The sequence below is a fragment of the Streptomyces sp. ID05-26A genome (assembly GCF_033794685.1).
In the GTDB taxonomy this organism is placed as follows: Bacteria; Actinomycetota; Actinomycetes; order Mycobacteriales; family Pseudonocardiaceae; genus Lentzea.
In genome coordinates this window covers 1437494-1495164 of the sequence record NZ_JARAYZ010000002.1, presented here as the reverse complement: position 1 = coordinate 1495164, position 57671 = coordinate 1437494, and the positions used below count along the sequence as shown (strand labels likewise).

Sequence of the window (57671 nt, the reverse complement as noted above, 5' to 3'; positions counted from 1 at the left end):
TCAGCCCGGAGTTCCAGTCCTGACAACGACTCCGGCGCCGGCGGCCGTTCACGCGACCGCGGGCGCCGGGACCGGTTCCACCTTCTGCTTCTCCGCCCGAACGGACGCGATGCCGCCGACGATCAGCAGTCCGCCCAGCAGTTGCAACGGCGAGAGCCCCTCGCCCAGCAGCAGCCAGGCGAACAGCGAGGCCGACACGACCTCCAGCAGCGCGATGAACGACGCCAGCCGCGACCCGAGGATGCCCGAGGCCGTGATGCCGCTCGCGTACGCCAGTGCCGTGCCGACGACCGCGACCACGAGCAGGGGAACCCACCACGCCGTGGGCGCGCCGAACAGCGGCACGTCGCCGAAGGTGGCGGTGAACGGCAGCAGGCCGGTGGCGCCGATCAACGCCAGCACGGGAGCGGCGAGCAGCAGGCCCGCGCCGGCCAGCGCGACCGGGGGCAGGCCGTTGTTGGGACGGGCGGCGATCACGAAGTACACCGAGCAGCCGATGGCGGCGCCGAACGCTGCCGCCAGGCCGACGGGGTCGACGGCCTGGATGGCGCCGGGGCCGATCACCAGGACGAGTCCGCCGACCGCCAGCACCGAGCCGACGAGGACGACGGGTGCGGGCGTCCGCCTGCTGACGGCCCAGGTGAAACCGACCAGGATGAGCGGTGCCAGGAACTCGATGAGCAGTGCCGTCGCCACCGGGATCCGCGCGATGGCGGCGAAGTAGAGGACCTGCGTGATCGCCACGCCGACCAGGCCCATGCCCACCACCGGCCAGCGGGCCTGCCGCATCAACGTCCAGCGGCCGCGCATGAGGACGACGACGAACGGGAGCAGCACCAGGCCCGCGGTGAGGGCGCGGGCCGTGACGGCGGCGGCGGGGGACCAGCCGGCTTCGAGCAGCGGTTTGACGAACGCGCCGGAGGTGCCGAACGAGATGAACGAGATCGCCGCGGCGATCAGGCCCGTGGACTTCGACGGGATCCCCATGGTCGCGTGCCTCCCGGTTCCGGACTACGTCATGGCCTAACCTGGCCGATGCCCCTGACGCTAGGCCGGTCTCGGTAAGGAGTCAATTTGCGTTTTGCCCCTGACGTGGAGGAGTCGCTGGCGTTCGTCGTGGCGCTGTGCAACACGGACCCGTCGGCGTCCCGTGGCGGCGACGACGAGCTGGCCACGGCCGGACAGCTCGGGACCCTGCTCGGCCGGTTCCACTACACGGGGCGCATCGACGGCGACGACGCGGAGCTGCAGGACGTCCACCGCACGCGGGCGCTGCTGCGGCGCGTGTGGTCGCTCGACCGCGACGACGCCGTCGAAGAGGTCAACAAGATGCTGCGCGACGCGAAGGCCCTGCCACACCTCGTCCGGCACGACGGCCTCGACTGGCACATGCACGCCACCGAGCCCACCTCGCCGCTGGCCGAACGGATGCGGGTCGAGGCGGCGCTCGCCCTCATCGACGTGATCCGGATGAACGAGATGGACCGCCTGCGGGTCTGCGCGGCCGACGACTGCGAGGGGCTCCTGCTCGACCTGTCCCGCAACGGGTTGAAGCGGTTCTGCACGGTGCGGTGCGGCAACCGGATGAACATGATCGCGTTCCGCGAGCGCCGTGCGGACGGCAAGTGACGGGTCCGCAATCCCTTCCAGCAGTTGAGAAGACTTAATTTCGCCGCGCGCAAACTTGTCCGCGCCGCCGGGTCGTCAGCATCGTGGAGAGCGGAAACGCTTTCTGCGAAAGGAAGTTCGCGATGACCGCACAGCTCTCCGTCACCGTCCGCAAGCTGGGTGCGGGCATCGGCGCGCGGATCGACGGCGTCCGGCTCGGCGGTGACCTGCCCGACGAGGTCGTGGCCGAGGTCCGGGCGGCACTGCTGGTGCACAAGGTGGTGTTCTTCTCCGGCCAGGACCACCTCGACGACGCCGGACAGCTCGCGTTCGCCCGGCTGCTCGGCGAACCGACCCTCGCGCACCCCACGGTGAAGGGGGAGGAGCACGCGAACGTCCTGGCGATCGACTCCGAGCACGGCAAGGCGAACAGCTGGCACACCGACGTCACGTTCGTCGACCGGGTGCCGGCGATCAGCATCCTGCGCGCGATCGAGCTTCCTCCCTACGGCGGGAGCACGGTGTGGGCGAACACGGTCCGCGCGTACGACGAACTGCCCGAGGCGTTGAAGGCGCTCGTGGAGCGGCTGTGGGCGGTGCACACCAACGTCTACGACTACGCGGGCCACGTCGACTCGACCCGGATCGGGGGAGTGGACGTGAAGGAGGAGACCTACCGCGAGGAGTTCGTGTCGCAGCGGTACGAGACCGAACACCCGCTCGTGCGCGTGCACCCCGAGACCGGCGAACGGGCGTTGCTGCTGGGGCACTTCGTGAAGCGGATCGCGGGAGTGAGCCCGGCGGAGTCGAAGGCGATCTTCGAACTGGTGCAGAACCGGGTGACACGGCTGGAGAACACCGTGCGGTGGCAGTGGTCCGGCGGCGACGTGGCGGTGTGGGACAACCGGGCGACGCAGCACTACGGCGTCGCGGACTACGACGACGCGCGGCGCCGGCTGCACCGGATCACGATCGCCGGTGACGTGCCGGTGAGCATCGAGGGCGTGGCCAGCACGACGATCGTCGGCGACGCGGCTCACTTCTCCGCGCTCTGATGCCTGCTGGGCATCGGGGAGTGGTTGGCTGTCCGGTGTGGAACTGAGACGACTGCGGTACGTGGTGGCGGTGGCCGAGCACGGCAACTTCCGCCGCGCGGCCCAGGCGCTCGGCATGACCCAGCCCTCCCTGTCACGGCAGGTGGCGGCGGTCGAGCAGGAGCTGGGCACCCGCCTGTTCGAACGGACCGCGCGCGGGGTCGTGGTGACGGCGGCGGGCGCGGTCTACGCCGGGCACGCCCGGCGGGTCCTGGACCAGGTCGAGGCCGGGGCGACCGAGGCACGGCGGGCGGCCCGCGGGCAGGCGGGCTCGTTGCGGCTCGGCTTCGTCGGGGAGGCGCTGATCGAACTGCTGCCGTCGTTGCTGGCGCGGTTCCGGTCGGCGCACCCCGGCGTGGTCCTGGAGTGCCGTGAACTGTCGACCGCCCAGAGCGGCGCGGCTCTGCTCGCGGGCGACATCGACCTGGCGATCAGCCGCGGCGCACCGGCGGGAGAGGGTGCCGAACGGCTGACGGCGGTGCCGGTCGCCGCCGACCACCTCATCGCGGTGTGCCACCGCGGCCACCCCTTCGCGGGCCAGTCCGCGATCTCGCCCGGCCAGTTGCGAGGCCAGCCGCTGATCGCCGCGCCCGCCGCCGACGAACCCGCCGCGACGCGCGTGCTGGCGTCGCTGATCGAGGCCGGGAGCGGGGTCACGCGCGCTCGCGACGTGCACACCGTGATCGGGCTGGCCGCCTGCGGGATGGGTGTCGGGCTCGTGCCGTCGAGCGTGCGCCGGCTCGTCCGGGCGGAGACCGTCATGGTGGAGGTCGACCCGCCGCTGCGACTGCCCGACCTCACGATGTCCTTCCGCGCCGACGACGTCTCACCACCGCTGGGCGCCTTCCTGGACGTCACGAGGGCGCACTGCCCCGGCACCGGAAAGCTCCTGACCCGGCTGATGCCTCACAAGCATCAGAAGCGGGGTTGACGGGCATCAGGGGCACGACCGAGGCCCGCACCGGGTGACATGGGGACATGTCGATCACTACGCAAGCCGTGCGGTACGGCGTCACCCTGGCGGGCACGGCGGGGGACAACCTGGTCGAGGCCGTCGTGGAGGAGGCAGCCGAGGCCGCCGGGCACGGCGTCACCTCGGTGTGGACGGGACAGCGGCTGGACTACGACGCGATCGGCCTGGCCGGGCTCGTCGGCTCACGGGTCCCCGGCATCGACGTCGGCGTGTCCGCGGTACCGATCTTCGCCCGCCACCCGCTGCTGGTCGCGAGCCAGGCCCAGACCACGCAGGCCGCGGTCGGAGGCCGGTTCCACCTCGCGGTCGCGCTGGGCGCGCCACCGATCGTCGAGCAGGCGTTCGGCCTGCCCTGGGAACGGCCGGTGGCCCGCCTGCGCGAGTTCCTCACCGTGCTGGGACCTCTGCTCCGGGGCGAACCCGTCGAGCACGAGGGCGAACTGCTCACCGCCCGCTCACTGCTGCCGACCCACGTGCCCGGCGCGTCGAGGACCCCGGTCCTCGTCGCCGCGATGGCCCCGAAAGCGCTGCGCGTCGCCGGGGAACTGGCGGACGGCACCGTTCCGTACCTGGCAGGGCCGCGCGTGCTGGCCGAGCACATCGTCCCCGCCATCACCGCCGCGGCGGCGGGCCGACCGGCTCCGCGTGTCGTCGCCCTCGTGCCCGCGGCGGTCACCACGAGCCCGGACGCGCGCCGCACCATGGCCGACGGTCTCGCCTTCTACACCCGTTTCGAGTCCTACCGGCGAGTGCTCGCGCTCAACGGCACGGAGGACCCGTCGGACCTGGCGCTGATCGGGGACGAGGACACCGTGGCCGCCGGACTGCGCGCCTATGCCGAGGCCGGCGCCACCGAGATCGTCCTGACCGCGCACCACGACCTCGACGCCGCCACCCGGAGCAGGACGCGGCGGCTGGCCGGACTGCTGGCCCGTGCGGGCGGTTCGCGCTAACCGCGCCGCGTCAGACGCTGGGCGAGCCGCGTTCCCCACCCGCCGAACGGAGGCTGGGCCAGGCGCAGCGTGTCGAGCGCGAGCGGCTTGCGCAGCACGGGCTTGAGGTGCGAGAAGGCACTCCACGAGTACGGGCCGTGGTAGGCGCCGATTCCGCTGGCGCCGACACCGCCGAACGGCAGCCCGCTCGCCGCCACGTGGATCAGGCCCGCGTCGTGGACCACGGCGCCGGACGACGTCCGCTGCTCGAACAGGCGGCGGGTGCGGGGGCTGGACGTGAAGACGTACAGCGCCAGGGGCTTGTCCCAGGCGTTGACGACGTCCACGGCCTGCTCGGCCGAGTCGACCGCGACGACGGGCAGGACCGGTCCGAAGATCTCCTCCCGCAGCACCGGGTGGGCGGCGTCGGGACCGACCGACAGCCGGCCGCCGCTCATCGTGACGACCGTGGGCGCGAGGTAGCGCTCCGCCCGGTCGTGTTCACCGCCGACCACCACGTTCGTGCCGTCCAGCAGGGACACGAGCCGGTCGAACTGCCGCTCGTTCACGATGCGGCCGTAGTCCTCGCTCGCCCGCGGATCGGAGCCCCACAGGTCTGCGATCGCCTTCCCGAGCGCCCGCACGAGGGCGGGGATCCGGTCCGGGGTGGTCATCACGTAGTCCGGGGCCACGCACGTCTGGCCCGCGTTCGTGAACTTCGCCCACACCAGGCGCCGCGCCGCCTGCTCGAGGTGGGCGTCGTCGTCGAACCAGGCGGGGGACTTGCCGCCGAGCTCCAGCGTCACCGGCGTCAGGTGCTCGGCCGCGGCCCGCATCACGACCCGGCCGACCGCGCCGCTGCCCGTGAACACGATGTGGTTGAACCGCTGGGCCAGCAGGTCGGTCGTCTCCGGGACACCGCCCTCGACCACGCGCACGGCGCCGTCGGGGAAGTAGGCGGGCACGAGCCTCGCGATCAGCGCCGACGTCGCGGGCGCGAGCTCGCTCGGCTTGAGCACGGCCGTGTTGCCCGCGGCCAGCACGCCCACCAGCGGGTCGAGGAGCAACTGCAGCGGGTAGTTCCACGGCGCGATCACCAGCACCACGCCGAGCGGTTCGGGCACCAGGCGGGCGCGCGCCGGCCACAACGCCATCGGCACCGGGCCGCGCCGGGACCGCGACCACCTCCGCAGGTGGCGCAGCGTGTGGCTGAGCTCCGCCAGCACCACGCCGATCTCGGTCAGCTGCGCCTCGCCCGCGCCCTTGTGCAGGTCGCTCCACAGCGCCGCCTCGAACGCCGCCTCGTTCTCGGTGAGCATCGCGCGCAACGCCCGCAGGCGGGCGGCACGGGCGGCCACGGGACGGGTGGCGCCGGAGTCGAACACCTGGCGCGCACCGGACACGGCCGCGGGGATGTCAGCTGTCGTCGTGGGCATGCCTCCCACCCTACCCCAATACGAAACAGATCCTTTTCGTTTCTTGCCGCGGGTATGCTGGGGCCGATGACGAAAGCCGACGCGGCACAGGGGCGCCCCAAAGACCCACGGGTGGACGCGGCCCTGATCAACGCGGCGATCGAGGTCCTCACCGAGTCGGGCTGGGCCTCCTTCACGACCACGGCCGTCGCCAAGCGCGCGGGCGCCTCAACGGCGTCGCTCTACCGCCGCTGGCCCTCCAAACAGGCACTCGCCGGCGCGGTCGCCCGGCACATCACCCAGGCCGAGCTGACCGGGATCGACACCGGCACCCTCGAGGGCGACCTCCGGGAACTCCTGGCGCGCAAGCGGAAGATCCTCGAAGCCGCCACGGGTCCCGCGTTGCTCTCGTTGATGGCCCAGGCCGCGCACGACCCGGAACTGCGGCAGATCCTGCGCGACGACGTCTACCTCGCGGTGCGCGGCGAGCTCGGCACCGTCATCGACCGCGCGGAACCGCCCAGGGCCGTCGGCGGCGCGCAGATCGACGTGCTGACGCTCGTGCTGATCGGCACCGCGCTGGCCCGGTCGGTGTTCGCGGACACCGACGGCCCGGACACCGCCGAGGCCGAGCTCCACCTGCTGCTCGCCGCGATCAACCTCGGCTGAGCGTCAGCAGGTCGCTCGCAGCAGCATCCCGGTGGTGCCCGGCAGGCTGACCGACGTGACCGGCTTGCCGTCGTGGTCCTGGTAGGTGCGGTGCAGCGACACCTCGACCGCGGGGCTGCCGGTCGGGTTCGCGTTCACCAGCGCCACACCGCAGGTGAAGTCCCGGCGGAACACCTTGTCCGCGACCGCCCGGTAGGCACCGGCGGGGTGGCCGAGGTACCAGTCGTACTCGGGGTGCCACTGCGTCGGGTCCGCGTACCCGTCGGTCTTCGCGATCTCGGCGATCGCGGCGTGCCCGCTGGTGGTCATGAACAGACTGGCCAGCGCGTACCGGAACGCCTTCTCGTCGCCCGCGTCGAAGTGCGGCTGGACCCAGGTCATCTTGCCGCTCGCCTCGTTGACGGCGACCTCCGCGACCTGCCGGCGCCAGCCCTCCGGGTAGTCCTCGAGCAGCCGGGAGCTGGAGAACGCCAGCCACCACTCGTCGAACCCGCCGTCGAGGTAGGCGCCGTACGCGTCCCACCCGCCGGCGTGCAGCCGTGCGTTCGTCAGGTTGCCGACCGAGAGCAGGCCCGCGGCCTTGAACCCGCTCCTGACCTCCGCCAGCATGCCTTTGTAGGCCTGCTGGAAAGTCGCGTTGTCGGGATACTTCGGCGGGCACTCGCCGGAATGGTAGGCATCGCACGTGTAGAGCGCGTTGTCGAGGAAAACGCCGTCGAACCCGGTGGATCGGGAACTCGTCACCACCTTGTTCACCCACGCTTTGCGGTATTCGGGATTCCCGATGTCCATCTGCACGTGGCCTTCGTAACCGGAGTAGCGCAGTTCCTTGCCGTCGGAACCTTTGAGGAACCACTCCGGGTGGTTCTCGCGGACGTCGCAGTACCCCAGTCCGGTGGGCAGATGTTCGTCGTCCCTGCCCTGTTTGCACGCATAGGAACGAGTGGACGAGAGGTCCTTGTAGACGTAGACCTTGACCTGCGGGTTCGCGGCCTTGAGCTTCTTGAGCAGGTCGCCCTCCCACGCGTTGAGCACGACATGGGCGCGGCGCTTGGCCTCGGTGGCGATCACGGCGTCGGAGACCGGGGTGCTGTTGAGGTGGAGCCAGAAGGACTGGACGCGTCCCACCGGAGCGGCCTCGCCCGCCTGGGCCACCGGTGCGGCGAGACCGGTGAGCAGGACCGCCAGCAGAATTCGACCTGCTTTGCCTGTTTTCTCAAGCATCGCTCCTCCTGACTCGGAACACCTGTTCTTCAGGTACCCGTTCCGAACGGGGGCAGAGCGTTGACGTCGTAAACCACCTGTTGTGGTGCGGGGGAGTGACGAAATGACACGGTGAGTACCACCGCTCGCCCTGGCCGGGTGAGCGCGCCGAGCTCAGACCGAGGCTTTGCCGCGCAACACCTCGACGTCCGCGCGCAGCCTGCGCACCTCGGCGAGGATCTCCATCGTGGCCGCCATCTCCTCGCGGTCGTGTTCGGCGTGCTCCTCGGTCATCTGGCTCTGCATCGCGGTCACCGCGACCGCGATGAACAGGTTGAGCACCGTGAACGACGTGACGACGAGATACCCCACGAAGAAGATCCAGGCGAACGGCTTCTCCGCCATGACCTGCCGCGCGACCTCCGACCAGGCCTCGCCGGTCATCACCTGGAACAGGGTGAACAGCGAGTCACCGAGGTCCCCGAAGTACTCCGGCGCGACGATGCCGAACAGCTTCGTCGCGATGACGGCCGACACGTACAGCACCAACGCGAGCAAGGCGGTGATGGAGGCCATGCCGGGCAGCGCGGTCAGCAACGCCGACACGACCCGCCGCATGCTCGGCACCACGGACACGAGCCGCAACACCCGCAGGACCCGCAACGCCCGCAGCACGGAGAACGAACCCGACGCGGCCGGCAGCAGCGTGATCGCGACGACCACCGTGTCGAACCAGTTCCACGGATCGCGGAAGAAGTCCTTGCCGTACGCGCCGAAGCGCAGCAGCAGTTCGACGACGAACACCGCCAGCGCGAGCCGGTCGAGCAGGTGCAGGGCGTCGCCGGAGGACGCCATCAGCTCCGGCGACGTCTCGGCACCCAGCGTGACGGCGTTGAGCAGGATCACCGCAGTGATCACCTTGTTGAACCAAGTGTTCGCCAGGGTGAGCGTGATGCCGTTCATACCGTGTTTTGCCTGTTCACATGGCCTGGCGGCTGGCTAGACGAGGGGCGTACTTGCGTTGCTTGGGGGCGAATTGGGAGCAAGGGGTCATGAACACATTCGCGGTTTCCAAGGTGTTCACCGGGCTTCGTCCTGACCTTCGATGGTCCAGGACCATCCGCCGTCCTCTTCCCAGCGGTGCCGCAACTGCTCCAGCACCGCGCGAGAATCTGCCACTACCAGCGCAGACAGGCCAAGTACTGCGAAGTTTGGCTGGAGTATCAAGGCTGTCCTAGCGGGTCAGGTGGCTCCGAGTGACGTCGGGGTGCGCAGGCGGAGGGCATCGCGGAGCGGGGAATCTCCGTACACGCGTCGGTAGTCTCTGGAGAACTGACTGGGGCTGGTGTACCCGACCGTGTGGGCGGCAGTGGTCGCGTCGAGGAGATCGACGACCATGAGACGTCGTGCCTCGCCTAGCCGGAGGGCTTTCTGGTACTGCACCGGGGTCATGCCTGTCGCGGCGCGGAAGTGCTCGTGCAGCGAGGACGTGCTCATCATCAATTTCGCGGCCAGTGACGGGACGTACAGCGGCTGCGCGTAGTTGGCCTTGAGCCAGGAGACCGCGTGCGCGATGCGGGCGCCGGTGCCGGTGTTGCGCGTGTCGGGCCAGCGCAGGCGGTGGCCCCGGTCCGAGGTGGTCAACCGGTAGATGAGTTCGTGGATCGCCAGTGGTGCCAGCACCGGTACGTCCTGAGGGGTGTCAAGAAGTTGCACGGTGCGCACGACGGCGTGGAGCAACGTGCCGTCGAGGTGGCCGGTCGGATCCTCGTCCGGCTCGGGGAGCGGCGGTCGGCCGAGTCCACCCGCGGCGAGGACGGTGGTGACCGTGATCGGGTCGAGGCGCAGCATCAAACCCAGGAAGGGCACTTCGGGGGTGGCTTCCAACACGCGCGAAACCACCGGGACCCGCACAGGGGTGAGCAGGTACCGGTCGTCGCCGTAGCGCAGGTTCTTGGGGCCAAGCACCGTCTGCTTGCGTCCTTGGACGACCAGGGACAGCGAAGGTTCGTACACGGTGTCCGTCAGCGCGGTGGGCGCCGTCCGCCGGTAGAGAAGGAGACCAGGCACCGCCGTGGACGGTCGGTCGTCGCGGACGTGCCGATTCACCAGTTCGACGAGGTGGCGACGCAGAGCGGCTTCGTCCTCCAGGACGGCACGCTCTGGAGGATCAGGCAAGTTTTCCGGATCATCGTACGACCGGCGGACGTTGACCGAGACCATAGTGGAAAGGGTAGCCGGATCCGCCGTTGTCGCGTCGAACTCCCTTCACCACAGGGGAAGGACGCCTGCGGTCGATCCTGTTCGGACACCCGATGAAACGAGGCGAACATGGACGATCAACGGGAATCGCGAGCATTTGACAGGCGAACGCTGCTGTCCGCGGCCGCCCTGTTCGGGGCGGCTGCGGCGTTGCCGACGAGCGTTGCCCGTGCCGCAGCGTCCGTTTCCGGTGCACCCGAAGTCACCTTCGCTTCGGGAAGGGTTCGCGGCCTGCCGACCGAGGGCGGAGGTAAGGCGTTCCTCGGCATTCCCTACGGCATGCCGCCCGTGCGAGAACTGCGCTTCGCCGCGCCCCGAAAGGTCACACCCTGGAAAGGGGTGCGGGACGCTACCGCGTTCGGGCCGTCGGCCCCGCAGCCGGGTGTGCCCACGGTGGGGGACAACTGGCTCACCGTGAACGTTTGGGCGCCCGAGAACGTGAGCACGCCGCTGCCGGTGATGGTGTGGATCTACGGGGGCGGCTACACCAGGGGAGGCACTGACGAGCCGACCTATGAGGGGACGCTGTTGGCCCGCGAAGGCCGGGTCGTCGTGGTGACGGTGAACTACCGCTCCGGAGTAGAGGGGTTCACCTGGATTGACGGTGCCCCACCCAATCGGGGACTGCTCGACCTGGTTGCCGCGCTGCGCTGGGTCAACAACAACATCCACGCGTTCGGAGGTGACTCCGGCCGCGTGACGGTGTTCGGTGAATCGTCCGGAGCAGGATGCGTGGCGGCTCTGCTGGCCATGCCCTCCGCAGTCGGCTTGTTCAAGCGTGCCGTCGTGCAGAGCATGCCGCGTCCCCAGGTCACCCCGGAGTTGGCCGCGGAGGTCGGGGCCGAGATCGCCGCAACGGCGGGCCGTGGTGCCACCGTGGCGGACCTGTCTCAGGTTGCACCCGACGAGCTCACGGCGTTCGGAGCCCAGGTCAATGCACGCATGACGTCGTTCGTGGACAGGTGGGGTGTGATCGCCGCGATTTCTGGTACGTACGGACCTGTCGTCGACGGAGTCGTCCTGCCGCAGACCCCTTACGCAGCAATGAAGAACGGAGTCTCGCGGCACGTTGACCTGATCATCGGGCACACTCGTGACGAGAACCTTCTGTTCAGCGCTCTGCAAGGGCTCGTCGGCAACGTGACCCGCGCGCAGCGGGAGGCGGCCGTGACCATGTTCGCGCCGCGGGGGGACGCGGCCGCCTACACGGCGGCGTTTCCCGGCAGCACTGACTCGCAGTTGTACGAACTGGTCAAGTCCGATTGGCTGTTCCGCATGCCTGCCGCGAAGCTCGCCGAAGCGCACGCGACGGCGGGCGGGGCCACGTACTTCTATGAGTTCACCCACGACGTCGTGGGCGTGAACGGTGTTCGCGGCGCCCTGCACGGCATGGACGTTCCCCTGGTGTTCGGCAACTTCCGTCCAGGTGTCTACAGCCTGGTCTACGCCGGCCCGCCCACCGCATCGGACTTGGCGCTCGGTAACGAGGTCCGTGCCGCTTGGGCTCGCTTCGCGCACACAGGCGATCCTGGGTGGCCCGAGTACCGGCCCGGTGGGCAGGTGAAGATCTGGGGCGGCCGTAACCCCGTCGGTCGTTATCCGGAGGAGACGTCGCGTCGCGTAGCGCGTGGGGACGGCTTCGGCCCGTATGGGCCGCTGTGAGTGAAGGGCGTTGGCCGCCAGTACCGCGTGCGGCGTCGAAGCCGTCGGCGCGGTTCCTGCGACCTCTTCGAAAGCCGCACCTTGAACGGCACCCGCCTGTAAGTACTCACGGTCATCGAACACACCAGCCGCCGCCAGACACCGGCCTGGTGTCAGCCCCGCAATCGCCGCCAGGCGGTCACGCCGGAGCCAAAGCCGAGTTCCTGGGGCAGGAACTTCCACGGGATGCCGTTGCAGGGCACGAACAGGATGCCGCACAACACCTTGCGGTCATCTAGCCACCTACGTTCCGCATGGTCGGCACGACACAGGACCACCGGGAGCAGCGGCTCGATCCCGCGCTCACAGCTTGCCGGGCACGATCCAGGGAAGCTGCTCGCCCTTTCTCACACCAAGGTCGACACACCGTGGCCCAGCTCCATGCGGGGCTGGGCCACCGCCAGAACCTGTTGGGAGCACGAGAACTCTGTGCTTGCCGCTGAGCTGTGCTCGGCTGGTTCCGTCCGGCCGCTCATCCGTGCTCGCGCACGGGGTGGGAGGCCAGCGCCAGTTCGTCCACGATGAGGCTCTCCGGCAGCCGCTGCACCGCGTGCAGGGGCACGAGCTCGGACTGCAGCACCATGGCGGCGGCACCGATCGCGGGCGCTGTGGCCGCTGTGCGGGAAAGTCGCACCTCGACCGTGTGCACGCCACGTGCGAAGAAGCCTCGGTCGAGTTCTTGCCGCACGATCGGCAGGTACACCGATCCCGCGATCGCGAAGCCCGGTCCGGTGAGCACGAGGAACTCCACGTCCATGACGTTCGCCAGGGTGCGGGTGGCCACCGCGACGTACTGCGCGGAGCGCTCGAGGATCGCGGTCGCGTGTGGTTCGCCCCGGCGGGCCGCGCGGCTCACCGCGGCGAAGTCCGCTGTCAGGGAGTTGCGGGACCGGCCGGCGCCGACCAGATGCGCCAGTGCCTGGTTCGCACGCGCGGCCGCGACGACGGCGGCGGGCCCTGCGAGTGCCTCGACGCACCCGCGAGCTCCGCACCAGCACTCGGGACCCGCGATGTCGACGCACACGTGCCCGATCTCGCCGGCGTTGCCACTGCTGCCGCGGTAGGTGATGCCGCCGATCACGATGCCCGCGCCGATGCCACTTCCCATGTAGAGCGCGGCGGAGGTCGAGGCACCTCCCATGCCTCCTGACCAGTGCTCGCCGAGCGCCGCGGCGGTGGCGTCGTTGTCCAGCACCACCGGCAGGCCGGTCGCGGCCGCGAGCTCCCGGTCGACGGGGTAGTCCTCCCACTTGCGCATCGGTGGCGGGGTGAGGGTCATGCCGGTGTTCGCGCGGAGCGGGCCGGGGGACACCAGTCCGATGCCCAGTACGCGGCCCGGTTCGACGCCGACCCTGGTGACGAGCGCCGCGACCTCGCCGGCCATGCGCTTGACGATCACGGAGGGTTCCTGGACACCGGCGCCGGGCCTGGTGATGCGGGCGACCACGGCGCCACTGAGATTCGTCAGCACGTAGGTGATGCGTTCGTGGTCGAGGTGCACCCCGACCGCGTAGCGCGAGTTGTGGTTCAGCTGGAGCAGCACTCTGCGTTTGCCGCCGGTGGACTCGGCGTGCCCGGTCTCCAGTACGAGATCCTCGTCGAGGAGCTTGCGGACGGCGACGGAGATCGTCGCGCCGGTCAGTCCCGTCGTCTTGGTCAAGCCGACGCGGCTGATCGTGCCCGCCGCCCGGATGACGTCGAGCACCGCGGACTTGCTGCTCGCATGTGGGGTGCTGCGGGCCGGGCTGTTCACAGGCACCTCCACGTGCTTACTTCGACTGTCGATCAAAGGCTAGCAAGCCAGTTTCTGGTTGGTCACCCGTGTTAACACAGGTGATCCAGCAAGTATTGACTTTGTTTCTTCACTTACTTAAGAATCCACTCGTTGGTGTGACCCAGGCCACCTCCGAGGCCCCGCAGGTAGTGAGAGGAACAACGATGTCCCTGAAGTCAGAGCGGGTACGCGTCGCCGTAGCCGGCTTGGCGGTGCTCGGCCTGGTGGCGACCGGATGCGGTTCGTCTCCCGGCGCCGGCTCGGTGGACGCCGGGACGTTGATCGCCTTCACCGGCCAGGCCGGGGACTACCAGGCCAACTTCAACCCGTACTCGCCGACCTCCAGCGAGGGCGCCGGCACGATCTTCGAACCGCTGTTCTACTTCAACGCCATCAAACGTGGCGCCGAGCCGAAGCCTCGGCTGGCCAAGGAGTTCTCCTGGAACGCCGACGGCACCGAGCTGTCGGTCACGTTGCGCGACGACGTCAAGTGGTCCGACGGGCAGAAGTTCACCGCGAAGGACGTCGTGTTCACGCTCGACATGGTTCGCAAGAACGCCACCATGAACTCGACCGGCTACAAGGGCACGGCGACGGCCACCGACGACACGCACGTCGTCATCAAGTTCGACGAGGCTGCGTTCATGGAGGGCCCGCAGATCCTGGGCAGGCTCTGGATGGTCCCTGAGCATTTGTGGAAGGACATCGCCACACCGGCGACGGACCTGATGAAGAACCCGGTCGGCACGGGTCCGTTCCAGCTCGACGAGTTCAAGGCGCAGGCGATCACGCTGAAGTCGAACCCCGGCTACTACGGCGGCGAGCCCGCCGTGAAGAAGATCCGCTACCTGGCGCTGTCCGGCAACCAGGCCGGCGCCGACGCGCTCAAGGCCGGCAAGATCGACTGGCAGACCGGCCCGGTCCCGGACATCAAGAACGTCGAGAAGACCTACCCCGGCTACCAGGCCATCACCATTCCGCAGAACCAGACCGCGCTGTTCACCTGCTCCAACGCCGAGCTCGGCTGCACCGGTCCGCAGACCGACCCCGCCGTCCGCAGGGCGATCTACTACGGGATCAACCGCGGACAGCTCAACGCGCTGGCGTTCCAGGACACCTCGAGCGAGATCTCGCCGGGATTCGCGTTGCTGGAGCGGGACAAGTCCTACATCTCCGGGAAGCTGCGGGAGAAGTCGGCGCCGATGAGTCCTGACGTGGCGAAGGCGACCCAGTTGCTCGAGGGCGCGGGCTACGCGAAGGGCGCCGACGGGATCTACGCCAAGGACGGCAAGCCGCTGGCGCTGACCGTGAAGGTCGTGACCGGCTGGACCGACTACATCACCGCCGTCAACACCGTCGGGCAGCAACTGCAGCAGATCGGCATCAAGGTGACACCGCAGCAGCTCTCCTGGAACGAGTGGTCCGACCAGCGCAACCAGGGCAACTTCGAGCTGCTGATCGACTCGGTCAGTCAGGGGCCTTCGGCGGACCCGTACTACACCTTCAGCTACTTCTTCAGCGGCGCCACCACCGCGCGGGTCGGTGAGACCGCCACCCCGAACTACGGGCGGATGAAGGACGCCCAGGTCGACGCCGCGCTGGCCGCGCTCAAGCGCATCAACCCCGAGGACGCCGCTGCCCGGCAGCCGTACTTCGACGTGATCCAGACGCGGGTCGAGGAGGTCATGCCGTACATCCCGGTGCTCACCGGTGGCACGACCAGCGAGTACAACGCGAAGAAGTTCACCGGCTGGCCGACCAAGGACGACCTCTACGCGTTCCCGGCGGTCTGGTCGAAGCCGGACAACTCGGAGATCTACATGAAGCTCAAGCCAGCGGGCAAGTGACGAACCGATGGCGTACTACGCCCGGAAGCTGCTGTTCTACGTGGTCGCCCTCTGGGCGGCGGTGACGCTGAACTTCGTCATCCCGAGGCTCATGCCGGGCAACCCGGTGGACATCCTGATGGCGAGGCTGCAGCAGCGTGGCGGCTCGGTCGACCCGGCCGTGCGGCGCTCGTACGAGTTGCTGCTCGGCACGGGCCGGAGCGGGTCGGTGGTGAGCGAGTACTTCTCCTATCTGGGCAGCCTCGTCCGTGGTGACCTCGGCATCTCGGTGAGCGTCTTCCCGTCGCCGGTGTCGGAGGTCATCGCGGCGTCGCTGGTGTGGACGGTCGTGCTGGTCGGCATCGCGACCCTGCTGTCGTTCCTGCTCGGTGTCGCACTCGGCGCCCTGGTCGGCTGGCGGCGCGGCACCTGGCTCGACAACCTGGTGCCGTCGACCACCGTGCTCGCGGCGGTGCCGTACTTCTGGCTCGCCCTGCTCCTGGTGGCGCTGCTGTCGTCGGCGCTGGGCTGGTTCCCGTTGCTCGGCGGGTACGACGTGGTGCTGTCGCCCGGCTGGAACGCCGAGTTCCTCTCCTCGGCGCTTTACCACGGGACCCTGCCCGCGCTGACCATCGTCATCTCGTCGGTCGGCGGATGGCTGCTGGGCATGCGCAACATGATGGTGTCGTCCATGTCCGAGGACTACGTGCTGACGGCGCGGGCGAAGGGGCTGCGGGGCAGCCGGGTGATGGTCCGCTACGCGGCGCGCAACGCCGTTCTGCCCTCGGTGGCCGGGTTCGCGATCTCACTGGGTTTCGTGGTGGCCGGCTCGATCGTCACCGAGCAGGTCTTCTCCTATCCGGGCATCGGCGGACGGTTGCTGCAGGCGGTGCAGAACAACGACTACGCGTTGATGCAGGGCATCTTCCTGGTGATCACCATCGCCGTGCTGGGCGCCAATCTCGTGGTCGACCTGATGTACGCCCTGATCGACCCCCGAACCCGCGTGAGCGCCTGAGAGGAGCCGGGCCGTGACCAACATCAGCACAGCCACCACCCCACCCACCGCCGCGGCGTCGAGGGCGGGCTGGCGTTCGATGCTGCCGCGCTGGATGCCGAAGCTCGGTGTCGGGCTCGGCCTGGTCGTCGCGATCACTCTGTTCGGAGTGCTCGGGCCGTTGCTCGCGGGCGACCCGGACGCGGTGCGCGACATCGGCCTGACCCCGCCGGGCGGCGAGCACCTGATGGGCACCACCCAGACCGGTCAGGACGTGCTCGCCCAACTCACCCACGCCACCAGGGGCTCGTTGCAGATCGGCCTGCTCGTCGGCGTGATGGCCACGATCCTGTCCGCCTTCTTCGGCATCATCGGCGCCTACGCGGGCGGCTTCACCGACGAGGTCTTCTCGTTGTTCTCCAACGTGATGCTGGTGATCCCGGGCCTGCCGCTGGTGATCGTCATCGCCGGATTCGTGCCCGCCGACCAGCGCGGGGCGTGGACGATCGCGATCGTCCTGGCGATCACGAGCTGGGCCGCGTCCGCCCGTGTGCTGCGGGCGCAGACGTTGTCGCTGCGCAACCGGGACTACGTCGCCGCGACGCGGGTCGCGGGGGAGAGGGCCTGGCGGGTGATCGCCGTCGAGATCCTGCCCAACCTGCTGCCGGTGCTCGCCTCCCAGTTCGTGTTCGCGGTCATCGCGGCGATCCTCGGCGAAGCCGGGCTGTCGTTCCTCGGGCTCGGTGCCTCGAACTCCTCGACGCTCGGCACGATGCTCTTCTTCGCGCAGAACGGATTCGCGCTGCAGCTCGACGCGTGGTGGTGGTTCGTCCCGCCAGGCCTGATCATCGCGTTGTTCGGGTGCGGCCTGTCGCTGGTGAACTTCAGCATCGACGAGATCATCAACCCCAGGCTGCGGGACGTGCCGTTGCGGGCGAACGAGGCTCCGGTGTCGTCGAAGGCGCGACCGGCGGCTCGTGCGAACGAGGACGTGGTGCTCACCGTCGAACACCTTTCCGTGGTGTATCAGGGACCTTCTCCGGTACGTGCGGTCACCGACGTGTCCTTCACCCTGCGCCGCGGCGAGATCCTGGGCCTGGCGGGTGAGTCGGGGTGTGGCAAGACCACGCTGGCCTACGCCGTGAACCGGCTGCACCGGCCCCCCGCCGAGGTGACGTCCGGGACCGTGACCTTCCACGACCGCGACGGCACGGACGTCGACGTGCTGGCACTGGAACCCGAAGAGCTGCGCGCGTTCCGCTGGTCGAAGCTCTCCATGGTCTTCCAGGGCGCGATGAACGCGCTCAACCCCGTGATCACGATCGGCGCCCAGCTGGACGACGTGCTCCTCACACATCGGCCCGGCATGTCCCGCGGCGACCGGCGGCAGCGATGCGCCGAGGTGCTGGAACTGGTCGGTGTCGACCCGCGGCGGCTCAGTTCGTTCGCGCACGAGTTGTCCGGCGGCATGCGGCAACGGGTCATGATCGCGATGGCCCTGCTGCTCGACCCGCAGGTCATGATCATGGACGAGCCGACGACGGCGCTGGACGTCGTGGTGCAGCGCGGCATCCTGCAGGAGATCCTGCGGTTCCGTGACGAGCTGGGCTTCGCGGTCGTCTTCATCACCCACGACCTGCCGTTGCTGCTGGAGATCAGCGACCGCATCGCGGTCATGCGCGACGGACGGATCGTCGAGCTCGGCACAGCGGACGAGATCCACCGCGCCGCGGAGCACCCGTACACCCGCGAGTTGCTCGCCGCCTTCCCCAGCCTCACCGGGGAACGCGGCGGGTTCATCCGCGACGCTGAACCCGTGCCGCACGAAGGAGGAGTGCGATGACCACGCTGCAGGCACGCGATCTGGTCAAGGACTTCACCGTCCGCAATGGACTGCGCCGCACGGCACTGCGCGCGGTCGACGGCGTCTCCTTCACCCTGGAACCAGGCCGGACCGTGGCGCTCGTCGGCGAGTCCGGCTCGGGCAAGTCGACGATCGCACGGATGATCGCCCGGCTGGAGAAGCCCACGTCCGGCGGCATCACCGTCACCGGTCCCACGGGTGAGCCGGTGCCGGACCGCGACTACCGCCACCGGGTGCAGATGGTGTTCCAGGACCCGTTCGCCTCGCTCAACCCGTTCCACACGGTCGAGCACCACCTGGCCCGCCCGTTGCACCTGCACGGCAAGGCGAGCGGACGTGTGGAGACGACCCGGCTGGTCGAGGAACTGCTGGAACGGGTGACCCTGCTGCCGGCCCGCGACTACGTTCAGCGGCGGCCCCACGAGCTGTCCGGTGGCCAGCGCCAGCGGGTCGCCATCGCCCGTGCGCTCGCTCCGGGGGCGGAGATCCTCGTCGCCGACGAGCCGGTGTCCATGCTGGACGTCTCGATCCGGCTCGGTGTGCTCAAGCTGCTCGCGCGGTTGCAGCGCGAGGAGAACCTCGCCGTCCTCTACATCACCCACGACCTCGCGACGGCCCGGCACTTCTCCGACGAGATCCTGGTGCTGTACCGCGGCCGGGTGGTCGAACGCGGGCCCGCCGACGCGGTGATCCTCGATCCCCGCCACCCCTACACCAAGCTGCTCGCCGCAGCCTCGCCGAATCCCGACGCCCGCGGGCGCACGGTCGACATCGAGCGCGACGTCGTCGTGGCAGCGGGTGCCGGTGCGGCGTACGACCACCACACCGGAGAGTGGGAGGGCGCCGCGTGATCTGGTCCGCAGGTGGTGTGCGACTGGCGTTCGCGATCGGCCCGGACGCACCCGTCGGGTTGCTGTCTCTGCGCCCCGTGGGAAACGATGGCGGTGCGCTGGTGCCGGGTTCGCCACTGGTCGAGATCCTCGCGATCGGGCACGGCCGGTTTCCCGGTAGTCACCGCTACGCCGACACCACGATCGGCGCCAGGCTGCGCCATCGCGACCACACCTCCACGGCGCACGAGCTGAGGATCGTGCAGGCGGATCCCGTGAGCGGCCTCGTGGTCACCAGCGTGTTCGAGGCGACGCCGGACGTGCCGGCTGTCCGCACGTGGACCACTGTCGAGGTCGAGGGGGACGAACCGGTCTGCCTGCACGCTGTCACCTCGGTTGTCATCTCGGCGTTCCACGCGGACGCGAACCGTTCGGTGGACCAGGTGGACCTGGTGCACGGCGACTCCGACTGGGTGGCCGAGTCGCGGTGGTGGCGCACACCGCTGCGCGCCGCCGGCCTCGTCGCGATGGATCCGGCCGCACACCATCACGCCTCTCGCAGCCGTTTCGCGCTGACCTCGCGCAGTTCGTGGTCCACCGGAGAGCACCTGCCGACCGGCGTGCTTGTCGCCCGTGACGACACGTGGGCGTTGTCCTGGCAGATCGAGCACAACGGCGCGTGGCACTGGGAAGTGGGGGAAACCCTGACTGGTGCCTACCTCGCGTTGCTCGGACCGACCGACGCCGAGCATCAATGGCACACAGAGGTGTCCGCCGGACAGGGCTTCACCACCGTTCCGGTCTCGCTCGCCGTAGCCGAAGGCGGAACCGACGACGCTCTGGCCGCTCTGACCCGGCAACGCCGGGCGACGTTGCTGCACCGGCGCGCCACGCATCTGCCAGTGGTGTTCAACGACTACATGAACACGCTCATGGGCGATCCCACGACCGACAAACTTCTGCCGTTGATCGACGCGGCGGCGGACGTGGGAGCGGACTACTTCTGCGTCGACGCGGGCTGGTACGACTCCGACGGCGGCTGGTGGGACAGCGTGGGGGAGTGGCAACCGTCCACGACCCGGTTCCCAGAGGGCTTCAGCGAGGTCACCGACCACATCCGGGCCCGGGGGATGGTGCCGGGCATCTGGCTCGAACCGGAGGTCGTCGGTGTCCGGTCGGCGCTGGCGGAACGGCTGCCGGCGGAGGCGTTCTTCCAACGCCGCGGTGCCCGTGTCATCGAGCACGGCCGGTTCCACCTCGACCTGCGCCACCCCGCCGCCGTGGCTCACCTCGACGAGGTGGTCGACCGGTTGGTCGGAGACTTCGGCATCGGCTACTTCAAGCTGGACTACAACATCATGCCGGGAGCGGGCACGGACGTCGGCGGATGCTCGCCGGGCGAAGGGCTGCTCGGCCACAACCGCGCACACCTGCGCTGGCTCGACGCGCTGCTGGAACGCCATCCGCGGCTGCTGGTGGAGAACTGCGCCTCCGGTGCGATGCGCATGGACTACGCGTTGCTCTCCCGCCTGCACCTGCAGTCCACCTCTGACCAGCAGAACCCGTTGCTCTACCCGCCGATCGCCGCCGCTGCGCCCGCCTCCGTGCTGCCGGAGCAGATGGGGGTCTGGGCGTACGCGCAACCGGACATGGCTCCAGGCGAAGCGGCGTTCACGCTCGCCACCGGCCTGCTCGGCCGGCTCTACCTCTCCGGCAGGCTCGATCTGATGGATCGTGAGCAACGCGCGGTGGTGCGCGACGCCGTGACCGTCCACAAAAGACTCAGCGGGGAGATCGGTGACTCCGTCCCGTTCTGGCCTCTCGGCCTGACCGCGAACGCCGGACCATGGGTGACGATGGGCCTGCGCTGTCCCGGCACGACCTATCTGACGCTGTGGCGCATGCCAGGTGCGTCATCGACCTTCAGGGCACCGATGACCCACCTGCGGGGCTCGGACGTCTCCGCGGAACTGCTCTTCCCTGCCGCCGCAGCGGCCGAATGGTCGCCGCACTGGCACCGAGACACGGGTGTGCTCCACATCGCGTGTTCCGCCGACCCCCCGACTTCCGCCGTCATCCAGCTCACTCGCAAGTGATCGAAGGAGATCTCATGCGGCACCTCCACAGGATGGGCGCGGTCTTGTCCGCGCTCGTCCTGACACCACCTCTGCTGGCGTTGGTGAACCCCGCAGTCGCGCTCGCGGCGCCCGCGCCCTACGTCAGCGCGGCGTCCGGCCGATGCCTGGACGTCACGGGCGCCTCCACCACTCCCGGCGCACTGGTGCAGATCTACGACTGCAACGGCCAGACGAACCAGGCCTGGGACCTGACCGCCGCAGCGGAACTGCGCGTGTACGGCGGCACCCGATGCCTGGACGTGCCGAGCGGCCAGACCGCACCCGGCACGCGCCCCCGCATCGGAGACTGCACCGGTGGCGCCAACCAGAAGTTCCGGCTCAACTCAGACGGCAGCGTCACGGCCACCCAGACCGGTCTCTGCCTGGACGTCAACGGTGCCGCCACGGCGAACGGGTCAGCGGTGCAACTGTGGAACTGCAACGGTCAGACGAACCAGCGCTGGTCGGCGGGAGGCGGCTCACCGCAGCCCGAGTGCACGGCCACCCCGGTCGGGCCGAACTCGACTGTCCAGGCGCGCAAGTTGCTGTGCTACCTGTACGGCCAGTACGGCAACCACATCCTGTCCGGGCAGCAGGAGTCGACCTGGATCGGCGGCCCGGAGTACGAGATGAACTACATCCGCAACAACACGGGCAAGCTTCCCGCCATCCGCGGGCTCGACTACGGCGACTCCAAGGACCTCGCACCCAGAGCGATCGCGTGGTGGCAGGCGGGCGGCATCCCGATGATCGGCTACCACATGGGCGCGCCGACCAAGCCGGACACCTACGAGGGCACCCAGATGACGGTGTCGATCAACGCCGTCCTCACGCCCGGCACCGCCGAGTACACCTCGTTCATCCAACGCCTGGACGGCGCGGCGGGCATGCTGCAGCAGCTGAAGAACTCGGGCGCCGCGGTGATCTGGCGCCCGTTCCACGAGGCGGGCGGCACCTGGTTCTGGTGGAGCAAGGAGGGCGGCGGCCAGTACAACCGGTTGTGGCGCTTCATGTTCGACTACTTCACCAGGGTCAAGGGTCTCAACAACCTGGTGTGGTTGCACGGGTACAACGGTTCTCCGCAGTCGTCGTTCTATCCAGGAAAGTCCTATGTGGATGTCGGCGGTGCGGACACCTATGCCGGTGACGGCAACTACGACCCGCTCAAGCCGATGTACGACTCCGTGCGCAACATCGTCGGCGGCACGGTCCCGATCGCGCTGCACGAGAACGGCCCGATCCCGGACCCGGACCGCATGCAGTCCACCGGTGCGCGCTGGGTGCTGTTCGGCACCTGGCACGGCAACCACCTGACACAGAGCAACTCGGTGAGCCACCTGCAGAAGGTGTACGGCCACAGCTATGTGATCACCCGCGATGAGCTGCCCAATTTGAGGTAGCCCGCATCCGGCTGTCGCGGGCCACACGGCGCGGGGCCCGCGACAGCCGGACTCAGGAAGGTCTACGCACGCGGCATCGGGGAGCGAGGAAACGTTGGATCACCAGGCGTTGCACGACGGATGGCAGCTGAGCGTGGAGGCGGGCTCCGTGCCCGACGGTGTGAGGGACGTCCGCGTGCCGGCCACCGTGCCCGGCAGCACGCACCTCGACCTGCTGGCCGCGGGACTCATCCGGGATCCCTTCCTCGACCGCGAGGAGGAGTCGCTCACCTGGATGCACCGCGCGGACTGGCGCTACGAGCTGGCCTTCGTGGCCAGGGCACCTACCGGCGACGAGCGGGCCGATCTCGTGTTCGAGGGTCTCGACACGGTGGCCGCCGTCGAGCTGAACGGAGTGCCGGTCGGCACCGCGGCGAACATGCACCGCACGCACCGGTTCGACGTGCGTGACCTGCTCCACGACGGTGCCAACGAGCTGACCGTCATCTTCTCCTCCGCGTTGACCCACGCCGAGCAGGTCGAGCGGGAACTGGGCCGCCGGGAGCACGTCAATCGGCATCCGTTCAACATGATCCGCAAGATGGCCTGTTCGTTCGGCTGGGACTGGGGACCCGACCTGCAGACCGCGGGTATCTGGCGGCCGGTGCGCCTGGAGTACTGGCGCACCGCGCACTTCGCCTCGGTTCGCCCGCTGGTCACCATCGACCCCGACGGCACCGGCAGGGTCGAGGTGCATGCCGATGTCGAGCGCGGTGAGTCGGGGCCGCGACGGCTGTGGTTGGTCGCCGAAGTGAACGGACGCGAGGCGCGGGTTCCGTTCAACGGTGACCAGGCCGTGGTGACCGCGTTCGTCCCCGATGCGAGGCTGTGGTGGCCGGCCGGCTACGGAGAACAGCCCCGGTACGACCTCCGCGTGTCGCTGGAGGCGGACGGCAGGACGATCGACGCGACCGAGCACCGCATCGGATTCCGCACGATCACGGTGGACACCGAACCGGACGAGATCGGCACTCCTTTCACCTTCGTGGTCAACGGCAGGCGGATCTTCGCCAAGGGCGCGAACTGGATCCCGGACGACCACTTCCTCACCCGCGTCACCCGTGACCGCCTGGTGCACAGAGTCGACCAGGCCGTCGAGGCGAACTTCAGCATGCTGCGGGTGTGGGGCGGCGGCATCTACGAGACCGAGGACTTCTACGACGTTTGCGACGAACGCGGAATCCTGGTGTGGCAGGACTTCCCATTCGCGTGCGCCGCCTACCCCGAGGAGGAACCGTTGTGGAGCGAGGTGGAGGCCGAGGCACGGGAGCACGTCGCCCGGCTCACCGGCCACCCGTCGCTCGCGCTGTGGAACGGCAACAACGAGAACCTTTGGGGCTTCGCCGACTGGGGATGGCAGGAGCAACTCGGCGGAAAGACCTGGGGCCTGAGGTATTACGCGGAACTGCTGCCCTCGATCGTCGCCGAGCTGGACCCGACCAGGCACTACTCGCCAGGAAGCCCGTCCAGCACCGGCGATCGGCATCCGAACGACGCCGATCACGGCACCCGCCACGAATGGGAGGTGTGGAACCGCGTCGACTATCAGCGCTACCGCGACCACGTGCCGCGGTTCTGCTCGGAGTTCGGCTTTCAGGGGCCACCCACATGGGCGACGCTGTCGAGCTGGGTGCACGACGAGCCGTTGACCCCGAACTCCGCGGGATTCCTCACGCACCAGAAGGCTGAGGACGGCAATGGAAAGCTCGAACGCGGGCTGGCCGCCCACCTGCCGGTGCCGGCGGACTTCGCCGACTGGCACTGGGCGACCCAGCTCAACCAGTCACGTGCCGTGGCGTTCGGCATCGAGCACTTCCGGTCGTGGTGGCCGCGCACGGCGGGCGCGCTGGTCTGGCAGCTCAACGACTGCTGGCCCGTGACGTCGTGGGCGGCAGTCGACAGCGACGGGCGGCGCAAACCGCTCTGGTACGCGCTACGGCACGCCTTCGCGCCGCGCCTGCTGACCGTGCAACCGAGAGAGGGTCGCTCCGTCCTGTTCCTCGTGAACGACCACGATGAGCAGTGGAGCGGCGACGTGCGGGTCCAGCGGCAGTCGTTCGCGGGAGCGGTCAAGGTGGAGATCGTGCTTCCGTTCTCGGTGACCGCCCGGTCCGTCGCCGGCGTAGAGCTGCCGGATGCCGTGCTCATTCCGTCCGGCCCGGTCGGGGAGGTGCTCGTCGCGACCACGGACGAAGCCCGCCTCGTGCATCTGTTCCGCGAGGACCTCGACCTGGCGTACGACCCGGCACCGCTCACCGCGCACGTGGAGACCGTCGACGGCGGATACCGCGTCGACGTGCGCGCCACCTCGTTCGCACGAGATGTCGCGGTACTGGCCGACCGGGTCGCTCCGGACGCTGTCGTCGAGGAGATGCTGGTACCGATGCTCGCCGGCGAGTCCCGCTCGTTCTTCGTGCGAACCGGAACACGGCTCCCCGACCCCGCCGTGCTCGCCGGACCGCTGGTCCTGCGCAGCGCCAACGGGCTCTGCGCGCCGATGGTGAGGTCCTGAGTGGCCACCGCGGAATCCTCCGGTGCGGTAGGGCTGGTACTGGCCCGCCCTGCCCGGCTGCTCGGCGCCGAGCCGTTCTTCATGGAGTTCATCGCCGGTATCGAGGAACGTCTCACCGAACAGGACATGTCCGTCCTGCTGCACATGGTCCCGACGCACGACGCGGAACTCGCCGCCTATCGGCGCTGGGCGGCCGGCCGGCTGGTCGACGCGGTGGTTCTGGTCAACCGGGCGGTCGACGACCCGCGGCCGGCGCTGCTGCGCGAGCTCGACATGCCCGTTGTCGTCGTCGGCGAACCCGCCGCCGCGCTCTGCGGGCCCGCGGTGCGTACCGATGACGCCGGTCCGGTCATGGAAGCGTTGCGGCACCTGTTCGAACTCGGCCACTCCCGCATCGCCAGGATCACCGGTCCGGCAGGGTTGCTGCACACCGCCGCAAGGACGGCGGTGATGCTCGACGGCTGCCGCGCCGCCGGTGCTGTCCCGATGATCCTGGAAGGCGACTACTCCGAGGAGTCCGGCGCGAAGCTGACCGCCGCGCTGCTCGACCGGCCCGAGCCGCCGACCGCGATCCTCTACGACAACGACGTGATGGCGGTCGCCGGACTGGGCGTGGCGAAGGAGCTGGGCGTCTCGGTGCCAGGCAGGCTCAGCCTGATCGCCTGGGACGACTCGACGCTGTGCCGGCTGGCATCACCCGCGCTGACGACGATGAGCGTGGACGTCCACCAGTTCGGCATCGTGGTCGCGCAGTCGGTGCTCGAACTCATCGGGGGACACCTGGTCGCCGAGCGGTGGTCGCCCGCTGCCACGCTCGTCGTCCGGGAAAGTTCCTCCGCCGTGCCGGATCAGAAGATCTGAAGACAAAACCGACAGAGCGTCGCTCGCGAATGGAAGGTGCCATGTCCCGGAACAGGATCACTCAGTGGTTGGCCTGCGCGCTCGCCGCGTTGCTGGCGTGTCTCGTCCCGATCCCGGTCTCGGCGGCGGAACCGGTGCGGATCATGGCGTTGGGTGACTCGATCACCGGGTCGCCCGGCTGCTGGCGGGCGTTGCTGTGGCAACACCTGCGGGACACCGGTCGCACCGTCGACTTCGTGGGAACGCTGCCCGCGCCGGGCTGCGGGTTCGCCTACGACGGTGAGAACGAGGGGCACGGCGGGTTCCTCGCCACGCGGATCGCCCAGCAGAACCAGCTGCCGGGCTGGTTGTCGGCAACCCGGCCCGACGTGGTGCTGATGCACCTCGGCACCAACGACGTGTGGAGCAACATCCCGGCCGGCACGATTCTGGGCGCCTACAGCACGTTGCTGAACCAGATGCGGGCGAGCAACCCCGGCATGAGGGTGCTGGTCGCGCAGATCCTCCCGATGAACCCGAGCAACTGTGCCGCGTGCGGACAGCGGGTAGCCGAACTCAACAACGCCATCCCGGGCTGGGCGAGGGCCAACTCCACGGGGCGGTCGCCGATCACGGTGGTGGACCAGTGGACCGGGTTCAGCACCTCGGCGGACACCACGGACGGCGTGCACCCGAACAACACCACCGGAATCCGCAAGATCGAGAGCCGCTGGTTCCCCGCGCTGACCGCGGCGCTGGATGGTCCGCCCGACACGACGCCGACGCTGGTCGGCACGCAGTCGGGGCGTTGTCTCGAACCGGCAGGGGCGAGCACCGCCAACGGCACCAGGGCCCAGCTGTGGGACTGCGGCGGCGGCACACACCAGCGCTGGACCACCACGAACGCCCGCGAACTGCGCGTGCTCGGAGCGAAGTGCCTCGACGCCGAGGGACGAGGTACGGCCGCCGGCACCGTCGTGCAGATCTGGGACTGCAACGGGCAGAACAACCAGCAGTGGACGCTGAACTCCGACGGATCCATCACGGGCGTGCAGTCCGGCCTGTGTCTCGACGCCGTCGGGCAGGGCACCGCGAACGGCACGAGGACCCAGCTCTGGCCCTGCAACGGCCAGCCCAACCAGAAGTGGACCCGTCGTTGAGGTCGACGACGCCAGAGTCGTCAACCTGATTCATCCACAGGCAATCCACTGGAGTCCATTATGGACATCGGAGGCCGCGGGTCGCTCTGGCTCGTGCTCGTCACGTGGCAGCCTCTGGTGCCGATGGCCGGCCGTGTGGTGATGGCGGCAGTCGCGGTCGAACGCCGCCACGACGAGCCCCGGCACGGGCAGCTCTCCCACCCAGGGGCTACAGTGAGCAACGCCGTACTCGACCGAGCCGGAGCCGACCTTGGTGAACCTCTTCGACATCGAGGAGATGTTCCCCGGAGACGGCGTGGGCTCTGGCAGGTTGCCGCGAAAGCAGTCCGGCAACGCTCCCCAGGAGCTGACGGCGATCCTGATGGCCGACTACACGTTCCCCGCCAGGGTCTGGCTGCCGTCGGCCGCGATCGTGACGCTGCTGGGCGAGTTCGGCGTGGCAGAGGGCGCGGCCCGTACGACCATCAGCAGGCTGGCACGACGCGGAGCGCTCGAGGGTCGCCGGCAAGGACGGCACAGCTCGTACCGGCTCACGGAAGAGACTGCCACCGACCTGTGGAACGGCGGCGGTTCGATCGCCGCGTTCACCACACACTCCGACTCGTGGGACGGGTACTGGACGCTCATCACCTTCTCCGTCCCGGAAGAACACAGCACGCGACGACGCGCGTTGCGCACCGCGCTGCGGTGGCGGGGATATGCGCCGCTGTACGACGCGGTGTGGGTGTCGCCGCATCCGCTGCCGCCGAAAGGACATGCCGAGCTGGCCGCCCTGGCTCACGGAAAGATCAGCGTCTTCCGCGCCCAGCACCTGGAGGTGGAGGGCTCGGCGGGCCGCAACCCGGTGCAGGCGTGGGACGTTCGCGGCATCACCGGCCAGTACCAGGCTTTCATCCGGCGGTGGAGGGGTTTGATTCCTCGCATAGCGGCGGGCGGGGTGACCGGCGCCGCGGCGGTGCGGGCCCGCGCCGAGGTGATGAACTCCTACCGCCGTTTCCCCGTGCTGGACCCGTTGCTGCCCATCGACCTGTTGCCGTCCGGGTGGCCGCGGGCACGTGCCAGGGAAGTGTGCGTGGCGGTCTACGACGGGCTGGCCCAGCCGGGGCAGGAACACGTACGCGCCGTGGTGGCCCAGTACGACGAAGAGTCGCGGCCCGACATCCTCGCGCACACGATCGCGGCGATGAGCTCCGGTATCAACCACAGCTGACGACGTTCGACAAGCCGTTCGACCACAGAATGCCCAATGTCGGACGAGAGCTCCTCATTCGTTGACATATTTAAGTCCGACCGGAACACTTGTGTTATACGTCAGCGACGTTGTCTCCCCATCGGTCACGAACCTGATGGCCCGCAAGCTTTCCTCCTCCAGACTCCCTGTCAGACGGACGGAGATCCTCGTGAGCGCGCGACACAGACCTGTCCGTCACAACGGATCCTGATTCCCGCGGTACTTCCGGCACTCGCCGTTCCCTTGGATCGGGCTACCCCCGCGGCTTGACACGATCACCGACGCGCTCGGCCACACCGTCGCCACGTTCGGCGTGGCGACCAGGGCATTCACCGGCCACAGGCCGGACGACGCGAACTCCCGTCGTCCGGTGTGCCGGTTCCGCCGCCTTGGAGATCGACCCCTGATGAACGGAATTGGTGATGCACAAATCAAAGGCGATGCGTGCACTGATGGTCGTCGCGACCTCGGCGGCCCTGATCGTGGGGGCCACCGCGTCCCCGTCGACAGCTGACGCGCCTCGCGTCCCTCAAGTCGACAGGCTGGACCGCGGGCTGCTCAGCGTCCACACAGGACAAGGCAACTTCCTCAACTGGAGGCTGTTGGTCGATGACGCGCCGGACATCGCCTTCAACGTCTACCGAGACGGCGTGAAGGTGACCGCGAAACCCGTCTCCCTCACGAACTTCCTGGACCGCGGTGCGCCTGCGAACGCCGGCTACATCGTTCGACAGGTGGTGAACGGGGTCGAGCAGCCGAGCACCGCGTCGGCGGACCGTTCGCTGCCGATGTCCGCCCAGACCGATGGCGAGCTCGGTGTCACCGCGAGCACGAGAGACGTGCCGCTCCAGATCCCGCCGGGTGGGTCGACGCCTTCGGGCAGCTACAGCTACGAGGCGAACGACGCCAGTGCTGGAGACCTGGACGGCGACGGTCAGTACGAAATCGTGCTGAAGTGGAATCCCACCAACGCCAAGGACAACGCACACGCCGGCCACACCGGCAACACGATCATCGACGCGTACAAACTGGACGGCAGGCGGCTGTGGCGAATCGACCTCGGCCGCAACATCCGCTCGGGCGCGCATTACACGCAGTTCCAGGTGTTCGACTACGACGGCGACGGGCGTGCCGAGGTGGTGATGAAGACCGCTGACGGCACGCGTTCAGGAACCGGTCAGGTAATCGGGAACGCCAATGCCGACTTCCGCAACTCCAGCGGTTACGTGTTGTCCGGCCCGGAGTTCCTCACTGTGTTCCGCGGCACCGACGGCGCGATCCTGGACACCGAGAACTACGTGCCGCCGCGCGGCAACGTTTCCGACTGGGGTGACAACTACGGCAACCGCTCGGACCGGTTCCTGGCCGGCACAGCATATTTGGACGGTGCGCGGCCAAGCATCGTCATGGCCCGCGGCTACTACACGCGTGCGGTGATCGCCGCCTGGGACTTCCGCGGCGGTCAGCTGACCCGGCGCTGGACCTACGACTCCGGCCGCGGCGGCGCGTACGGGCAGGGCAACCACAACCTGTCCATCGCCGACGTCGACGCCGATGGCCGTGACGAGATCATCTACGGCTCGGCGACGATCAACGATGACGGCACTCTGATGTATAGCACCAGCCTGGGTCACGGCGACGCGCTGCACGTCAGTGACCTGGCACCGAGCAGGCCCGGCTTGGAGGTGTTCACGGTGCACGAGTCGGGCAGCGTCCCGATGGACGTGCACGACGCCCGCACCGGGCAGTTCCTCTACCGGGCGCCGTCGTGCGGCTGCGACAACGGCCGCGGGGTCGCAGCAGACGTGTGGGCGGGCAACCCCGGCGCGGAGATCTGGTCCTCCGCTGTCGGAGGGTTGCGCAGCGCCGCCAACGGCGACCAGGTCGCGGGCCGCAAGCCCAGCTCGACGAACTTCGTGATCTGGTGGGACGGCGACGCCCAGCGCGAACTGCTGGACGGCACCCGCATCGACAAGTACGGCACGGGCGGTGACACCCGCCTGCTCACCGGCTCCGGTGTGGCGTCCAACAACGGCACGAAGTCGACGCCTGTGCTCCAGGCGGACATTCTCGGCGACTGGCGTGAGGAGGTCATCTGGCGGACCACCGACAACAGGGCGCTGCGGATCTACTCGACCACCGATCCGACGAACATCCGGCGTGCGTCCCTGATGCAGGACCGCCAGTACCGCGTGGCGGTGGCCTGGCAGAACACCGCCTACAACCAGCCGCCCCACGCGAGTTTCCTCAACCCGTGATCGTCATCAGACGCGATCTCAGGCATCTCAAGGTATCCCTGCACACACGGAGTCTTCCATGACCATGCAACGACGTACTTTCCTGCGTGTCGGCACGGCCGGAGCGGCGGGTCTCGGTCTTGGTCTGCTCGGCGCGGGCCAGGCACTGGCCACTGTCACCCCGTTGGGCGCGCCGACCACACCATTCGCCGTGGGCGTGCGCCAGTACAACTGGATGCGCGGCAACCGCCGGATCACCACCTCCGTCTACTACCCGGCCAAGGGCACTCCTGGTAGCGGGCCTGTCACCAACGCGCCGGTGGCCGACGGCGTGTTCCCCGTCTGCGAGTACACCCACGGCAGTGGCAGCAGCCCGCAGGGTTCCCTGTCGCACATCCGGCCGATGGCGGCGGCGGGCTTCATCGTGCCGGGACCGCACTTCGGCAGCAACGTCGGCGACACCTACAACGGCAACCTGGGCAGGGATGTCTCCGAGGTCATCACGCGCACTCTCGCGCTGAACACCGCCAACGACCCGTTGAGGGGCCACATCAACACCACGGCAGGTGTGGGCGTGTACGGATACTCGATGGGCGGCATGACCACGCACAGCCTGCTCACCGTCGCACCTGACCCGCGGATCACCGCCGCGGTTGCCATGGCCTGTGTGGACATGGGCAACCCGGCCCCCTCGGTGAGGGCCAAGGTCCTGTTCATCCACGGAGACCGGGACCCCCTCTGTCCCTACTCCTCCGCTCGCCAGGCATTCCAGGAACTCCAGCGGCCCAAGGCGTTCCTCACCTTCCGCGGTGGGGATCACAGCAACTACTGGGGCGACTCCCGCGCCCGCAACACCTTCGTGGACTGGATGCGTTGGGGCCTGTACGCCGACACCGCCGCACGTGACCGCCTCCCCAGGGACGCCTCCTCCAGCACCACCACGTGGGAGGCACAGCTCTAAGCGCATGGCCTGTGTGTTCGGGTCGCGTGTGTCCAGGAGCCTTATGCACGTTCACGTTTCTGTCGTCGTTCGTGCACTTCTCCGCTCGATCAATGGAGATCGAGTGACCGCGTAGGCATCCCTCCCCACCTCGCGGGGAGGGATGCCTGCCTGCTACAGGCGCGGCAGAACGTCCACAATGGCTGGTGCCGTGCCGGGGCTGTGCACTGCAAGCCGGTCATCCTGGCCGAAAGCGCCTTCCACCTGACCTCTCTTTGTCAACGTTGTCCAGGAAGAGGTAGTGCTTCATGAACCAAATCCAGGCATACCAAGCGAATGCGCCCGTCCGGCCAGCCACCGGTAAATCTCGCATGGCGCGAAGAGTGGCTGTCGCGTTCACGGCTGCCCTCGGTATCCTCGCGTCCACAGTGGCCCTGGGATCGGTGTCCGCCGCAGACAATCCCTACCAGCGCGGTCCGAATCCAACGCGCGAGAGTGTGGCCGCCAACCGAGGCACGTTCGCCGCCACGGAGACGAGTGTGGGCGGCGGCAACGGCTTCGGTGGCGCGAAGATCTATCACCCGACGGACACGAGCCAGGGCAAGTTCGGTGCGATCGCGGTCGTGCCCGGTTACACCGCGACCTGGGCGGCCGAAGGCGCGTGGATGGGGCACTGGCTGGCCTCGTTCGGGTTCGTCGTGATCGGCATCGACACCCTCAGCCGCAACGACTTCGACACAGCACGCGGCACGCAGCTGCTGGCCGCGCTCGACTACCTGACCCAGCGCAGCTCCGTGCGTGACCGGGTCGACCCGAACCGCCTGGCCGTGATGGGCCACTCGATGGGTGGCGGCGGCGCCATCTCGGCCGCCCTGCGCCGGCCGACGTTGAAGGCCGCCATCGGGAACGCGCCGTACAGCCCGTCGCAGAACCTGAGCAACATGCGGGTCCCCACCGCGCTACTGGCCGGACAGTACGACGGGACGGTCACCCCGTCGCTGGTCACGGGCTACTACAACCAGATTCCTGCCACGACCGAGAAGATGTACTTGGAGCTCACCGGCGCCGGGCATGCCTTCCCGACGTCGAACAACTCGGTGGCGACGCGCAAGTGGATCCCGTGGATGAAGATCTTCCTCGACAACGACACGCGCTACCACCAGTTCCTGTGCCCGTTGATGGACAACACCGGCATCAACTCGTACCGCAGCAGCTGTCCGCTCATGCCCGGTGACCCGACTCCTCCCACCGGCACCTACAGCCTGGCGGGCTCGGCCTCCGGCAAGTGCGTGGACGTGTCGGGTGCGTCCCAGACCGACGGCACCGGGCTGATCCTCTGGACCTGCTACGGCACGGCCAACCAGCGGTGGACCCAGACGGCCTCAGGTGAGTTGCGCGTCTACGACAACGCGAAGTGCATGGACGCCAACGCTTCCGGGCAGGGCGCGCGGGTGACGATCAACTCGTGCAACGGTGGCGCCAGTCAGAAGTGGACGGTCAATGCCAGCGGCACGGTCACGAACACGGCATCCGGGCGGTGCCTCGAAGCCGGTGGCACCGCGGACAACGCGCCGGTCGTCGTGAACACCTGCAACGGCGGCTCCGGCCAGACCTGGACCAAGCGATCATGAAGTAGCGCAGCAGCGGAAGGGGTTGCCATGACCGGATTGGTGCCGGCGCGCGGGTAAGTCCCGCGCCCGCCGCCGGTCTGGCTCCCGCCGCGCACACGACCCACGACAGCGCGAAGCACGCCGTTCCGCCTGAACCACCGTCAGTTGCTCAAAGATCTCTGCTCGGAGGCATCGAGACGATTCAACGATTGGAATGGGGCCAGTGAGATCTCCACGTCGCACGAGCACGTCCGCAGCAACCGCACTACTCGTCGCCCTGGTCACGATGACGGCGATGCCGTCGGGGGCGGCTTCTCCGCCCGGCCACAGATCGTCGCTCGCAACGGAGGCGCCTGCGGCTACGACGCGGTACGAGGCGGAGTCCGCACCTGCCGCGTGCGATGGCCTCGTGGCCTCGAACCACTCCGGATACTCCGGTAGCGGTTTCTGCGACACGACCAACGCCGTTGGTTCCGCTGCGCAGTTCACGATCAACTCCGCGGCGTCCGGCACTGCGACGGTGAGCATCCGGTACGCCAACGGCGGCTCCGACAGCCGGCCGGCGGACATCGCCGTCAACGGGACGATCGTGCAGTCCGGTTTCCTCTTCGAGGCCACCGGCGCGTGGACGACCTGGGCGACCAAGACGGTCACGGTCCAGCTGGCGGCGGGCGTCAGCACAGTGCGGCTCGCCGCCACCACCTCCGGCGGGCTGGCCAACATCGACTTCCTCGAGGCGATCACACCAGGCGGTGGCGGGGACGGCTTGATCATCGCCCGGGGCACCACCCAGGGGCTGAACGCCCCGCTCGCGGTCGACAACCCCAAGCCTGAGTTCGCGTGGAGCGTGACGTCCGGCCGACCGGGCGCCGCCGTCACGGCGGCCGAGGTCGAGGTGCGTGACGCGGAAACCACCGCCGAGCCGATCTGGACCCACCGCGCCGAGACCAGTGGTGTCGCCGCCGTGACCTATGGCGGGCCGCCGCTGGCCGCGAAGCACCGTTACACCTGGCGCGTGCGGGCGAGGGACACCGCCGGTGAGTGGAGCAGCTGGAGCACGGACTTCCGATTCGGTACCGGGATGCTGCGCGACCAGGACTGGAACGGGGCGGCGTGGATCTCTGAAAGGGCCTGGGTGGCGGGTGGAGGAGAACCCACTGCCGGTCTTCCTCTTCTACGCACGAACTTCTCCGTCACCAAGCCGATCGCCAACGCAACCCTCTACGTCTCGGGTATCGGCGCATATGCGGCGTCTGTCAATGGCAAACCGGCCGGCACCATCGTGATCGGCTCCGGAATGAGCAAGTACGACAAGGTCGCCTTCTACGACGGCATCGACGTCACCTCCGCGGTGCAGGCAGGCCAGAACGCCGTCGGCATCGCGCTGGGCCAGGGAACGCTCAACGGCCTGCACACCTGGGCCAGGCCCGAGGCCCGCGGCGCCTGGGACGGCATCATCCGGACGAAGGCGCTGCTCCAGGTGAGCTACGCAGACGGCACAACGCAGTCCGTCCCCACCAGCACCAGTTGGACCGCCGTCCAGGGACCGTCCCTGCCCTTTCCCACCAGCGCCACCAGACTTCCGGAAAGGGAGGGCTACGACGCCCGGAAGGAGCAGCCCGGCTGGAACACTTCTTCCTTCGACGCCGGCCGATGGGCGCCGGCCGTCACCGCCGGCAACGGCACGGCTCGCCTGCAGGCAAGCCCGATGGAGCCCTCACGTGTCGTCGGCGAGATCAGTCCCGGGAGCCCTGCCACGCCGGCCGCGGGGGTGTTCGTCTACAACGTCCGCCAGAACATCTCCGGCAACGCGCGCGTCACGCTCGACGTGCCGGCCGGCACCTCGGTCAGAATTCGGTACGCGGAGTCGCTCAGCAACGGACGAGCAGTGGCCGTGGGTAACCGCCCGCAAGACGACACCTTCATCAGCAAGGGCTCGGGGCCGGCGACCTGGACCCCGTCGTTCACCTACAAGGGTTTCCAGTACATCGAAGTCAGCGGCCTGCCCAGCGGTGCCCCCGCACCCGGGGTCACGGCTTTGCGCATCCACAACGACATCCAGAGCGCGGGGACCTTCGAGTCGTCCGACGACGTGCTGAACTTCGTCCACAAAGCCGGCCGGGAGACCGTCCTGAACAACTTCGTGCTCGCGGCACCCACCGATGGGTCCTACCTCGAGAAGTTGCCGTGGCTTGGTGACGGCGCACTCATGGCCGAGGCGGCGATGCGCAACTTCGACGCCGAGAACCTCTACATCAAGTGGTACAACGACATCGCCGACAGCGTGCGCAGCAACGGCGACCTGCCCGCCGAGGCCCCGGTCCCGACCACGGGGGCCGATCTGTCCAGCGCCGCATGGGGCAACGCCTTCTCCGAACTGGCGACACTTCTTCTGCGCGACCACGACGCCAAGCAGGCCGTCAACGCCCGCTACGGGCAACTCAAGACATACGCCGACTTCGTGTCGGGCCAGACCACCAACCCCACCGAACTCTGGGGCGACTGGGTGTGCCCCGACGGAGACGGTGTGTGCAACACCTCAGCGGACAAGAGGCTGGTCGCGCGCGCCTACGTGATCCGAACACTCGACCAGTCCGCCGGCGTTGCCCAGCAGCTCGGCCATACCGACGACGCCGCGACGTTCGCACGTCGCGCCGCCACCGCACGGACAGCGTTCAACACCGACTACTTCAGGTCAGGCACCTACCGGACGGCGAGCGGGGCCAGGTTCCTGCAGACCAACAACGTGCTCCCGGTCGCGTTCGGGATCACGCCAGAGGTGAACCGCCAGGCCGTGGTCAACGCCGTGGCCGCCGACGTCGCGGCCCGCGGCGACCACCTCGGAACCGGCGTGCTGGGCACCAAGTGGCTGTTCCGCGTGCTCACCCAGTACGGACACCTCGAGACCGCCTACAAAACCGCAACGCAACGGACCGCTCCCGGCTACGGCGCATGGATGGCCGCCGGTGCCAACACCCTGTGGGAGGAATGGACGACCACACGATCGAAGGGACATCCCTTCCTCGGCACAGCCGAGGACTGGATGCTCGCCGACATCGCCGGACTCGCCCAGACCGGAAGCGCTTCAACCAAGGTTGTCGTGAAGCCGCACATACCAGCGAATCTCCAACGCGCCGCCACCTCGTTGCAGACCAACGGCGGCACCGCCTCATCGGGCTGGAAGCTCGAGAACGGCCGGCTCACGCTCACCGTGGAGGTGCCGGTCAACCGGACAGGCATGATCCACGTGCCCGTCACGGGTGGCCAGCGGGTGATCGCGCCGCCTGGAGCCGTCCCGGCGGGGTCGGAAGGCAACTACCGGCTCTACTCGGTGCCAAGCGGACGCTACGTCTTCACGACGGCGAACGCCTGACCGGAAACCTTGGCACCGCAGACAACTCGTCGGTCGTCGTGAACACCCGCGCGTGGCCTCCGGCCAAAGTCCGCAGGCTACGTGCGGTTCGTCGGCTACAACGTGTGACAGGAGAATCCGTGTCCTTCAAGCGTCTCGCACTCCTCACGGCCGCTGTGAACATGGCCGTGCTGGTCCCCCTGCCCGCTGCGGCGGCGACAACAGCGTTGCCGCCGCAGTGCTCGGGCACTGCGCCGATCAGATGCAGTTTCCCAGTCGCACCGGGCAACTACGACGTCATGGTGGAACTCGGCAGCACCACCAAGGTCGCCAACACCTCGATGTCCGTGGAAGCCCGCAGGCAGATCCTCAACCCGGTGTCCACCACCGCGGGCCAAGTCGTCCGCACCACGGCCACGGTCAACGTCCGCAGCCCCGAAGGCCAGCCCACCGGCGGCACCGGCACACCCGGTCTGCAGATCACCTTCAGCGGCAGCGCACCCGCGATCGGCGCGCTCACCGTCACACCGGCGGGCGCGCCGCTGGTGGCCTACCTCGCAGGCGACTCCACCGTGTGCGACCAGGCGACCGCGCCCTACACCGGCTGGGGCCAGTACCTGCCGACGCGCCTGCGCGACGGCGCGGTGGTCGCGAACTACGGCGACTCCGGTGAAAGCTCGGGCAGCTTCCTGTCCAACAGTGCTCTCTTCCCCCGGATGAGGCCCCTGATCAAGAGCAAGGACCTGGTGTTCATCCAGTTCGGGCACAACGACAAGCAGACCACGGCGACGGCGTTCCACGACAACCTCACCCGGTTGGTCAACGGCGTCCGGGAGCGTGGCGGCGTGCCGGTGCTGATGACGCCACCGGTGCGGCGGCTGTTCAACGGCAGCCGGCTCACCGGGACCGCGTTGCACGTCAACGGCAGGGGAGTGGACCTGCCCGCGGTGATCCGGGCGCTCGGCCGGAGCGCGAACGTGCCGGTGATCGACCTGACCGCCAAGAGCAGGACACTAGTCGAGTCGATGGGTCCGTCAGCGTCCCAAGCACTGTTTCTCACCAGGGAAGCGGGCGACAACACCCACTTCTCCGCGCAGGGTGGGGCGGAGATGGCGAACCTCGTCGCACAGGGCGTTCGGGAGCTGAACCTGCCGCTCGCCGGTTTCCTGCGCTGAACCAGCTATCTCGCGTATGTGCTCGAAGGGAACCACATGCACACCGGGCAAAGGCGAACCCACCGATTCTTTCGCCTCGCGGCTGTCGCCGCCGTTGTGGCGGTGGCGGTCGCTGCCCCCACGGCGGAGGCCTCGGCCGGCGTTCTCATCGACGAAACGTTCACCACCCAGACGACCCCGGCCAACTTCGGGTTTCCCGCCGGAGCCGCCGTGGCTGACGGGGTCCTGAACGTCACCAAGGGAATGGGCGACTACACCACCTCGGTCAAGGCGTTCGGTGCGGCCATCGTGGCGGAACGAACCCTCGACCTGACGTTCGACTGGAAGACAGCTGTCGCAGGCAATGGCCAGAAGGCCGGCATCGAGCTGCGTGACAGCCAGGGCAATCTGGTGTTCGCGCTCGCGGGCACCGCCACCGAACTCCGGTACGGCCTGACCGGTCCCGTGTCCGATTCGACGTCCGCGCCGGACTCGCTCAACCCGGCGTGGACCAGGATCGCCTACGACCGCGCCAAGTGGTACACGGTGAACCTGCACCTCGACTTCACGCTGCAGCGAGTGCAGTACCTGATCGCCACCAAGGAGACCGCCGCGACTGTCATGGCCTCCGGTACGACGAGCATGACCGGGAAGAACCTCGCGAAGCTGGTCGCCTGCAACTACTACGGCACCGGTGTGCAGTCCATCGACAACTTCCGTCTCGCCGTACCGGCGAACGCCGTGAACGGACTGCTGAGGGGAAGGACGATGTACGCGTTCGGCGACAGCATCGTCGCCGGCCACTCCTACTCGCGCGGTTTCGTGAACCTCGCGGCCGAACGCGAGCTCATGAACCTGACCAAGTACGCCGTGAACGGCGCGGCGATCGGCCCTGGCAGCAGGCAGATCGTCACGCAGGTGCGCAACGCCGCCTCGCGGCCGCCCGACTACGTGGTGTTCAACGGAGGCACCAACGACGCCGAACTCATCTACGACAACCGGTACGGGGTCGGCACGATGGCACCCGGCTTCGACCCCGCGACCTTCGACAGGTCCACCTACGCGGGCTCGCTCGAGACCACCGTCCACACCATGCGGACCAAATGGCCGGCCGCGCGGATCGTCCACGTCGCGGTCCACAAGCTCGGCTCCCGCGACTGGAACACGCAGCTCGCGATTCGTTCGGTGACGCTGCGGATCTGCGCCAAGTGGGGCGTCGCGGTCGCAGACGTCTTCGGTAACTCCACTTTGGACACCCGCGACGTCGGTCATCGGGTGGCGTACACCTTCAACGGCCTGGTCAACGGCTACCCGGGAACCGGCGGCACCGGCACACATCCGAACCTCGCCGGAATCGGCTTCTACGTCCCGGTTCTCACCGCCGCACTGACCTGAGCCCGAAGGTCGCTCATTTCTCCGAGCCGGCAATCCCTTGACGCGTGTCCGGCGGGGGAGCCATGATCTGCAACGATTTCTGCGGCCGAGGTGAGCGGTGCTCACGGTGAACAGGCCGGGACGGTGTCCAGGCTGCTGCCTGGTGTCGCAATGACGCGAAGGGAACTCTGTGTCCGGTCATCTTCCGCACCCAGTTGTTAACGCTAACATACGGCCGTCGATCTTGCGTGTCCGAATCACGGGTGTGCTGGCGGTCGCCTGCCTGCTCCTGGCGGGATTGACCGCGGTGATCGGGCCGCGGCCGGCGCAGGCGCTGGAGGACGGGGTGGCTCGCACGCCGCCGATGGGGTGGAACACCTGGAACACGTTCGGCTGCGACATCTCCGAGACGCTGATCCGGCAGACCGTCGACGCGCTGGCGGGCAACGGGATGGGTGCGCTGGGATACAAGTACGTCGTGGTGGACGACTGCTGGTTCAATCCCAGCCGTGATGCCCAGGGCGATCTCCAGGCGCATCCGACCCGGTTCCCGAGTGGGATGAAGGCGCTCGGCGACTACATCCACAGCAAGGGCCTGAAGTTCGGCATCTACCAGGTGCCGGTGGACAAGACGTGTGCGCAGTACTTCAACGCGTTCCCCGGCGCCACCGGTAGCAGGGGCCACGAGGTGCAGGACGCCCGGCAGTTCGCCGCATGGGGAGTCGACTACCTCAAGTACGACTGGTGTTCGCCGACGGGCACGATGGACGAACAGGTGGCGGCGTTCGCGAAGATGCGCGACGCACTGGCGGCCACCGGCCGGCCCATCGTCTACAGCATCAACTCGAACAGCATTCACGACAAGACCGGGCCTCTGCGCGACTGGAGCGACGTCGCGCACATGTGGCGGACCACTGAGGACATCACGAACCGGTGGGACACCGGCAGTGACGGCAGCTCGTTCATGGGCGTGCAGAACATCATCAACGTCAACGTGCCGCTGGCTCCGTACGCCGGCCCCGGCGGGTTCAACGACCCCGACATGCTGGAAGTCGGCAACGGTGGCATGACGGAAACCGAGCAGCGCAGCCATTTCGCCATGTGGGCGATGATGGCGGCGCCGCTGATCGCGGGGAACGACGTTCGCAGCGCGTCGGCCGCCACGCTCACCATCCTGCGCAACGCCGGCCTGATCGCGGTCAACCAGGACGCTCTCGGCCTGCAGGCCGCCCAGGTGTCGAACGACGGAACCCGGCGCGTGATCGCCAAGCGTCTCGCCAACGGCGACGTCGCGGTCGCGCTGCTCAACCAGGGCTCCAGCACGGCGACGATCTCGACCACGGCGAACGCGATCGGCAAGACCGGCGCCTCGTTCGGGCTGCGTGATCTCTGGACTGGCGCGGCTTCCACCACCAGCGGCACCATCTCCGCCAGCGTGCCCGCGCACGGCACGGCGGTCTTCCGGGTCAGTGGCGGGGGCTTGGCGCCGGCGCCGGTTCCCTTCTCTCTGCGCAGCGAGTCGGCGGGCCGCTGCCTGGATTCCCCGAAGGGCGCGGCGGCCAACGGCACCCAGCAGGCGATCTGGGAGTGCAACGGCGGGGCTCAACAGCTGATCACCCGCAACGGCAACGCGTTGCAACTGCTCGGCATGTGCCTGGAGACTCCGTCCGGCACCACGGCCGGTGCGAAGGTGCGGCGCTGGTACTGCAACGGCGGCGCGAACCAGCAGTGGAACCTGAACGGCAACGGCACGATCGGCAACGTGCAGACCGGGCTGTGCCTGGACGTGGACGGCAACGGCACGGCGAACGGCACCCCGGCGATCGTGTGGACGTGCCACGGCGCGGCCAACCAGCGTTGGATCCGCGGCTGACCGATCAGAGACCGTAGAAGAAGCCGTACGACCGGCGGATCCGGCCGGCCTCGAGCCACGCGGCGGCGAGGCCGGCCACCGCCGGGCGGCGTCCGCGGGGCCGATCTGCCACGAGAAGTGGACCGCGTCCTATTGGCCAGCTCGCGTGATAGTCAACTATGCGACTAATCACTATGCCTGCTAGCGTGCCCGCATGGCTTTGCGGAACGCGGTGATGGCCGTGCTGCTGGAGGGCGAGGCGTCCGGTTACGACCTCGCCAAGGGGTTCGACGCGTCGGTCGCCAACTTCTGGATGACGACGCCCCAGCAGCTCTACCGCGAGCTCGAGCGCATGGAGGCCGAAGGGCTGGTCATGGCCCGCGTCGTCGAGCAGGAGCGCCGGCCCAACAAGCGCCTGTTCTCCTTGACGGAGGCCGGGCGAGAGGCCGTTCACGCGTACACCGCCGAGCCTCCGGGCAAGCCGGCGGTCATCCGCGACGAGTTGCTGGTCAAGGTGCAGTGCCTGGATTCCGGCGACATCGCCGCAGTTCGGACGGCCATCGCCGAGCGCATGGCGTGGGCCACGGCCAAGCTCGTCCACTACGAAAAGCTCCGGCGGCACCTCCTCGGCGGGTCTTCGGAGGAGGCGTACTTCGCCGAGGCCGAGCGCATCGGTCCGTACCTCACCCTGCTGCGCGGGATGTCGTTCGAACGGGACAATCTCCAGTGGGGCGACATGGCGTTGCGCAGGCTCGACCAACGCGCGGCCACGCTCCACACCACCGGCTGATCGCACTGGTGATGCCTCGTTCGGTCGGTGGGAGCGAGGCTCAGGACGTCGTGGCGCCTCACGTTCAGCGCAGGCGGGCGACCCAGTCGTCCAAGCGGCTCAGGGACGTGCGCAGGTCGGCCAGCAACTCGAGCGCGTGCGTGTGCGCCGCGGCGCGTTCGGGGGCCGTCACCGGGCGGTGGCCGAGGGCTCGCCACACCATCCACGCGGCGCCGCCGAGGTAGGTGCGCAGCAGACCCGCGAACGCGGCCGAGGACGCCGGTGGCCGCCGGCCGCCCGCCGCTTCGTAGGACCTGATCACGGTGTCGAACGCGGCCCGGTTCTCACCCAGGCCGCTGAAGTACAGCGCCGCCCTGGTCAGCTCCCACTCCGCGAAGTCGGGCCCCGCGCCGTCCCAATCCACCAGCAACGGGCCTGCGGCGGTCTCCAGGACGTTGTCCGGTTTCACGTCGCGATGCGTGCTCACCGGCGTCAGATCACGATGGTCGACGGCCATCGCTCTGGCCTCGGCGATCTCCGGCAGGTAGGCCCGCACGGCGTCGGTGAAGTCGTTCGTTTCGTCCAGCCACTGCCGCCACTCCTCCACGGGGTGCGGCTCCCCGTCGGGCGTGCCGCACCCGGGGAGAGTGTGGAGCGCCGCCAGGGTGGTGCCGACCCACTCCGAGACGTCCGTGGCCGGCGGGCCGCCCTCGCGCCACTCGTGCACCAGGTAACTGACGATCTCCCCACCGGCTCGCACGTCCGCCAGCAGCGGTGCGGCCGGTTCGAGCGGATGCACCGGTCGGGGCATGGGAAAGCCGCGGGCGTACGCGTCCAGTTGGATCCGGGCGGACACGAGGTAGTCGCGCAGCCACCAGTCCTCGCGCGACCGGTTCAGCCGCTTGACCGCCCATGTACCGCGTGACGTGTGCAGACGCCACATCAGGTGTGATCGCGCGCCCGCCACCGGCGTCGCCGTTCCGATGACGTCACCGAGCCCGAACGCCGCGGCCACCGCTGGCTGCCAGTTCACAGAGCTACCCGGCCGACAGAAGAGTGGGCCGCTTGGCCTGCCGGTCGTCACCGGAAGAGCGACCGCGCACGCGACGGACGACCCAGGGGCCGAGGAAGGTGCCGATCCAGCGCAGTTCGCCGCCCACGATCCGCCAGCCCGGCGTTGCCGTCCTGGCGACCGGCAAGGGCCGGCTCCAGCTGTCGTCGCTGTTGGGCAGACCGAGTGCGTGCGCGACAGCGGCTGCGATTCGTTCATGTCCGAGTGCACTGGGATGCAGCCTGTCGGTACTCCACAACCGCGGATCCGTGACCACCGGGTGCTCGGCGGTTTCCGCCACGACCACGTCGTGGCGCTTGGCGGCCACCCTGATGCGCTCGTTGAGCGCGACCACACGGCGGCTGATCGGGCGGGCCAGCGGCGTGACGCGTCCGACGTCGGGAAACGTGATCGTCGCGACCGTGGCGCCCTGAGCGGTGAGGGCGGCGAACATCGCCTCCAGGTGCTCCGCCACGTCGTCGAGGTCGAAGTTCGGGCGCAGCACGTCGTTGACGCCGGCCACCACGGTGGCGAGGTCGGGCCGCATCGCGAGAGCCGGGGTGAGCTGTTCGGCGCGTACCTGCCCAGTCCGGCGGCCGCGCACCGCGAGGTTGGCGTAGAGCAGGCCGGGACTGTGGCGGGCGACGTGCTCGGAGAGCCGATCCGCCCATCCGCGAAGGCCGCGGACGTCGTCGCCGTCCCCGATTCCTTCGGTCTGACTGTCACCCAGGGCTACGTAACGCAGATACGTGCTGTTCGGCACCCGCGGACCGCCTCTCGTCATCGGCGGTGCGGCGGCACCGTCCTAGTCAACTATGCACCTATGTGCTTAGTTGACCACGACGATAGCTCAGGCCTACTGCTTCGCAAATCCCGGTCACGCCGGAATCAGCTGCCACTGCTGATCGGCGCCGTCGCCGGCGGTCCACTGCACCACCGCGACACCGTCGGCGGTCGACTGCCGTACGCGTCGGCCACCAGCCCGCTCCCGTAGCCGACGATGGTGGTCGTGGCGAACCACCCACAAGGGCCGGCTCGCCCTCCTGGCGGCCTCTATCTCCTCCCCGATTCCTCACCGAGTGAGACCGGTGCCCATCGCGTCAGGAATCGCGCGACGTCGACACCTCGCGTCCCCGCACGACCCGCACCTCGCGGCCCGGCACGACCAGTTCGTGATCGACGGTCTCACCAGTCACCAGCTCGACCCCCTGCACCGCCACTCGACACTCCCCGTCGCCGTGGTTGAGAACGAAGACCCACGTGGTGCCGTCCTTCTCGCGGCGCACCACGTCCAGTCCAGCTCCGGAACCGGACGGTTCGATGCCCGCGTCATCGAGCACCTGCCCGACGAACTCGTCCAGGCTTGCCGGTTCGAGAGCGCAGGAGACGTAGTAGGCGGCACCCGAGCCGACCGCGCGGCGGGTCACGGCGGGCCCACCGGCCAGCGGACCCCCGAGATAGCGCGCGACGATCTCGGCGTCGGTGACCTCCATGAGTTCCGACCACGAGTGGAACGCGGCCCCGGAATCGAGGTCGCCGCGCTCGCCGGGCTGGAGCGGGAAGAACTCCTCAGAGCGCACGCCGAGCAACTCGCGGAACGCGCCGGGGTAACCGCCGGGCCGCACGGCGTTCTCGTGGTCGACGATGCCCGACATCCAGGTCACCACGACCACGCCACCGCGTCGCGCCACCGCGGCGACGCGCGCGGCGGACTCGTCGTCCACGAGGAAGAGCGTCGGCACGACCACCAGGTCGTAGGCACTCAGGTCGGCCCACGGGGGCACGACGTCGACCAGGACGTTGCGGGTCCACAGTGCACGGTGCCAGGTGCGCGGTTCGTCGCCGTAGCCGAGTTCCTTGTGCGGCTTGAGCCCTTGGGAGAACGCCCACGCCGCCTCGTCGTCGAACAGCAACGCGACCCGTGCCGGCTCCACGATCGAGCCCCGCACCTCGGCGAGACGGCCCAGCACCGCGCCCAGTTCCCGCATCTCGCGGCCGATCTTGGAGTCGGGACCGGCGTGCGGCACCATGCCCTGGAGGAACTGCTCGGCGCCCCGCAACGAGGCCCGCCACTGGAAGAACAGCGCGCCGTCGGCACCGCGGGCGATGTGCCCGAGACTGTCCCGGATCAGCTCACGGGGTGCCTTGGACCGGTTGACGCGGTGCCAGGCGTGGGCGCTGACCGAGTGCTCCATGAGCAGCCACGGACCGCGACCGGGGGTCATCCCGCGCATCCGGTCCCCGCAGAACGCGATGTCCTGCGCCGACAACGGATCGGCCGGGATGGTGTAGTGGTCGTTGGCGACGACGTCCATGTGCTCGGCCCAGCGTGCGTAGTCGACGATGTCCTGATGGGGGCCGACCATGAAGTTGGTGGTGATCGGAGTGGTGGGCACGAACTCGCGGATGACGTCGCGTTCGGCTCGGTAGTGGTCGAGCAGCGAGTCCGAGCAGAACCGGTCGTAGTCCAGCAGCAGCGCCGGGTTGTGCGCTTCACCGCCGCGCGGCGCGGGCACCTGGTCCCAGTCGGTGAGGTAGAGGCCCCAGAAAGCCATGCCCCAGGCGCGATTGAGGTTGTCGAGCGAGTCGTGACGCTTGCGCAGCCAGTCCCGGAAGGCGACGACGGACTCGTCGCAGTGGCAACGCCCGTTCCCGCCACCGAGTTCGTTGCTGACGTGCCACAGCACCACCGCCGGGTGCGCGGCGTAACGCTCGGCGAGCGCCTTCGTCATGCGCAACGCGTAACGCCGGAACGTCGCCGAATTCGCGCACCAGCCCAGTCTTGCTCCCGGCGAGCGCCGCGTCATGTCGGCGTTCACCGGCAGGATCTCAGGGTGGGCGACCTGCAGCCACATCGGTGGCGTGGCGGTGGGGGTGGCGAGGTCGACCGAGATCCCGTTGTTGTGCAACAGGTCGATGACGCGGTCCAACCACGTCCACTCGAACACGCCGTCGGCCACTTCGAGGGCGCCCCAGGCGAACACGCCGAGGGTCACGATGTTCACGCCCGCCTCGGTCATGAGGCGCACGTCCTCGTCCCACACCTCCGGCGACCACTGCTCGGGGTTGTAGTCCCCGCCGAAACCGAGTCCCGAGGTGGGCCAGTGCGTCGTCATTCCTTGAGTCCTCCGAGTCGGCAGGTCGAATGTGATGACGCTCGCCCACTCGTCCTCGGGCGAGTGGGCGAATGTCGTGCGACACCAGGGCGGATCAGCGGCGGATCCACTGCTGGTTCGTCCCACCGTTGCAGGTCCACAGCAGCACCCGCGTGCCGTTGGCCGTGCCGCGACCTTCGGCGTCGAGGCACAGACCGCTGGCCTGGTTGGTGATCGTGCTGTTGCTGTTGACCGGCCACCGCTGGTTCGCCGCGCCGTTGCAGTCCCAGATGGAGATGGGGGTGCCGGGAGCGGTGCCGTTGCCGGAGGGCTGCAGGCACTTGGAGCCGTACACCCGCAGTTCACCGGACGACGTGCTCGTGAAGGCCTGGTTGGCGCCACCGGTGCAGTCCCGTAGCGCGACCTGCGTGCCGTTGACCTGTGACGCGCCTGTCACGTCCACGCACCGGTTGGCGGGCGCCGAGACAATGGCGGTGCCACCGGTGCCACCGCCGCCGTAGACCGAGGCCTCGGTGGAAGTCGACCTGATGCCGTTGGCGCCGTTGAAGATGCGCTGGCCCCACGAGGTCAGGCTGTTGGCGTTGAACCCGTTGGCCATGTCGAGGTACTGCACAGGGCTGCCGTTGCCGCTCCAGGACCAGCCCAGGTAGCCCAGCCGCCGGGACTGCGTGGCCGACAGGATGGTGTCCTCGTCGACGTTGCCGTCGGAGTGGTCGAAACCGAACTCGCCGACGAGGATCGGCAAGCGTGCGTTGACGAAGGCGTCGAGATAGCTCGTGATGGCGTTCGCGTTGCCGTAGACGCCGTACATGTGGATGGAGAACACGGTGTTGCGGAGCGAGTCGGCGGCGAACACCCTGGGCGCGTTGGTGCGCATGGTGCCCGACCAGTCCTGGCCCCAGTTCGGTCCGTCGACCATGAGGGTGTGCGTCAAACCGTTGTTGCGCAGCTTCTGGATCGCGCCGATGGTGTCGTTGGTCCAGCCGCTCACGTTCGCGTTGCCGTACGGCTCGTTGCCGATGTTGACGATGACGTACCGCTCCTGGCCGACGATCGCGCTGCGCACGCGGATCCACTGGTCGGCGGCCTGGGACAGGGTCGCTGCCCCTTGATCGCCGTAACCGGTGGTGTCGTGGAACTCCAGCACGCAGATCAGCTTGTTCTGCTTGCACATCGACACGACGCCGGCGATGTCGGCGGCACTGCGGCTGAAGTCCAGCACCACGCGGACCGTGTTCGCGCCCAGTCGCTTGATGTCGGCCAGCGCTGACGGCGTCCGGGTCGCGTACCAGGCGTGCGGGTGGTTCACGCCGCGCATGACGAAGTCCGAGCCGCTGGCGTCGTACAACCGTCCATTGCTGACGTAGAAGCCGGTCGCCGCCTGCGCGGGGGTGCCCGCTACCAGCATCCCGGCGGCGACCACCGCCAATGCGACCAGCAAGCGAAGAATTCTGTTGATCATCCCTGACCTCACAACGATGTGGGAACGGGTCGGCATAACTCTTGTTGTTCATGAGGGGACCCCTCATGAACAGCCCGGCTTGTCGGGCGACGGGATCAGGCGCGGGTCCATTTCTGGTTGGTCCCGCCGTGGCAGTCCCAGAGGGCGACCTTGGTGCCGTTGGCCGTGGCGGCGCCGGTGACGTCCAGACACCTGTTCGCGGCTACGGCGGTGACGGTGCCGTCGGTGTTGAGCCGGAACTGCTGGTTGGTCCCGCCGGTGCAGTCCCCGATCGCCACCGCGGTGCCGTTGGCGCTGCCCGAGACGTTCAGGCACTTGGTTCCGTAGACGCGCAACTCGCCGGCGGCGGTGGCGGTGAACGCCTGGTTGGCCTGCCCGTTGCAGTCCCAGATCTGGGCGAGGGCGCCGTTGGTCTGCGAGGCGCCGGTGATGTCCAGGCACCGGTTGGATCCCTGGCCGCGCAAGGTGAAGGTCGAGCCGCTGCCACCGCCGCCGCTGACCACGTACATCGCCGCGCCGTGCCCTGGAACGGTGGCGCTGATCGCGCCGGTGGTCGTGCTGGTCGTGTGCGCCCACAGGTCGCGCACCGAGTAGCTGCTCGCGGAGCCCAGCCCGATCTGCGTCGCCGAGGTGGAGACGGTGGTGGTGCCGCTGTTGCGGTTGAGCAGGACGACCGCGACCGAGCCGTTGGACATCGGCTTGGTCCAGATCTCGGTGTTGCCGTTGTCGACGAGCCGGTTGCCCTGGCGTCCGCCCCAGTCCTGGTTGACCGCGATGACCTCGGTGTTGGTCAAGATGGCTTTGGTCGCGGCGCTCATGGTGCGCAGGTCGTTGCCTGCGATCAGGGGCGCGTTGAGCAGCGCCCACAGGCTGAAGTGCGCCCGCGACTCGGTGTCGGACAGGCCGTTGCCCACCTCCAGCATGTCCGGGTCGTTCCAGGCGCCTGGGCCGGCGGCGCCGGCCCAGGCGGGTTGGGCGTCGAGGATGCCCATCACCGAGTTCCAGTTGCCCTGGATGTCACCGGTGGTGCGCCAGGAGTTGCCGGTCGCCGCACCCCACTGCCTGACGTTGTCGTTGCCCCAGTTGCAGAGCGCGAAGAAGATCGACCGGCCCGTCCTGGCCAGCGCGTCCCGCATCGCGGTGTAGCGGGCCTGGCCCGAGCGGCCCTGATGGTCGCCGCAGTTGTCGTACTTGAGGTAGTCGACGCCCCAGGACGCCCAGAGGTCGGCGTCGCGCTGCTCGTTGCCGAGGCTGGCCGGGTACCCGGCGCAGGTGGTCGTGCCCGCCGACGAGTAGATGCCCAGCTTCAGGCCCTTGCCGTGCACGTAGTCCGCGACAGCCTTGATGCCGTTGGGGAACTTGGTGCGCGAGGGCACCAGGTTGCCGCTGCCGTCGCGCGACCTCTCCGACCAGCAGTCGTCGATGTTGACGTAGGTGTAGCCCGCCGCCGCCATGCCGCTGGACACCATGACGTCAGCGGTCTGCCGGATCAGGCTGTCGGTGACGTTGCAGCCGAAGCTGTTCCAGTCGTTCCAGCCCAGTTGTGGCGTGCGGCCAAGACCGTTCTCCAGTGCTTGGGCCGAGGGGACGAGGGACAGCGCCACCGGTGCTGCCGAAGCGATCAGCACCGCCGACAACATTGTCCGCAGCATCTTCTTCACAGTGCACTCCTGTCGGTTCCGGAGTAGTCGGACGACGGGTGTGTGGTGGCGGTGAACGACACCGCCACCACACACCACAGGTGGTCAGCAGGTGATAGTGGCTGCGGCCCAGTCCGCGTGGTCGGAACCGTTGCCGTCGCCGCCGTCGGTAACCTGGAGTTCGAGCATCCGGACACCGGTCACGTCGGCCCGGACCGGCACCGCCGCCGCACCGCCTCGCAGTACCGGGGTGGCGGCGAGCTCACGGCCGTCGCCCAGCACCCGGAACGTCACGCTGCCCAGGCCGTTCGTCTCGTCGTCCAGGCCGACCTGCGCGGAGAACGCCGAGCAGCCGCTGCCGAGGTAGATCCGCACGGACGACGCGGCATGCACGCCCAGGCCGGTCTGGTACCGGACACCGCCGATGGTGATCGGCCGGCCGTCGGCAGGGGACTGCTCGCCGTTGCTGCGGTTGCGCTCCACCGGGCCCCAGCTGTTGACCTCCGAGACGAACGGCAGGCCGGAAACGCCGTGGGCGCCCTTGGACGGTGCCGTCACCACAGGCGGAGCGATCTCGCTCCATCGTGACTGCGCACCTGCTGCTGTGTGATAACCCGCTGCCGCGGTCAGCTTCACGGTCGCGGCCGCCATGATGGGTCTGGCCGTCACCGTCCAGGTGGCGGTGAAGCTGCCGCCGACCGGCACGAACGGCGCCTCGCGCACCGGCGGGCCGTTGAGCGCCCAGCCGTCCGGCACCTGGAGCTGCACCCTGGCGGCGATCAGCGGGGACGTGCCGTCGTTGACCAGTCCGACGGTCACCGCGAACGGCCGGGCGCCCTCGACGAACTCCGGTCCGGCGAGGGTGAACGACGTCATCGGGGCGAAGTTCGCTGTGCCGCCCGGCCACACCCGGTACGTCACCGCGCCGTGTGCCGGGACGCCGCCGCGGATCATGCCGGAACTCGCGTGCTGCTCCTTGGTCCACAGATCCTTGGCGCGATACGACTTTCGGGCCGGGAGTCCGAGCTCAGCGGCGGACGCGCCGATGGCGGCGTTGGCCGTGCCGCGGTTGAGCAGGACGACCGCGACCGAGCCGTCCGACATGGGCTTGGCCCACACCTCGTGGTCGCCGTCGTCACGCACTTTGCGACCCTGCGTGCCCGACCAGTCCTGGTTGACCGCCAGCAGGTCGCGGTTGAGCAGGATGCGTTTGGTCGCGTCGTCCATCGAGCGGACGTCGTTGCCCGCGATGAGCGGCGCGTTGAGCACGGACCACAGTGCGAAGTGCGCGCGGTACTCGGCGTCGGTCATGCCGCCGTTGCCGACCTCCAGCATGTCGGGGTCGTTCCAGGCGTCCGGGCCCGCGTACCGCTCCAGGCCGATCTGCTGGTCGAGGATGCCCATCACCGACGTCCAGTTGTCGGAGATGTCGCCGGTGGTCCGCCACAGGTGTCCGCCGACCTCCCGGCCGAGTCCTTCCCACGGCCGGTTCTGGCCCCATTCGCACAGGCTGTAGACGATGTTCCGGCCGGTCTTGCGCAACGCCTCACCCATCGCGCGGTAGCGGTCCAGCGCCGGCCGGTTCTCGTTGAAACAGTTGTCGTACTTGAGGTAGTCGACGCCCCAGTCCGCCCACGTCCGCGCGTCGACCTCCTCGTGGTCGAGGCTGGCCGGGAAGCCCGCGCAGGCGTGCGTCCCCGCCGAGGAGTAGATGCCCAGCTTCAAGGCCTTGCCGTGGACGTAGTCCGCCAACGCCTTGATACCGCTGGGAAAGCGGACCGGGTCCGCCTGCAGTCTGCCTGCGGCGTCACGTTCGCGTGCCATCCAGCAATCGTCGATGTTGACGTAGGTGTACCCGGCGTCACGCATTCCCGACGACACGAGGGCGTCCGCGGTCTGCCGGATGAGGTTCTCGTCGATGTCGCACCCGAACTCGTTCCAGGAGTTCCACCCCAGCGGGGGAGTGGACAACACGGGAGCCGTTGTCCCGGAGGGCTTGCCGCCGGCCGCGGTCGAAGTGATGAACGGGATTGAAAGGGGAAGCAGTGCCGAGACGATCAGAGCGACCGTACGACGCATGAAGCCCTCCTTGCCAACGTGCGAGGGGCCGGACTACCGGGTGACGTAGGGGTCCTGGCTGAGCAGGTGGGCTTTGAAGCCCTCGCCGACGCCGGGCTCGGGTGTGCCGTTCCAGTCCTTGATGAGCACGGCGCCTGTGCTGCAGCCCCAGGGGTTCCAGGTCCACGCGAGGTAACCCATCTGATGCGCGTCGGCCCAGTTCACCAGTCGCTGCATGTAGTCGAAGGCGCAGTTGTCCTGGCCGAACTCGCCGAGCACGACCGGGACCTGCTGTGCCAGCGGGGCGATCTGGCTGTCCCAACAGGATTCGGTGGCGCAGGCGTTGAAGCTGTAGGCGTGCCAGGACGCCGCGATGTTGTTCAACGGGTCAGCCGGCTTGTGTGCCAGCCACTCCCGCATGTCGTTGGCCCACTCGAGGCCGCCCAGCATGAGCATGTTGGTCGCGCCTGTGGCCCGCACCGCGTCGACCAGGTCCTGCATTCCGGCGGTTTCGTAGGGAAGACCGGTGCAGGTGCCCCCGTCCCGCCAGCACTGCCAGCCCAGGGTCTTGTTCCAGTCGCTGGCGATCTCCGGGTACGGCTCGTTGAACAGGTCGAAGACGACGGCGTTGTTGCCCTTGAACGTGGTGGCGACGCCGGTCCAGAACTGCGGGGAGTACCGGGCGTCCGGCATCGGTTTCTGGCACACCGCCTGCTCGTCCTTGCAGTGCCACTCCGGCCCGTTCGCGTAGGCACCCCAGGTCCAGTGCAGGTCGAGGATCACGTTGATGCCGTTCTTCACCAGCAGGTCCACGTAGTCCTTGACGGCTTGCTGGTAGGTGGCACCGCCGGGGGAGCCGTTGACGCCCAGCCAGCACTCCTCGTTCAACGGGATGCGCAGTGCGTGGATGTTCCAGGCTTTCATCGCGTCCACCGAGGCTTGGTCCACGGGACCGTTGTCCCACATGCCCTTGCCCTGCACGCAGGCGAACTCACCGCTGGAACGGCTCACCCCGAGCAGCCGGTACGGCTTGCCCTTGTCGGTGACGATCTTGTTGCCGGAGACTCGCAGCGCCGGTGCGGAACCGTCGGGCGGGGGAGTCGTCGTTGTTGTCGTCGTCGTGGTGGTTGTGGTGGTTGTGGTGGTCGGGTCGGTGCCGGTGCATGCGGCGCCGTTGACGGCGAAGTCCGTCGGCTTGGCATTGGCGCCGCTGTAGGAGAAGTTGGCTCCTGCGCTGACCTTGCCGCCGGCCGGGATGGCGCCGTTCCAGCTCATGCTGGTGACGGTGATCTTCTTACCCGACTGGGACCAGTTGCCGCTCCAGCCGTTCTGAAGCGTCTGGTTGCCGGCATAGGTGTAGGTCAGCGTCCAGCCGTTGACCGCCGATGAACCGACGTTGGCGATGGTCACATTGGCGCCGAAACCACGGCCCCAGTCGTTGGTCGTGTAGTCGACCCTGCACGCGAACGCCGCCGCCGCGCTCGCGTCACTCGCCCACGATCCTCCCGCCGCCGCCAACAGGGCCGTGGACGCGATGGACACCGCAGCAGCCGCTGCGGCGAACGCGGGACGGCGGTTTTTGACTCTTCCTGACATCAGCACTCCTTTGTGCGGGTGATGTTCAGCCTGGACAGGTGCTCCCCATTTCTGGGAGCGCTCCCAGAAGAACCGTGGCGAAGTTGCTGTGAAATGTGGTCAACAGCGTTTGCCGGCCCCGAACTCCGGGGCAGGTCGATTTCTACGTCGAAGCGTTGGCGCAGCGAAGCACGCGCGGATGCAGCAAAGCGGCCGGTTCGGGCAGCTTCTCCGACGTGCGCACGATGAAGTGGTGTGCGTCGCCGGCGATCAGCGAGATGAGCATGTCGTCGACGACCGCGTCGGCGGCCACCTTGTCGGCCAGCAGGCTGAGGTCCCGGACGTACGAGGTGGCCCGCACGTCGACGCGGTACCCGCCGTCGACGGGGGTGACGCCGGCGGTGAACGGCGCCGGGTCGTAGCGGAGATCGAGGTCTTCGCGGAACAGGTGGTGGGTGCGGACGTCGCCCGCGGTCGCGACCAGCACTTCGCTCGTCGGGTCGGTGGGTTCGAGGAGGTCATCAGCCAGATCCAGCGTCGCGGTGGATCGAGATGGCACGCTGAGCCGCAGTTCGGCGGAGGTCAGCACCTCGCCCGCGAAGTCCTGCCGGGTCACCCGCACTTCACCCGTCCAGCACTCGTCGTGGTCGTTGATCGCGATCAGGGTGGGCTTTTCCTCGCGGAGCTGAACCGTCAGCAGCCGTGGCGCGAACGCGTGCTTGAGGGCGTAGTAGAGGGGTTTGAGTCGTTCGTCGCTGTCGATGGCGGCCCAGGAGGTGACCGGCCAGCAGTCGTTGAGCTGCCAGACCAGGGCTCCTGCGGTCCGCGGCCACCAGGAGCGGTAGTGCTCGACGCCGAAGGCCACCGCGCGGGCCTGGTTGAGCTGGGTCGCCCAGTGCCACTGCTCGAAGTCGGTCGGCACCGGCAGGTGCGGTGCGAGACCGCGGTCCAGGTTTTCGTTGCCGTTGTAGCCCTTTTGATGGAGCAGGAACGCGGGCGAGGTGGGCGTCAACGGCTCGTCGTGGATCCATCGGGTGAGAGTGGCCCAGGTGGGTGGCCCCTGAAAGCCGAACTCGGCGCAGAACCGCGGTACGTGGTCGCGGTAGTGCGTGTAGTCCAGGGAGTTCCAGACGTCCCAGTCGTGGCGGGTGCCGTGGCCGGCATCATTGGGCGGGAGGTCGCCAGGGCTGTACGGGCTGCCCGGTGCGTACGGGCGGGTCGGGTCGAGTTCTTCGACGATCTTGGGCAGCAGCTCGTGGTAGTAGCCGCCTCCCCAGCTTCGTCCCTCCAGGCCGTCCTGCCAGCCCCAGTCCGTGTAGGCGGGGAGGTTCTCGTTGTTGCCGTTCCACAACACCAGGGACGCGTGGGAGACGAGCCGGATGACGTTCTCCTGAGCCTCGGCCTCGACCTCCCCTCGCAGCGGCTCCTCCTCGGCGTAGAAGGCGCACGAGAAGGGGAAGTCCTGCCACACCATCACGCCGCGTTCGTCGCAGGCCTCGTAGAAGTCGTCGGACTCGTAGATGCCGCCGCCCCAGACCCGCAGCATGTTCATGTTCGCGCCGACGGCCTGGTCGATCCGGCGGTCGAGCCGCTCGCGGGTGACCCTGGTGAGGAAGTGGTCGTCCGGAATCCAGTTGGCGCCCTTGGCGAACACGCGCCTGCCGTTGACGACGAAGACGAACGGCGTGCCGAACTCGTCCGGTTCGGTGTCCACGGTGACGGTGCGGAACCCGATCCGGCGCCGGACCGCGTCCACCTGTCGGCCGTCGGCCAGCAGCTCGATGGTCAGGTCGTAGAGCGGCTGGTCGCCGTACCCCACCGGCCACCACAACCGGGCGTCCGGCACGAGAACGGTGACGTGCGCGACGTCGCCGGTGATCGTCATTCGTTCTGCGTGGTCGCCGGCCGTGACCAGCACGGTGTAGTCGTGATCCGCGGCGCGGTCCAGCTCCAGATGCACGTCGACGCGGCCGGTGCCGTCCGCTTCGACGGTGGCGAGCGGGCGGACCTGAGTCAGCCGTGCGGTGTCCCAGCGTTCCAGCCGCACGGGTTTCCACAGTCCTGCGGTCTGGAGGTCGGGTCCCCAGTCCCAGCCGAAGGAGCAGGCCATCTTGCGGATCGCGTTGTACGGGTGCGGGTACGCCCGCTGGCGCCGGCCGAGCTCTGCCTCCGCCTGTTCGGCGTGAGCGAGCGCGGACCGCAGCGTCACGGTCAGGTCGTTACCGCCATCGCGCAGAGATCGCCCGACGTCGAAGCGGTAGGCGCGGTGCATGTTGACGGTGTGGCCGAGCAGATCGCCGTTCAACTCGATGGTGGCCACGGTGTCGATGCCGTCGAAGACCAGTTCCACCCGCTCGCCGGCCTGCGGCGCCTGCGCCTGGAACGTCGTCGAGTACTGCCAGTCGACGCGGTGCGACCAGGTCAGCTCCGCCTCGTTGCTGTCCAGGTACGGGTCGGGGATGAGGTCTGCGGCCATCAGGTCGAGATGGGTGCTGCCAGGCACCTGAGCCGGCAGCTCCCGGTCGGCGAGGAAGTCCGGAACCGGGCCTCCCACGGCGCGCAGACGCCAGCCGTCATGCAGGTTCGAGCGCTTCACGGCAGCCCGCTTCCATGTTGGTCGACGCAGGGTTGAGGACCAACCAAATGCTTACTCAGGTAGCCTAAGTAAGTCAACAGCCTGGTCTGACGGTCGCCCAGGACTTGAGACCCCCACGTTGGGACGAACGGCGGCTCGCCTGCTAACGGCATACTTGACAAACTGAATAACTAACGGCGCAGGCGGAAGAGGGCTGGCGATTCGACGATGGCCGAGCCGTGGTCTGCTTCAGCGCGTTTTCGGCGGTCTCGGGGTGGTCACCGCGAGGACGGGCCGGACCGGTGGTGCTCGACCAGCACGTTGAGAGCGTGGCCGCGGTGCGCGGCGAACAGTTCGAGAGCGGCGTCGCGGTCACGGGCGCGCAGCGAGGCGGCGAGTGTGCGGTGCTCGTCCGGGACGCAGGCGAGGTAGCCGTCGGTGTTCAGGCCGATCCGGGTCAGCAGGAACAGGTAGACCTGGGACCGGATCGCCTCCCACGCTTCGAGCAGGCGCCGGTGCCCGGCGGCGGTGTAGATGGCGTCGTGGAAGCCGATGTCGCAGCGCACCATCTCGTGCTCGTCTGCGGCGCGGTCCATTCGTTCGACGGCCTTGTCGATCGCGGCCAGGTCGTCGTCCGTGGCGCGGTCGATCACCAGTCCGACGGCGAGCTGCTCCAGCGCGTCCCGCAGGCTGTCGAGTTCGGTGACGTCCTCGCTCGACAGCGCCGTCACCGTGGCGCCGCGGTGCCATTCGCTGCGGACCAGGCCTTCGCGCTCGAGCCGGAGCAGCGCCTCGCGTACCGGGCCGCGGCTGACTCCCAGCGCCGCGGACAGTTCCACTTCGCGCAGCTGGCTTCCCGGCTCGTAGGAACCGCTGAAGATGGCGTCCCTGATCCGGTCGGCGACCTCGTCGGCCAGGCCGCGGCGCCGCGCGGGTGCCACCCGTCCAGGTTCACTCAATGTCCTGCCTCCATCCGGAGCACCCATCCTAACTTCAGGCCCGATGCCCTCTGCGGTCGTCGGAGCAGTGCCTACGTCCCGTATGCGGGTCGTGCGCGGCGTCACAGACAGAGCGCGGGCAGGCAGCTTGTAGCAATGTTAACATTGCTACAAGCTCGTTCGAGGTGCTTCGACATGAAGGGAATGCGTTGTGTCCGTACTCGACTCGCCCATCCCGCGGTTCCACCTGGCCATGCCGGTCGACGACCTGGCCTCCGCCCGTCACTTCTACGGTGAGGTGCTCGGCCTTGAACAGGGCCGCAGTTCCGAGACCTGGATCGACTGGAACCTGCACGGCCACCAGTTCGTCACGCACCTGGCGCCGAGCCGCGCGCAGCAGATCCACAACCCCGTCGACGGTCACGACGTCCCGGTACCGCATTTCGGCCTGGTCCTCACCGTCCCGGCGTTCCAGAAGCTCGCCGACAGGCTGCGTGGGGCGGGGACGGAGTTCGTGATCGAGCCGTACGTCCGTTTCGAGGGACAGCCGGGCGAGCAGTGGACGATGTTCTTGCTCGATCCGGCCGGGAATGCCTTGGAGTTCAAGGCTTTTGCCGACGACTCCCAGGTCTTCGCGACCTGACGACAGAGGAGACGACGATCATGAAGGTGTTCATCATCGGCGCGGCCGGAGGCATCGGGAGCCGCCTCGCTGTCCGCCTCACCGCTCGTGGCGACGAGGTGACCGGTCTGCACCGCGCTCCAGCGCAGGCCGACACCGTGCTGGCCACCGGCGCGACGCCGCTGGCCGGCGACCTCGTCGACGACACGGTCGAAGAACTGGCGGCGAAGATCAGTGGGCACGATGCCGTCGTCTTCGCTGCCGGCGCTCACGGCACCGGACGGGATCTGACCACCGCGATCGACGGCCGTGGCCTGGAGAAGGCGGCGGACGCGGCGTTCCGCGCCGGTGTGTCGCGATTCGCCCTCGTCTCGGTGTTCCCGGACGCCCTGCGGGGCCAGGGTGCCACCGAGGGATTCGAGCACTACGCCAAGGTCAAGAAGACCGCTGACGTGTACCTCACGCACACCGAGCTCGACTGGATCATCGTCCGCCCCGGCACCCTGCGCGACGAACCCGGAACCGGCCGGATCACCGCCGGCCCCGCCATCGAGTACGGCGAGGTTCCCCGAGACGACGTGGCTGCGTTCATCGACGTCGCGCTGCACGAACCGGCACTCGGGCGGGTGATCGTCGAGCTCACCACCGGCGACACCCCGATCGCCGACGCGGTCGACCGGCTCACCGCCCGTCGCCCGTCCTGAACCACCGTCATCAGTTCACATAAGACAGTCCACAGGAGAGAAGAGAATCAGAATGGCCGTGCAGTCCTACAGCCACGACATCGCCGGCGAGCGCGAGTTCGGTTTCGCGCAGGCCATCAAGGTCGGCGAGACGATCTACGTCTCCGGGCAGCTGTCCCACGACGAGACGGGTGACTTCTTGTTCCCGGACGACTT

The 57671-nt window shown here is 68.6% G+C and carries 43 protein-coding genes and 1 pseudogene (2 of these 44 running past the window's edge); 28 read left to right on the top strand and 16 right to left on the bottom strand.

Annotated features, from left to right (window positions below):
- Window positions 1–23, top strand: partial view of a DUF4082 domain-containing protein gene (locus PV646_RS22490; protein WP_500344138.1) — the 3' end only. 886 nt of this gene lie to the left of the window's left edge; only the last 23 of its 909 coding nucleotides appear in the window; the start codon falls outside the window, past its left edge; its stop codon occupies window positions 21–23.
- Window positions 24–48: 25 nt separating this feature from the next.
- Here PV646_RS22490 and PV646_RS22485 read toward each other — a convergent pair whose 3' ends face one another.
- Window positions 49–987: an EamA family transporter gene (locus PV646_RS22485; protein WP_500344137.1), complete on the bottom strand. Its 939-nt coding sequence runs from the start codon at window positions 985–987 to the stop codon at window positions 49–51.
- An 87-nt stretch (window positions 988–1074) separates the two neighbouring features.
- On the opposite strand from PV646_RS22485, the gene PV646_RS22480 reads away from it, so the two are divergent.
- The 4 genes from PV646_RS22480 to PV646_RS22465 all read left to right on the top strand — a co-directional run bounded on the left by PV646_RS22480 (window position 1075) and on the right by PV646_RS22465 (window position 4628).
- The gene (locus tag PV646_RS22480) at window positions 1075–1629 is read left to right on the top strand and encodes a CGNR zinc finger domain-containing protein (protein WP_500344136.1); all 555 of its coding nucleotides are present in this window, start codon (window positions 1075–1077) and stop codon (window positions 1627–1629) included.
- Between the two features lie 122 nt (window positions 1630–1751).
- The gene (locus tag PV646_RS22475) at window positions 1752–2663 is read left to right on the top strand and encodes a TauD/TfdA dioxygenase family protein (RefSeq protein WP_500344135.1); all 912 of its coding nucleotides are present in this window, start codon (window positions 1752–1754) and stop codon (window positions 2661–2663) included.
- A 37-nt stretch (window positions 2664–2700) separates the two neighbouring features.
- Window positions 2701–3633, top strand: a complete 933-nt coding sequence (locus PV646_RS22470) for a LysR family transcriptional regulator (RefSeq protein WP_500344134.1) — start codon at window positions 2701–2703, stop codon at window positions 3631–3633.
- Between the two features lie 47 nt (window positions 3634–3680).
- Window positions 3681–4628 (top strand): TIGR03564 family F420-dependent LLM class oxidoreductase, encoded by a 948-nt coding sequence (locus PV646_RS22465; protein ID WP_500344133.1) that lies wholly within the window; start codon window positions 3681–3683, stop codon window positions 4626–4628.
- Here PV646_RS22465 and PV646_RS22460 read toward each other — a convergent pair.
- Window positions 4625–6043, bottom strand: a complete 1419-nt coding sequence (locus tag PV646_RS22460; protein WP_500344132.1) for an aldehyde dehydrogenase family protein — start codon at window positions 6041–6043, stop codon at window positions 4625–4627. The genes PV646_RS22465 and PV646_RS22460 overlap by 4 nt on opposite strands.
- A 66-nt stretch (window positions 6044–6109) precedes the next feature.
- Between PV646_RS22460 and PV646_RS22455 the strand changes: the two genes are divergently transcribed.
- Complete coding sequence (locus PV646_RS22455) at window positions 6110–6691, top strand: TetR/AcrR family transcriptional regulator (RefSeq protein ID WP_500344131.1); 582 nt, start codon at window positions 6110–6112, stop codon at window positions 6689–6691.
- A 3-nt stretch (window positions 6692–6694) separates the two neighbouring features.
- Here the strand turns inward: PV646_RS22455 and PV646_RS22450 are convergent, their stop codons facing one another.
- From PV646_RS22450 to PV646_RS22440, 3 genes are all read right to left on the bottom strand, one after another.
- Complete coding sequence (locus PV646_RS22450) at window positions 6695–7915, bottom strand: putative glycoside hydrolase (RefSeq protein WP_500344130.1); 1221 nt, start codon at window positions 7913–7915, stop codon at window positions 6695–6697.
- Between the two features lie 153 nt (window positions 7916–8068).
- Window positions 8069–8857, bottom strand: coding sequence for an ion transporter (locus PV646_RS22445; RefSeq protein ID WP_500344129.1), 789 nt, complete (start codon window positions 8855–8857; stop codon window positions 8069–8071).
- A gap of 279 nt (window positions 8858–9136) precedes the next feature.
- Complete coding sequence (locus PV646_RS22440; protein WP_500344128.1) at window positions 9137–9964, bottom strand: AraC family transcriptional regulator; 828 nt, start codon at window positions 9962–9964, stop codon at window positions 9137–9139.
- A gap of 261 nt (window positions 9965–10225) precedes the next feature.
- Here PV646_RS22440 and PV646_RS22435 point away from each other — a divergent pair, with 261 nt between their 5' ends.
- A complete protein-coding gene (locus PV646_RS22435; RefSeq protein WP_500344127.1) occupies window positions 10226–11818 on the top strand; it encodes a carboxylesterase/lipase family protein in 1593 nt (530 codons plus the stop codon).
- Window positions 11819–11973: 155 nt separating this feature from the next.
- Here PV646_RS22435 and PV646_RS22430 read toward each other — a convergent pair.
- Window positions 11974–12144, bottom strand: a pseudogene (locus tag PV646_RS22430) (transposase); the annotation flags it as partial.
- A gap of 185 nt (window positions 12145–12329) precedes the next feature.
- On the bottom strand, window positions 12330–13622 hold the full coding sequence (locus PV646_RS22425) for an ROK family protein (protein WP_500344126.1): 1293 nt from the start codon (window positions 13620–13622) through the stop codon (window positions 12330–12332).
- A gap of 173 nt (window positions 13623–13795) precedes the next feature.
- Between PV646_RS22425 and PV646_RS22420 the strand changes: the two genes are divergently transcribed.
- From PV646_RS22420 to PV646_RS22335, 18 genes are all read left to right on the top strand, one after another.
- A complete protein-coding gene (locus PV646_RS22420) occupies window positions 13796–15478 on the top strand; it encodes an ABC transporter substrate-binding protein (protein WP_500344125.1) in 1683 nt (560 codons plus the stop codon).
- 7 nt (window positions 15479–15485) lie between these two features.
- A complete protein-coding gene (locus PV646_RS22415; RefSeq protein WP_500344124.1) occupies window positions 15486–16475 on the top strand; it encodes an ABC transporter permease in 990 nt (329 codons plus the stop codon).
- A gap of 13 nt (window positions 16476–16488) precedes the next feature.
- Window positions 16489–18297, top strand: a complete 1809-nt coding sequence (locus PV646_RS22410; protein ID WP_500344123.1) for a dipeptide/oligopeptide/nickel ABC transporter permease/ATP-binding protein — start codon at window positions 16489–16491, stop codon at window positions 18295–18297.
- Window positions 18294–19169: an ABC transporter ATP-binding protein gene (locus tag PV646_RS22405; protein ID WP_500344122.1), complete on the top strand. Its 876-nt coding sequence runs from the start codon at window positions 18294–18296 to the stop codon at window positions 19167–19169. The genes PV646_RS22410 and PV646_RS22405 overlap by 4 nt, the downstream gene beginning before the upstream one ends.
- Window positions 19166–21244 carry a glycoside hydrolase family 36 protein gene (locus PV646_RS22400; protein ID WP_500344121.1) on the top strand — a complete coding sequence of 693 codons (2079 nt, stop codon included), beginning with the start codon at window positions 19166–19168 and terminating at the stop codon, window positions 21242–21244. Before PV646_RS22405 ends, PV646_RS22400 begins: the two co-directional genes overlap by 4 nt.
- Window positions 21245–21258: 14 nt before the next feature.
- Window positions 21259–22665 carry a glycosyl hydrolase gene (locus PV646_RS22395; protein ID WP_500344120.1) on the top strand — a complete coding sequence of 469 codons (1407 nt, stop codon included), beginning with the start codon at window positions 21259–21261 and terminating at the stop codon, window positions 22663–22665.
- Window positions 22666–22759: 94 nt separating this feature from the next.
- Window positions 22760–25216, top strand: coding sequence for a glycoside hydrolase family 2 protein (locus PV646_RS22390; RefSeq protein ID WP_500344119.1), 2457 nt, complete (start codon window positions 22760–22762; stop codon window positions 25214–25216).
- Window positions 25217–26077, top strand: a complete 861-nt coding sequence (locus tag PV646_RS22385; protein WP_500344118.1) for a LacI family DNA-binding transcriptional regulator — start codon at window positions 25217–25219, stop codon at window positions 26075–26077.
- Window positions 26078–26118: 41 nt separating this feature from the next.
- Window positions 26119–27216: a ricin-type beta-trefoil lectin domain protein gene (locus PV646_RS22380; RefSeq protein WP_500344117.1), complete on the top strand. Its 1098-nt coding sequence runs from the start codon at window positions 26119–26121 to the stop codon at window positions 27214–27216.
- 253 nt (window positions 27217–27469) lie between these two features.
- On the top strand, window positions 27470–28426 hold the full coding sequence (locus PV646_RS22375; RefSeq protein ID WP_500344116.1) for a PaaX family transcriptional regulator C-terminal domain-containing protein: 957 nt from the start codon (window positions 27470–27472) through the stop codon (window positions 28424–28426).
- 461 nt (window positions 28427–28887) lie between these two features.
- Window positions 28888–30705, top strand: a complete 1818-nt coding sequence (locus PV646_RS22370; protein WP_500344115.1) for a rhamnogalacturonan lyase — start codon at window positions 28888–28890, stop codon at window positions 30703–30705.
- 58 nt (window positions 30706–30763) lie between these two features.
- Window positions 30764–31645, top strand: a complete 882-nt coding sequence (locus PV646_RS22365; RefSeq protein WP_500344114.1) for an alpha/beta hydrolase family protein — start codon at window positions 30764–30766, stop codon at window positions 31643–31645.
- A 287-nt stretch (window positions 31646–31932) separates the two neighbouring features.
- A complete protein-coding gene (locus tag PV646_RS22360) occupies window positions 31933–33255 on the top strand; it encodes a poly(ethylene terephthalate) hydrolase family protein (RefSeq protein ID WP_500344113.1) in 1323 nt (440 codons plus the stop codon).
- Between the two features lie 388 nt (window positions 33256–33643).
- On the top strand, window positions 33644–36607 hold the full coding sequence (locus PV646_RS22355) for a family 78 glycoside hydrolase catalytic domain (RefSeq protein ID WP_500344112.1): 2964 nt from the start codon (window positions 33644–33646) through the stop codon (window positions 36605–36607).
- A gap of 119 nt (window positions 36608–36726) precedes the next feature.
- Window positions 36727–37761 carry a rhamnogalacturonan acetylesterase gene (locus tag PV646_RS22350; RefSeq protein WP_500344111.1) on the top strand — a complete coding sequence of 345 codons (1035 nt, stop codon included), beginning with the start codon at window positions 36727–36729 and terminating at the stop codon, window positions 37759–37761.
- A 102-nt stretch (window positions 37762–37863) separates the two neighbouring features.
- Window positions 37864–39135, top strand: coding sequence for an SGNH/GDSL hydrolase family protein (locus PV646_RS22345; protein WP_500344110.1), 1272 nt, complete (start codon window positions 37864–37866; stop codon window positions 39133–39135).
- Window positions 39136–39358: 223 nt separating this feature from the next.
- Window positions 39359–40987, top strand: a complete 1629-nt coding sequence (locus PV646_RS22340) for a glycoside hydrolase family 27 protein (protein ID WP_500344109.1) — start codon at window positions 39359–39361, stop codon at window positions 40985–40987.
- 193 nt (window positions 40988–41180) lie between these two features.
- Window positions 41181–41756 carry a PadR family transcriptional regulator gene (locus PV646_RS22335; RefSeq protein WP_500344108.1) on the top strand — a complete coding sequence of 192 codons (576 nt, stop codon included), beginning with the start codon at window positions 41181–41183 and terminating at the stop codon, window positions 41754–41756.
- A gap of 64 nt (window positions 41757–41820) precedes the next feature.
- On the opposite strand, the gene PV646_RS22330 is transcribed toward PV646_RS22335, so the two are convergent.
- The 9 genes from PV646_RS22330 to PV646_RS22290 all read right to left on the bottom strand — a co-directional run bounded on the left by PV646_RS22330 (window position 41821) and on the right by PV646_RS22290 (window position 56171).
- Window positions 41821–42768 (bottom strand): phosphotransferase family protein, encoded by a 948-nt coding sequence (locus PV646_RS22330; RefSeq protein ID WP_500344107.1) that lies wholly within the window; start codon window positions 42766–42768, stop codon window positions 41821–41823.
- 4 nt (window positions 42769–42772) lie between these two features.
- On the bottom strand, window positions 42773–43570 hold the full coding sequence (locus PV646_RS22325; RefSeq protein ID WP_500344106.1) for an SGNH/GDSL hydrolase family protein: 798 nt from the start codon (window positions 43568–43570) through the stop codon (window positions 42773–42775).
- 316 nt (window positions 43571–43886) lie between these two features.
- Entirely contained in the window at window positions 43887–45902 is a 2016-nt protein-coding gene (locus PV646_RS22320) for a beta-galactosidase (RefSeq protein ID WP_500344105.1), read from the bottom strand.
- Between the two features lie 94 nt (window positions 45903–45996).
- A complete protein-coding gene (locus PV646_RS22315; RefSeq protein ID WP_500344104.1) occupies window positions 45997–47343 on the bottom strand; it encodes a cellulase family glycosylhydrolase in 1347 nt (448 codons plus the stop codon).
- A gap of 116 nt (window positions 47344–47459) precedes the next feature.
- Window positions 47460–49016, bottom strand: a complete 1557-nt coding sequence (locus PV646_RS22310; protein ID WP_500345061.1) for a ricin-type beta-trefoil lectin domain protein — start codon at window positions 49014–49016, stop codon at window positions 47460–47462.
- 93 nt (window positions 49017–49109) lie between these two features.
- Window positions 49110–51083, bottom strand: coding sequence for an NPCBM/NEW2 domain-containing protein (locus PV646_RS22305; protein WP_500344103.1), 1974 nt, complete (start codon window positions 51081–51083; stop codon window positions 49110–49112).
- Window positions 51084–51116: 33 nt separating this feature from the next.
- Window positions 51117–52658 (bottom strand): cellulase family glycosylhydrolase, encoded by a 1542-nt coding sequence (locus PV646_RS22300; protein WP_500344102.1) that lies wholly within the window; start codon window positions 52656–52658, stop codon window positions 51117–51119.
- A 142-nt stretch (window positions 52659–52800) separates the two neighbouring features.
- Window positions 52801–55233 (bottom strand): glycoside hydrolase family 2 protein, encoded by a 2433-nt coding sequence (locus tag PV646_RS22295; RefSeq protein ID WP_500344101.1) that lies wholly within the window; start codon window positions 55231–55233, stop codon window positions 52801–52803.
- 257 nt (window positions 55234–55490) lie between these two features.
- The gene (locus PV646_RS22290; protein ID WP_500344100.1) at window positions 55491–56171 is read right to left on the bottom strand and encodes a GntR family transcriptional regulator; all 681 of its coding nucleotides are present in this window, start codon (window positions 56169–56171) and stop codon (window positions 55491–55493) included.
- Window positions 56172–56361: 190 nt separating this feature from the next.
- On the opposite strand from PV646_RS22290, the gene PV646_RS22285 reads away from it, so the two are divergent.
- The 3 genes in view from PV646_RS22285 to PV646_RS22275 are tightly spaced (at most 52 nt apart) and all read left to right on the top strand, a layout consistent with a single transcriptional unit that may run on beyond the window.
- On the top strand, window positions 56362–56793 hold the full coding sequence (locus tag PV646_RS22285; protein WP_500344099.1) for a VOC family protein: 432 nt from the start codon (window positions 56362–56364) through the stop codon (window positions 56791–56793).
- 20 nt (window positions 56794–56813) lie between these two features.
- The gene (locus PV646_RS22280) at window positions 56814–57476 is read left to right on the top strand and encodes an NAD(P)H-binding protein (protein ID WP_500344098.1); all 663 of its coding nucleotides are present in this window, start codon (window positions 56814–56816) and stop codon (window positions 57474–57476) included.
- Window positions 57477–57528: 52 nt separating this feature from the next.
- A protein-coding gene (locus PV646_RS22275; protein WP_500344097.1) for a RidA family protein crosses the window boundary here: on the top strand, window positions 57529–57671 show its start. The gene runs 256 nt beyond the window's last position; only the first 143 of its 399 coding nucleotides appear in the window; it begins with the start codon at window positions 57529–57531; its stop codon lies beyond the right edge, outside the window.

What these genes read in the sequence shown, in the direction of transcription:
- PV646_RS22395 (WP_500344120.1), top strand. Translation starts at nt 21,259, where the DNA reads ATGCGGCACCTCCACAGGATGGGCGCGGTCTTGTCCGCGCTCGTCCTG.
- PV646_RS22450 (WP_500344130.1), bottom strand. Translation starts at nt 7,915, where the DNA reads ATGCTTGAGAAAACAGGCAAAGCAGGTCGAATTCTGCTGGCGGTCCTG.
- PV646_RS22370 (WP_500344115.1), top strand. Translation starts at nt 28,888, where the DNA reads ATGCGTGCACTGATGGTCGTCGCGACCTCGGCGGCCCTGATCGTGGGG.
- PV646_RS22415 (WP_500344124.1), top strand. Translation starts at nt 15,486, where the DNA reads ATGGCGTACTACGCCCGGAAGCTGCTGTTCTACGTGGTCGCCCTCTGG.
- PV646_RS22465 (WP_500344133.1), top strand. Translation starts at nt 3,681, where the DNA reads ATGTCGATCACTACGCAAGCCGTGCGGTACGGCGTCACCCTGGCGGGC.
- PV646_RS22300 (WP_500344102.1), bottom strand. Translation starts at nt 52,658, where the DNA reads ATGTCAGGAAGAGTCAAAAACCGCCGTCCCGCGTTCGCCGCAGCGGCT.
- PV646_RS22380 (WP_500344117.1), top strand. Translation starts at nt 26,119, where the DNA reads ATGTCCCGGAACAGGATCACTCAGTGGTTGGCCTGCGCGCTCGCCGCG.
- PV646_RS22460 (WP_500344132.1), bottom strand. Translation starts at nt 6,043, where the DNA reads ATGCCCACGACGACAGCTGACATCCCCGCGGCCGTGTCCGGTGCGCGC.
- PV646_RS22310 (WP_500345061.1), bottom strand. Translation starts at nt 49,016, where the DNA reads ATGCTGCGGACAATGTTGTCGGCGGTGCTGATCGCTTCGGCAGCACCG.
- PV646_RS22445 (WP_500344129.1), bottom strand. Translation starts at nt 8,857, where the DNA reads ATGAACGGCATCACGCTCACCCTGGCGAACACTTGGTTCAACAAGGTG.
- PV646_RS22325 (WP_500344106.1), bottom strand. Translation starts at nt 43,570, where the DNA reads ATGACGAGAGGCGGTCCGCGGGTGCCGAACAGCACGTATCTGCGTTAC.
- PV646_RS22420 (WP_500344125.1), top strand. Translation starts at nt 13,796, where the DNA reads ATGTCCCTGAAGTCAGAGCGGGTACGCGTCGCCGTAGCCGGCTTGGCG.
- PV646_RS22320 (WP_500344105.1), bottom strand. Translation starts at nt 45,902, where the DNA reads ATGACGACGCACTGGCCCACCTCGGGACTCGGTTTCGGCGGGGACTAC.
- PV646_RS22280 (WP_500344098.1), top strand. Translation starts at nt 56,814, where the DNA reads ATGAAGGTGTTCATCATCGGCGCGGCCGGAGGCATCGGGAGCCGCCTC.
- PV646_RS22435 (WP_500344127.1), top strand. Translation starts at nt 10,226, where the DNA reads ATGGACGATCAACGGGAATCGCGAGCATTTGACAGGCGAACGCTGCTG.
- PV646_RS22485 (WP_500344137.1), bottom strand. Translation starts at nt 987, where the DNA reads ATGGGGATCCCGTCGAAGTCCACGGGCCTGATCGCCGCGGCGATCTCG.
- PV646_RS22475 (WP_500344135.1), top strand. Translation starts at nt 1,752, where the DNA reads ATGACCGCACAGCTCTCCGTCACCGTCCGCAAGCTGGGTGCGGGCATC.
- PV646_RS22360 (WP_500344113.1), top strand. Translation starts at nt 31,933, where the DNA reads ATGAACCAAATCCAGGCATACCAAGCGAATGCGCCCGTCCGGCCAGCC.
- PV646_RS22335 (WP_500344108.1), top strand. Translation starts at nt 41,181, where the DNA reads ATGGCTTTGCGGAACGCGGTGATGGCCGTGCTGCTGGAGGGCGAGGCG.
- PV646_RS22405 (WP_500344122.1), top strand. Translation starts at nt 18,294, where the DNA reads ATGACCACGCTGCAGGCACGCGATCTGGTCAAGGACTTCACCGTCCGC.
- PV646_RS22365 (WP_500344114.1), top strand. Translation starts at nt 30,764, where the DNA reads ATGACCATGCAACGACGTACTTTCCTGCGTGTCGGCACGGCCGGAGCG.
- PV646_RS22305 (WP_500344103.1), bottom strand. Translation starts at nt 51,083, where the DNA reads ATGCGTCGTACGGTCGCTCTGATCGTCTCGGCACTGCTTCCCCTTTCA.
- PV646_RS22455 (WP_500344131.1), top strand. Translation starts at nt 6,110, where the DNA reads ATGACGAAAGCCGACGCGGCACAGGGGCGCCCCAAAGACCCACGGGTG.